This window comes from Rhizobium sp. WYCCWR 11146 (assembly GCF_013591995.1).
In the GTDB taxonomy this organism is placed as follows: Bacteria; Pseudomonadota; Alphaproteobacteria; order Rhizobiales; family Rhizobiaceae; genus Rhizobium; species Rhizobium indicum.
On the sequence record NZ_JACCEY010000043.1, the window covers coordinates 1 to 43,544 of the forward strand.

Annotated in this window: 57 protein-coding genes; 16 read left to right on the top strand and 41 right to left on the bottom strand. The window is 60.8% G+C overall.

The window, feature by feature from the left end; all coding sequences use genetic code 11:
* The 6 genes from HX899_RS33065 to HX899_RS33090 all read right to left on the bottom strand — a co-directional run.
* The coding region (locus tag HX899_RS33065; protein ID WP_181294452.1) for a carbohydrate ABC transporter permease at positions 1-778 on the bottom strand (778 nt) is incomplete at its 3' end.
* Positions 779-854: 76 nt separating this feature from the next.
* Positions 855-2,114 carry an ABC transporter substrate-binding protein gene (locus tag HX899_RS33070; RefSeq protein WP_181294453.1) on the bottom strand — a complete coding sequence of 420 codons (1,260 nt, stop codon included), beginning with the start codon at positions 2,112-2,114 and terminating at the stop codon, positions 855-857.
* An 88-nt stretch (positions 2,115-2,202) separates the two neighbouring features.
* Complete coding sequence (locus tag HX899_RS33075) at positions 2,203-3,723, bottom strand: aldehyde dehydrogenase family protein (protein ID WP_181294454.1); 1,521 nt, start codon at positions 3,721-3,723, stop codon at positions 2,203-2,205.
* A complete protein-coding gene (locus HX899_RS33080) occupies positions 3,723-4,502 on the bottom strand; it encodes an enoyl-CoA hydratase/isomerase family protein (RefSeq protein WP_130739179.1) in 780 nt (259 codons plus the stop codon). The genes HX899_RS33075 and HX899_RS33080 overlap by 1 nt, the downstream gene beginning before the upstream one ends.
* Positions 4,495-6,108: an acyl CoA:acetate/3-ketoacid CoA transferase gene (locus HX899_RS33085; protein WP_181294455.1), complete on the bottom strand. Its 1,614-nt coding sequence runs from the start codon at positions 6,106-6,108 to the stop codon at positions 4,495-4,497. The genes HX899_RS33080 and HX899_RS33085 overlap by 8 nt, the downstream gene beginning before the upstream one ends.
* 9 nt (positions 6,109-6,117) lie before the next feature.
* On the bottom strand, positions 6,118-7,161 hold the full coding sequence (locus tag HX899_RS33090) for a LacI family DNA-binding transcriptional regulator (protein ID WP_181294456.1): 1,044 nt from the start codon (positions 7,159-7,161) through the stop codon (positions 6,118-6,120).
* 346 nt (positions 7,162-7,507) lie between these two features.
* Between HX899_RS33090 and lepB the strand changes: the two genes are divergently transcribed.
* The 4 genes from lepB to HX899_RS33110 all read left to right on the top strand — a co-directional run bounded on the left by lepB (position 7,508) and on the right by HX899_RS33110 (position 11,268).
* Positions 7,508-8,449, top strand: coding sequence for a signal peptidase I (gene lepB, locus HX899_RS33095; protein WP_246697237.1), 942 nt, complete (start codon positions 7,508-7,510; stop codon positions 8,447-8,449).
* A 50-nt stretch (positions 8,450-8,499) separates the two neighbouring features.
* Positions 8,500-8,676, top strand: coding sequence for a hypothetical protein (locus HX899_RS35395; protein ID WP_246413080.1), 177 nt, complete (start codon positions 8,500-8,502; stop codon positions 8,674-8,676).
* Between the two features lie 369 nt (positions 8,677-9,045).
* Positions 9,046-10,581, top strand: a complete 1,536-nt coding sequence (locus tag HX899_RS33105) for a PAS-domain containing protein (protein ID WP_171600111.1) — start codon at positions 9,046-9,048, stop codon at positions 10,579-10,581.
* A gap of 63 nt (positions 10,582-10,644) precedes the next feature.
* Positions 10,645-11,268, top strand: a complete 624-nt coding sequence (locus tag HX899_RS33110; RefSeq protein ID WP_018241667.1) for a carboxymuconolactone decarboxylase family protein — start codon at positions 10,645-10,647, stop codon at positions 11,266-11,268.
* 40 nt (positions 11,269-11,308) lie between these two features.
* Here the strand turns inward: HX899_RS33110 and HX899_RS33115 are convergent, their stop codons facing one another.
* Complete coding sequence (locus HX899_RS33115; protein WP_171600115.1) at positions 11,309-12,283, bottom strand: alpha/beta hydrolase; 975 nt, start codon at positions 12,281-12,283, stop codon at positions 11,309-11,311.
* Positions 12,284-12,714: 431 nt separating this feature from the next.
* On the opposite strand from HX899_RS33115, the gene HX899_RS33120 reads away from it, so the two are divergent.
* On the top strand, positions 12,715-13,278 hold the full coding sequence (locus HX899_RS33120) for a nucleoside 2-deoxyribosyltransferase (protein ID WP_181294457.1): 564 nt from the start codon (positions 12,715-12,717) through the stop codon (positions 13,276-13,278).
* A 149-nt stretch (positions 13,279-13,427) separates the two neighbouring features.
* Here the strand turns inward: HX899_RS33120 and HX899_RS33125 are convergent, their stop codons facing one another.
* Positions 13,428-14,315: a LysR family transcriptional regulator gene (locus HX899_RS33125; protein ID WP_171600108.1), complete on the bottom strand. Its 888-nt coding sequence runs from the start codon at positions 14,313-14,315 to the stop codon at positions 13,428-13,430.
* Positions 14,316-14,436: 121 nt separating this feature from the next.
* On the opposite strand from HX899_RS33125, the gene HX899_RS33130 reads away from it, so the two are divergent.
* Complete coding sequence (locus HX899_RS33130; protein ID WP_138391173.1) at positions 14,437-15,285, top strand: oxidoreductase; 849 nt, start codon at positions 14,437-14,439, stop codon at positions 15,283-15,285.
* Positions 15,286-15,390: 105 nt separating this feature from the next.
* Positions 15,391-16,395, top strand: a complete 1,005-nt coding sequence (locus HX899_RS33135) for a ketopantoate reductase family protein (RefSeq protein ID WP_138391174.1) — start codon at positions 15,391-15,393, stop codon at positions 16,393-16,395.
* Positions 16,396-16,436: 41 nt separating this feature from the next.
* Here HX899_RS33135 and HX899_RS33140 read toward each other — a convergent pair whose 3' ends face one another.
* Positions 16,437-17,384: an alpha/beta fold hydrolase gene (locus HX899_RS33140; RefSeq protein WP_003558581.1), complete on the bottom strand. Its 948-nt coding sequence runs from the start codon at positions 17,382-17,384 to the stop codon at positions 16,437-16,439.
* A gap of 196 nt (positions 17,385-17,580) precedes the next feature.
* Here HX899_RS33140 and HX899_RS33145 point away from each other — a divergent pair, with 196 nt between their 5' ends.
* From HX899_RS33145 to HX899_RS33165, 5 genes are all read left to right on the top strand, one after another.
* The gene (locus HX899_RS33145; protein WP_171600105.1) at positions 17,581-17,727 is read left to right on the top strand and encodes a hypothetical protein; all 147 of its coding nucleotides are present in this window, start codon (positions 17,581-17,583) and stop codon (positions 17,725-17,727) included.
* Between the two features lie 9 nt (positions 17,728-17,736).
* Complete coding sequence (gene dapA, locus HX899_RS33150; protein ID WP_181294458.1) at positions 17,737-18,657, top strand: 4-hydroxy-tetrahydrodipicolinate synthase; 921 nt, start codon at positions 17,737-17,739, stop codon at positions 18,655-18,657.
* A 121-nt stretch (positions 18,658-18,778) separates the two neighbouring features.
* Complete coding sequence (locus HX899_RS33155) at positions 18,779-18,961, top strand: hypothetical protein (RefSeq protein WP_171600104.1); 183 nt, start codon at positions 18,779-18,781, stop codon at positions 18,959-18,961.
* A 27-nt stretch (positions 18,962-18,988) separates the two neighbouring features.
* A complete protein-coding gene (locus HX899_RS33160) occupies positions 18,989-19,252 on the top strand; it encodes a hypothetical protein (protein ID WP_138328185.1) in 264 nt (87 codons plus the stop codon).
* 132 nt (positions 19,253-19,384) lie between these two features.
* Positions 19,385-19,696 carry a DUF1883 domain-containing protein gene (locus tag HX899_RS33165; RefSeq protein ID WP_003547605.1) on the top strand — a complete coding sequence of 104 codons (312 nt, stop codon included), beginning with the start codon at positions 19,385-19,387 and terminating at the stop codon, positions 19,694-19,696.
* 13 nt (positions 19,697-19,709) lie between these two features.
* Here the strand turns inward: HX899_RS33165 and HX899_RS33170 are convergent, their stop codons facing one another.
* Complete coding sequence (locus tag HX899_RS33170) at positions 19,710-21,026, bottom strand: replication-associated recombination protein A (protein WP_131644115.1); 1,317 nt, start codon at positions 21,024-21,026, stop codon at positions 19,710-19,712.
* Positions 21,023-22,426 carry a DegQ family serine endoprotease gene (locus HX899_RS33175; RefSeq protein WP_171600103.1) on the bottom strand — a complete coding sequence of 468 codons (1,404 nt, stop codon included), beginning with the start codon at positions 22,424-22,426 and terminating at the stop codon, positions 21,023-21,025. The genes HX899_RS33170 and HX899_RS33175 overlap by 4 nt, the downstream gene beginning before the upstream one ends.
* Before the next feature lie 257 nt (positions 22,427-22,683).
* Between HX899_RS33175 and HX899_RS33180 the strand changes: the two genes are divergently transcribed.
* Positions 22,684-23,064 carry a YkvA family protein gene (locus HX899_RS33180; RefSeq protein ID WP_138391180.1) on the top strand — a complete coding sequence of 127 codons (381 nt, stop codon included), beginning with the start codon at positions 22,684-22,686 and terminating at the stop codon, positions 23,062-23,064.
* 23 nt (positions 23,065-23,087) lie between these two features.
* Complete coding sequence (locus tag HX899_RS33185; RefSeq protein WP_180196755.1) at positions 23,088-23,441, top strand: lysozyme inhibitor LprI family protein; 354 nt, start codon at positions 23,088-23,090, stop codon at positions 23,439-23,441.
* A 58-nt stretch (positions 23,442-23,499) separates the two neighbouring features.
* On the opposite strand, the gene ilvD is transcribed toward HX899_RS33185, so the two are convergent.
* Entirely contained in the window at positions 23,500-25,338 is a 1,839-nt protein-coding gene (gene ilvD, locus HX899_RS33190) for a dihydroxy-acid dehydratase (RefSeq protein WP_181294459.1), read from the bottom strand.
* Between the two features lie 335 nt (positions 25,339-25,673).
* Between ilvD and msrP the strand changes: the two genes are divergently transcribed.
* Positions 25,674-26,621, top strand: a complete 948-nt coding sequence (msrP, locus tag HX899_RS33195) for a protein-methionine-sulfoxide reductase catalytic subunit MsrP (protein WP_181294460.1) — start codon at positions 25,674-25,676, stop codon at positions 26,619-26,621.
* Positions 26,621-27,277: a protein-methionine-sulfoxide reductase heme-binding subunit MsrQ gene (gene msrQ, locus HX899_RS33200; RefSeq protein ID WP_138391184.1), complete on the top strand. Its 657-nt coding sequence runs from the start codon at positions 26,621-26,623 to the stop codon at positions 27,275-27,277. The genes msrP and msrQ overlap by 1 nt, the downstream gene beginning before the upstream one ends.
* A 112-nt stretch (positions 27,278-27,389) precedes the next feature.
* Here msrQ and HX899_RS33205 read toward each other — a convergent pair whose 3' ends face one another.
* The 29 genes from HX899_RS33205 to HX899_RS33345 form a co-directional block, all read right to left on the bottom strand.
* Positions 27,390-27,779: a DUF2809 domain-containing protein gene (locus HX899_RS33205; protein WP_407073950.1), complete on the bottom strand. Its 390-nt coding sequence runs from the start codon at positions 27,777-27,779 to the stop codon at positions 27,390-27,392.
* Positions 27,780-27,938: 159 nt separating this feature from the next.
* Positions 27,939-28,361, bottom strand: coding sequence for a 50S ribosomal protein L17 (gene rplQ, locus HX899_RS33210; RefSeq protein ID WP_003547581.1), 423 nt, complete (start codon positions 28,359-28,361; stop codon positions 27,939-27,941).
* A 123-nt stretch (positions 28,362-28,484) separates the two neighbouring features.
* The gene (locus tag HX899_RS33215; RefSeq protein WP_003547579.1) at positions 28,485-29,495 is read right to left on the bottom strand and encodes a DNA-directed RNA polymerase subunit alpha; all 1,011 of its coding nucleotides are present in this window, start codon (positions 29,493-29,495) and stop codon (positions 28,485-28,487) included.
* Positions 29,496-29,592: 97 nt separating this feature from the next.
* Positions 29,593-29,982, bottom strand: coding sequence for a 30S ribosomal protein S11 (rpsK, locus tag HX899_RS33220; protein ID WP_003547577.1), 390 nt, complete (start codon positions 29,980-29,982; stop codon positions 29,593-29,595).
* Positions 29,983-30,115: 133 nt separating this feature from the next.
* Entirely contained in the window at positions 30,116-30,484 is a 369-nt protein-coding gene (gene rpsM / locus HX899_RS33225) for a 30S ribosomal protein S13 (RefSeq protein ID WP_003573772.1), read from the bottom strand.
* Positions 30,485-30,706: 222 nt separating this feature from the next.
* Positions 30,707-31,357 (bottom strand): adenylate kinase, encoded by a 651-nt coding sequence (locus HX899_RS33230; RefSeq protein WP_011651424.1) that lies wholly within the window; start codon positions 31,355-31,357, stop codon positions 30,707-30,709.
* Positions 31,354-32,694 (bottom strand): preprotein translocase subunit SecY, encoded by a 1,341-nt coding sequence (secY, locus tag HX899_RS33235; protein WP_131664196.1) that lies wholly within the window; start codon positions 32,692-32,694, stop codon positions 31,354-31,356. The genes HX899_RS33230 and secY overlap by 4 nt, the downstream gene beginning before the upstream one ends.
* 234 nt (positions 32,695-32,928) lie before the next feature.
* Entirely contained in the window at positions 32,929-33,405 is a 477-nt protein-coding gene (gene rplO, locus HX899_RS33240) for a 50S ribosomal protein L15 (RefSeq protein WP_003547567.1), read from the bottom strand.
* Between the two features lie 16 nt (positions 33,406-33,421).
* Positions 33,422-33,631, bottom strand: coding sequence for a 50S ribosomal protein L30 (gene rpmD, locus HX899_RS33245; RefSeq protein ID WP_003547566.1), 210 nt, complete (start codon positions 33,629-33,631; stop codon positions 33,422-33,424).
* A 14-nt stretch (positions 33,632-33,645) separates the two neighbouring features.
* Positions 33,646-34,215, bottom strand: a complete 570-nt coding sequence (rpsE, locus tag HX899_RS33250; protein ID WP_017963908.1) for a 30S ribosomal protein S5 — start codon at positions 34,213-34,215, stop codon at positions 33,646-33,648.
* A gap of 131 nt (positions 34,216-34,346) precedes the next feature.
* Positions 34,347-34,709, bottom strand: a complete 363-nt coding sequence (gene rplR / locus HX899_RS33255; RefSeq protein WP_003547564.1) for a 50S ribosomal protein L18 — start codon at positions 34,707-34,709, stop codon at positions 34,347-34,349.
* Between the two features lie 12 nt (positions 34,710-34,721).
* Positions 34,722-35,255 carry a 50S ribosomal protein L6 gene (gene rplF / locus HX899_RS33260; protein ID WP_003547563.1) on the bottom strand — a complete coding sequence of 178 codons (534 nt, stop codon included), beginning with the start codon at positions 35,253-35,255 and terminating at the stop codon, positions 34,722-34,724.
* 42 nt (positions 35,256-35,297) lie between these two features.
* The gene (rpsH, locus tag HX899_RS33265) at positions 35,298-35,696 is read right to left on the bottom strand and encodes a 30S ribosomal protein S8 (RefSeq protein WP_003547562.1); all 399 of its coding nucleotides are present in this window, start codon (positions 35,694-35,696) and stop codon (positions 35,298-35,300) included.
* A gap of 12 nt (positions 35,697-35,708) precedes the next feature.
* Entirely contained in the window at positions 35,709-36,014 is a 306-nt protein-coding gene (gene rpsN, locus HX899_RS33270) for a 30S ribosomal protein S14 (RefSeq protein WP_003547561.1), read from the bottom strand.
* 32 nt (positions 36,015-36,046) lie between these two features.
* Positions 36,047-36,604, bottom strand: a complete 558-nt coding sequence (gene rplE, locus HX899_RS33275) for a 50S ribosomal protein L5 (RefSeq protein ID WP_018067987.1) — start codon at positions 36,602-36,604, stop codon at positions 36,047-36,049.
* On the bottom strand, positions 36,597-36,905 hold the full coding sequence (gene rplX, locus HX899_RS33280; RefSeq protein ID WP_003547559.1) for a 50S ribosomal protein L24: 309 nt from the start codon (positions 36,903-36,905) through the stop codon (positions 36,597-36,599). The genes rplE and rplX overlap by 8 nt, the downstream gene beginning before the upstream one ends.
* A gap of 11 nt (positions 36,906-36,916) precedes the next feature.
* Positions 36,917-37,285, bottom strand: coding sequence for a 50S ribosomal protein L14 (rplN, locus tag HX899_RS33285; RefSeq protein WP_003573790.1), 369 nt, complete (start codon positions 37,283-37,285; stop codon positions 36,917-36,919).
* A 259-nt stretch (positions 37,286-37,544) separates the two neighbouring features.
* On the bottom strand, positions 37,545-37,784 hold the full coding sequence (gene rpsQ, locus HX899_RS33290) for a 30S ribosomal protein S17 (protein ID WP_003547557.1): 240 nt from the start codon (positions 37,782-37,784) through the stop codon (positions 37,545-37,547).
* 12 nt (positions 37,785-37,796) lie between these two features.
* On the bottom strand, positions 37,797-37,997 hold the full coding sequence (gene rpmC, locus HX899_RS33295) for a 50S ribosomal protein L29 (RefSeq protein ID WP_003547556.1): 201 nt from the start codon (positions 37,995-37,997) through the stop codon (positions 37,797-37,799).
* A 12-nt stretch (positions 37,998-38,009) separates the two neighbouring features.
* On the bottom strand, positions 38,010-38,423 hold the full coding sequence (rplP, locus tag HX899_RS33300; RefSeq protein WP_003547555.1) for a 50S ribosomal protein L16: 414 nt from the start codon (positions 38,421-38,423) through the stop codon (positions 38,010-38,012).
* A gap of 36 nt (positions 38,424-38,459) precedes the next feature.
* On the bottom strand, positions 38,460-39,191 hold the full coding sequence (gene rpsC, locus HX899_RS33305; RefSeq protein WP_003547554.1) for a 30S ribosomal protein S3: 732 nt from the start codon (positions 39,189-39,191) through the stop codon (positions 38,460-38,462).
* Positions 39,191-39,580, bottom strand: a complete 390-nt coding sequence (rplV, locus tag HX899_RS33310) for a 50S ribosomal protein L22 (protein WP_003547553.1) — start codon at positions 39,578-39,580, stop codon at positions 39,191-39,193. The genes rpsC and rplV overlap by 1 nt, the downstream gene beginning before the upstream one ends.
* 2 nt (positions 39,581-39,582) lie before the next feature.
* A complete protein-coding gene (gene rpsS / locus HX899_RS33315; protein WP_003547552.1) occupies positions 39,583-39,861 on the bottom strand; it encodes a 30S ribosomal protein S19 in 279 nt (92 codons plus the stop codon).
* 15 nt (positions 39,862-39,876) lie between these two features.
* Positions 39,877-40,713: a 50S ribosomal protein L2 gene (rplB, locus tag HX899_RS33320; protein ID WP_003547551.1), complete on the bottom strand. Its 837-nt coding sequence runs from the start codon at positions 40,711-40,713 to the stop codon at positions 39,877-39,879.
* Between the two features lie 11 nt (positions 40,714-40,724).
* A complete protein-coding gene (locus HX899_RS33325) occupies positions 40,725-41,018 on the bottom strand; it encodes a 50S ribosomal protein L23 (protein ID WP_003547550.1) in 294 nt (97 codons plus the stop codon).
* Positions 41,015-41,635, bottom strand: coding sequence for a 50S ribosomal protein L4 (gene rplD, locus HX899_RS33330; protein ID WP_003547549.1), 621 nt, complete (start codon positions 41,633-41,635; stop codon positions 41,015-41,017). Before rplD ends, HX899_RS33325 begins: the two co-directional genes overlap by 4 nt.
* A gap of 13 nt (positions 41,636-41,648) precedes the next feature.
* Complete coding sequence (gene rplC, locus HX899_RS33335; RefSeq protein ID WP_003547548.1) at positions 41,649-42,290, bottom strand: 50S ribosomal protein L3; 642 nt, start codon at positions 42,288-42,290, stop codon at positions 41,649-41,651.
* Positions 42,291-42,329: 39 nt separating this feature from the next.
* Complete coding sequence (gene rpsJ, locus HX899_RS33340) at positions 42,330-42,638, bottom strand: 30S ribosomal protein S10 (protein ID WP_003547547.1); 309 nt, start codon at positions 42,636-42,638, stop codon at positions 42,330-42,332.
* 154 nt (positions 42,639-42,792) lie between these two features.
* The coding region (locus HX899_RS33345) for an EF-Tu/IF-2/RF-3 family GTPase (RefSeq protein WP_246697238.1) at positions 42,793-43,544 on the bottom strand (752 nt) is incomplete at its 5' end.

Genomic DNA, 43,544 nt, shown 5'->3' on the forward strand with positions numbered 1-43,544 from the left:
TCAGCGCCACCACGAGGTCGTAGGACTTGATCGCCATATGGGCGAGCACGATGAAGGCCGACAGAAAGATCGGCCGCAGCAGTGGAATGACGATGCGCCGATAGAGCTGGAAGGGCGAGGCGCCATCGATCTGGGCCGCCTTCATGATCTCACCGTCGATGCCGCGCAGACCCGCCAGGAACATCGCCATGACGAAGCCCGACGCCTGCCAGACGCCGGCGATGACGACGGTGTAGATGACGAAGTCCTTGTTCTTGATCCAGTCGAAGTGGAAGCTCGTCCAGCCGAAGTGGTGCAGCGTCTGTTCCAGCCCGAGGCCGGGATCGAGGAACCATTTCCAGGCAACGCCTGTCACAATGAAGGAGAGCGCCATCGGATAGAGGAAGATCGGCCGCAACACGCTCTCGCCGCGGATCTTCTGGTCGAGCAGGATGGCGAGGAAGAGACCGAGCACCAGGCAGATGCCGATATAGAGGAAGCCGAAGATCGCCATGTTGGTGATCGAGGTGTACCAGGAAGACGGCGGATCGCTCTCGAAGGTCCAGCGCCACAGCCGCTGATAGGCGCGTGCTCCGGTCAGCGCATAGGAGGGAAAGGTCTTGGAATTGGTGAAGGAGAGATAGGCCGTCCAGACGATGAAGCCGTAGACGAAGATGATGGTGATGACGAAGCTCGGCGCCAAGACGATCTTCGGCAGCGCATCCTGCAGCCGGCCACGAATGGATGCTCTTGTCCCGCGCGTTGTGATCGCGGGTTCTGTTGTCGCAACAGAACTCATTGGCTCATCTCCGGAAAGTCATCGGCATCGGGGCTCTCCCCGGTCGGCTTGACCGGGGAGAGCTTGCGATATCGCTTTATCGTGCGTCGTCGATCGCCTGGACCAGCTGGGTCACGGCCTCGTCGGAGGTCTTGATCTGGCCGTGGACGAACTTCGAGACGACATCCTTGTAGGCATTGGCGATGGCCGGAGGCGCGCCGTAGCCTTGCGCCAGCGAGCCGAACAGCGTGCCGCCTTCGTTGGCAGCCTTCAGGTCGGCGATGCCCTTCTTGCCGCAGGCGTCGAAGTCGGTATCGGGAACGTCGGTGCGAGCCGGCACCGAACCCTTGACGACGTTGAAGGCCGACTGGAAGCTCTTCGACAGCGTCGCGGTTGCCAGCGCCACCTGGGCGGCCTTGCGGTCATCAGGAACGTTGAACATGCCGAACATGTCGGAGTTGTAGACCACGCTGCCGTCGGTGCCGGGGAAGCGGTAGCACAGGAAGTCGGTATCCGGCGTCTTCTTGGCGGCGACGAATTCGCCCTTGGCCCAGTCGCCCATCACCTGCACCAGCGCATCACCCTTGATGACCATGGCGGTTGCCAGGTTCCAGTCGCGGCCCGAGAAGTTCGGGTCGACATACTTGATGATCGTCGCCAGATTATCGAACGACTTCTTCATCGTGTCGGACTTCAGCGATTCCTCGTCGAGGTCGTTGAAGGCCTTCTTGTAGAACTCCGGACCGCCGGTCGACAGCACGATGGAATCGAACATCGTCGCTTCCTGCCAGTTCTGGCCGCCGAGAGCCAGCGGGATGACGCCTGCGGCCTTCGCCTTGTCGAGCAGCGCGATCAGCTCGTCGAAGGTCTTCGGCTGGGTGCCGCCGATCTTGTCCATCACCGCCTTGTTGATCCACAGCCAGTTGACCGAGTGAACGTTGACCGGGGCTGCGACCCACTTGCCGTCATAGACCGAGAACTTCTGAAGGGCTGCCGGAACCGACTTGTCCCAGCCTTCCTTCTTCGCCGTCTCGGTCAGATCGCCCATGACGCCGGCCTGGGCATAATCGAGCACGGTATAGCCCAGCATCTGCGAGGCTGTCGGATAGGTGCCGGCCGCAACCATCGCCTTCAGCGCCGTCATCGCCGCATCGCCGCCACCGCCGGCAACCGGAACGTCCTTCCAGGCAAAACCTTCCTTGGAAAGATCCTGCTTCAAGACGTTCAGCGCCGCCGCCTCACCGCCCGACGTCCACCAGTGCAGCATCTGCACTTCCTTGACGTCGGCGGCGTGGGCGGCACTGAGGCCAGCCATCATCACGACAGCAACAGCTGCCGAGCTCAAAAACTTGTTCATCGAAGAACCTCCCAGTTCCAGTTTGGAAGATGCGGGACCCATTCCCGCACCAATCACCCGCCCTCCCCGGGCGTAGTTCGTCCGCCGGCTAAGCCGGCTTTTCCGTCTGCGGCATCCACCAGCTGGTGCGTTTGCCGATATGCATGTTGAGCGTCTTGGTCTCCGTGTAATCTTCAACCGCATGGCGGCCGAGCTCACGGCCGAGGCCGCTTTGCTTGTAACCGCCAAAGGGAAGTTCCGAGGCGCCGTCCATGAAGGTGTTCATCCAGACCGTGCCCGCCCGCACCGATCGGCCGATCGTCAGGCAGGTGTCGAAATCGCGGCTCCAGACACCGGCCGACAGGCCGTAGTCGATGGAATTCGCAATCCTGATCGCTTCAGCTGGCGTCTCGAATGTCAGGACCGAAAGCACCGGACCAAAGACTTCCTCGCGCGCCACGGCCATATCAGGGGTAACCTCTTCGAGGATCGTCGGCGACATGAACTGCCCCATGCCGAGATCGAGCGTCTCGCCGCCATGGGCAAGCCGGGCACCGCTGCTCCGCGCACCGGCGACGTATCCTGATATCTTCTCCAGATGCTCAGGCGTGATGATGGCGCCGACCTGCGTCGAAGGATCGAGCGGATCGCCGACCTTCACCGCCTTCGACAGCTCGGCAATCCGCTTGACGAGCTCGGAAGCGATTGATTTGTGAAGGATCAGCCGCGAGCCGGCATTGCAGCATTCGCCGGCATTGAAGTATGCGCCGAAGACCGCGGCATCGATGAACGCATCGAGATCGGCATCCGGAAACACGATCTGCGGGTTCTTCCCGCCCAATTCCAACGAGACCTTCTTCAGCGTCTGTGCGGCATTCGACATCGTCAGCTTTCCGACCCCGGTCGAGCCGGTGAAGGACACCATGTCGACGTCAGGATGGGAGGTCATGACCGCGCCGACCTCCGGTCCCGTACCGGTGACAATGTTGACGACGCCATCCGGAATGCCTGCTTCCTGCAGGATCTCTCCCAGCACCAGCGTCGATCCTGAGGTCAGTTCCGAGGGCTTGACGACGGTCGTGCAACCTGCGGCCAGAGCGAATGGCAGCTTCTGGCCGACGATCAGGAACGGGAAGTTCCAGGGCGTGATGATCGACACCACCCCGATCGCTTCGCGCAAGACGACACCCAGGGTGCCATCGCCGAGCGTGTTGTAGCTTTCACCATGGAGGTCGCGGGCAAGCGCCGCCGCGTAGCGCCATATGTCAACGGAGCCTACAATTTCCCCTCGCACCTGGGTGATCGGCTTTCCCGCCTCGATCGCATCGAGAAATGCCAGCTCCTCTGCGCGCGCTGCGATCAAATCGGCAGCCTTGAGCAGAATGGCGGAACGTTCGGAAGCGGTCATTCGGGGCCATGGCCCGAGGTCGAACGCCTTGCGTGCCGAAGCGATCGCACGCTCGGCGTCCCTCTTGCTGCCGGTCGGAAACCGGCTGACCACGACGCCATGGCTCGGCGCGACACGCTCGATCGGATCGGAGCTGCCTGCCTCCCATTTAGCATCGATGAGCATCTTGAAATCACGCGCTTTGTGGTCGCTGAGCGCGGTGGGGTTGACGAGAACCGTCATTACCATTCTCCCTTGAACGTTGCCGGGCGCTTCTCGCTGAATGACGCGACGCCCTCCTTCAGATCGCCGGTCTTCGCAGCGAGGATCGAGCCGAGGGCTTCGACCGCGGTTCCGTTGTCTTCGCCGTTCGCCGATGCGATCATCAACTTCGCGATCTCAGTCGCAGCCGGCCCCCTTGCGGCAATCCGCTGCGCATATTCCCTGGCGGCGGCGACCGCGTTTCCTGTGGGAACGACCGCGTCTACGATCCCGAGCAGGCGTGCCTCCTCGGCGGTGAATATCTCGCCGCCCAAGGCCATGCGCCGGACGGCCTGCGCCCCGAACCGGCGCACAAGACGCTGGGTCCCGGACCAGCCCGGCACCATTCCAAGGCCGGTCTCCGGCAGGCCGATCTTGATCTGTTCCTCGGCGAGGCGAATGTCCGCAACCCCTGCAAGTTCAAGCCCTCCTCCGAGGGCGTGGCCGTTCAGAGCCGCGACCAGCGGTATCCTGAGCGTCGCCAGTCTTTCGAAGATGCGATGGCCGTGTCGAACCCAGAGATGACCGAACTCCTGAGGCAACATTCCGCCCCAGGCCTTGATATCGCCTCCGGCGGAAAAGCCCTTTCCTTCGCCTGTGAGAATGGCAGCGCGCACATTGGCGTTGGCCTCCACTTCGTCGGCTGCATCCGCCAACGCCTTGAGCATGTCGAGGTCGAGCGCGTTCAACTTCTCCGGACGAGAAATCGTCAGCGTCGCAACATGTCCATCGACGTCAATTCTGACTGTACCGCTAGCCATGGAAGGTGCCCTCCAGCGTCCGTGCGCTTTTTTCTGGAAGCGACAGGCCGATGTTTGTCTCCCGGAAAAGCGCGGCGTCCATGACCTTCAGCTCGGGCGCCACGATCAGCGGAAACTCCGACTGATCGAGGATGTGGGACTGGAGATCGACGCCGGGGGCAATCTCGGTGAGGACGACGCCATCGGGCGTCAACTTCATCACGCACCGCTCGGTGACATAGGTGATCTCTTGCCCCTGCTCGATCGCGCGCCTGCCGCTGAAAGTGACATGTTCGACCTCGTTCACGAGCTTCTTCAGCTTGCCTTCCTTGTTGATGAGAAGAGCTCCATCGGCGATCGAAAGCCTCGCTCCGGCATTGAACATGCCGGAGAAGACGATCTTCTTTGCCCGCGCCGTGATGTCGACGAAGCCTCCGGCGCCAGCCGTCACATGCGGCCGGAAGGAAAGCTTGGAGACGTTGACCGAACCGTCTTTGCCGATCTCGAGGAAGGACAGCAGCGATGCATCAAAGCCTGCACCCTGGAAGTAGGTGAACTGATAGGGGGACGGCATGTAGGCGTCTGCATTGGAGGCGCAGCCAAAGGCGAAGTCGAGCAACGGCACGCCACCGACCGCGCCTTGCTCGATAACCCAGGTGACCGCGCCATGGAGCCCTTCCTCCAGCAGGATGCGCGGCACGTTGGCCGATATGCCGAAACCGAGATTGACGCAGCTTCCCGCTTGCAGTTCCTGCGCGACACGACGCGCGATGACTTTCTGAACATTGAACTCCGGAACGCTGAAACTATCGAGCGGGCGGAAGATCTCCCCCGAAATCGCCGGATCATATTGCGTCTGCGTCGTCTGCTTCTGTTCCGGATCGACGATCACATAGTCGACCAGCATTCCAGGCACCCGGACGTCATGGGGTTTCAGCGAGCCTTCCTTGGTGATCCGCTTGACCTGGGCGATGACGATGCCACCATTATTGCGTGCGGCAAGCGCCTGATCGAGGCCACCGAGATAGGCGCCTTCATGTTCGTATGTGAGGTTACCGCGCTCGTCGGCGGTGGTGGCGCGGATGATGGCGACCTCAGGGACGATCGAGGGAAAGAACAGCCAGTCGTCGCCCTCGAAGCGGACGCGCTTGACCACCGGATACTCCGAAGCCAGGCCGTTCATCGCGCAACCCTGCCGCTTGGGATCGACGAATGTATCGATGCCGATCTTGGTCAGGACGCCCGGCCGCTTCGCGGCGGCCTCGCGATGAATATCGAAAAGGATACCCGAGGGAATATTGTAGGCCGGGATTTCGTTGTTGGTGATCATTTGCCAGATCAGCGGCGGCTCAGACGACGATGGACCGGACGGATAGGAACCACCGATGATGCGCTTGAGCAGGCCCTTCTTGGCGATATGATCGACACCCTTGATGCCGCTCATGTCGCCGGCGGCGATGGGGTGAAGGGTCGTGATATCACGAGGGTGGCCGGTCGCATCGAAACGTTCGCCAATCGCCTTCAGCATGAGGTCCGGGCAACCGAGACCGCTCGAGGAAGACACCGTTACAACAGCGCCATCCGGGATCAGCGCGGCGGCTTCGGTTGGGGTGAGATGCTTCTTCATTGGCGTTACTCAGAGTCCTTTTTCGATTTCTACGCTCTTGCGGGCTCCGCAGCTCTCGCGAACAACCAGCCGAACCGCTGTTGTCACCGTCTCCGCCTCGGCCTTGCCTGCATTGATCTGCTTGAGAAGCAGTTGGGCGCCGCGGCGCCCGATGCCCTGCGGATCGACCGAGACGGTCGTCAGCGCCGGAACCGCTGCCTGAGCCTCGATGACGTCGTCGAAACCCACGACCGCGAAGTCGGAGCCGGGCTCCAGACGGCGCGCACGCAATCCGTCGCAAACACCGAAGGCTACGGCATCGTTGAAGCAGACGGCCGCCGTGGGTTTGTCGGCAAGAACGATTGCCTTCCCGATCGCCTCCACCCCACCGGCTCGCGAAGGCGCAGACGAGATGACAAGGTCTTGATAGTCGAGCCCGGCTGCCTCCATGCCGTTTCGGTAACCGGCAACGCGATCGTCGAAGACAGCGGTGTCGGGAAAGCCGCCGAGAAAGGCGATGCGCTTGTGACCGAGCTCCGCCAGGTGCTTGACTGCGGACATCATGCCAGCTCGGTTGTCGGAGACGACGGACGAGACTTTGGCGCCAGGCAGGTTTCTGACGACGACCACCACCGGAATCCCTGCGGCGACAAGCGGCTTGAAGTCTGCGGCATCGGTGGCGCGCGCCGGCGACACGATGAGCCCCGAAATGCCATGTTCCCGCATCGATGCGACAACCTCACGCTGCCTGTCGATGCTCTCGCTGGTGTTCGACAGGAACTGCACGAACCCGGCCGACTGAACGACCATATCGACGCCGACTGCCAGTTCCGCGAAGAAGCTGTTCGTCAGGTCGTTGACGACGACGCCGATGATCCTCGATTTGGCACCGGCCTGCCGAAGATTGGCTGCGCCACGATTGTAGACGTAGCCCAGCTCGCGCATCACCGTATTGACCTTGGCACGCGTTCCCTCATTGACCAGGGAAGAGCCCTGAAGCACCAGCGAAACCGTCGATTTCGAGACGCCTGCGGCCTTCGCAATGTCAATGACGGTTACCCGCGCCTTTGTCATTTCCCCTCCCCGACGCCAACGTCGACTGATCGATAGATATTTGGAACGTTCCAATTCTGTCAAGTGAAAATTCGCGCCGATTCAGTTCACGCTGACGTTTTACGCAAATTCCTGGCGCCTCAAAGGGGCGGTCAGCACTCGGAAAATTGGAACGTTCTAAATTTGGGCCGCAAGCAGGAAAACGTCCGCCAATATTCTCGGGCACGAGAAAGCTACGTTTTTCTGCGATAGCACGCGGCCAATCGGGGGGTGGCATTTTTCAAGACTTCGACTACAAGTCGAAATGAGGCGCTGCCAAAGAGCGATTGTGACCTGAGTATATTCGTCAAACCTACTGAGATTTTTTATGCAAATTTTTAAAGCTTTTCGCGCTCGCCGCCCCATTTGTGCAGCCACGCTGGGATTTCTATTCGGTCCAGATGTCGTAATGGCCTATCTCGGGCGCGGCTGGAAAGCGACTGCTTACTTTACGGGTGGCATCGTCATCTCGATCGCGCAACTCTGGTTGTTTGGCGTTCCTTCAGCCGCTGTTTTTGGATATTTCCTGATCTTGGCCTGGCGTCTGATCGGCCTATTGCATGGCTATCGTGCAGCAAAGAAGGTGCCAGCAGACACCGTGTTTCCGTGGTACTCGCGGTGGTATAGTCTTGCCCTGATCTTTTTGATTGCACCGTTCGCCTTGGCGATGCTGGTTCGAAGTTTCGCCTTTCAACCATTCACGATACCGTCGAGCTCGATGCTGCCCAATTTGCAGAGCGGCGACTACATGTTCGCGCAAAAATACGCCTACGGGTACAGCCGCTATTCGCTCCCGTACGGGCTTGGACCGGAGCGTCGTATATTTGGACATGGACCGGAGCGAGGAGACGTCGTCATGTTCCGGACGCCAATGGACCCGAGGGTCGATTACGTGAAACGCGTCGTCGGCCTGCCGGGTGACCGCATTCAGATGAAATCCGGTATTCTTTACCTGAATGGTACCGCCGTTGAGCGCGAACCGGCGGGTGAATTGACCTATCAATCAGTAACAGTGCAGGCGTTTAAGGAGACGCTGCCATCCGGCCGCAGCTATACGATCGTTGAGCAAGTGGACAACGCCCGTGGCGACAATACCAGGGAATTCGTTGTCCCCAACGGGCATTACTTCGTGCTGGGCGACAATCGTGACAACAGCCTGGATAGCCGCTTCGACATGGGATTTATCCCAGATGGCAACATATATGCGAAGGCAGCCATAGTGCTTTTCAATTCCCAGAATGGATCGCGGCAGATGTCGTGGATCCAATAACCTCGAGAGGCAGAAAATTTTGCGACCAGCCCGATAAAGAACATGAACAGATGAAACTGCGCGCTGAACTGATTGCTCTGCCGCCACGCCAGCAAGCACGGCGCTTGGCAGCCGTCGCCGCTTCTCTGGTCCTCCAAATCAAGCGTACCGAACCCCACGCGCCGGAGGCCGAGGCCGCCTTGGCGGCAATCCGCACCTGGGGTGATGGCGCAGGACTGCAGGACTGACCGGCCGATACGTCTCCGATCTCGTCTATAGCGACGAGGAGCGGGGACGCTTCGCCGACTCTCCGAGGCGGCCGGGAAGTCCAGCGAAGGCGCCTGGAATGCGCTCACGACGGCACTCATGTACGTTGCTTGGCTTGTTTATCAGGAGACCGGCGAACCCATGCCGGGTGACGTCAACGAGGTGGGCGAGGACATCCTTGATTTTCTGGACGAGCAACTGGCCCAACTCGGCTAAGTGACGCAGAATCGCGGCGCAGTTTTGCTGGAATTGCTCTCAAGGAACGCCCGCCCAGAGGCATTAGCGAAACTTTATCGTTTGTGACGAATGCTACGGATACGTGCAACGCGCCAGATCTGAAGCAGGGCCGGATGATGCCACACTCGTTTGAATCTATCCTGGAGAGCCTGCCTCAGGGCATTGTTCTGCTCGATCCTGCCGGTACGGTGACGGCTTTCAATTCACGCACGCTTGATATTCTCGGCCTTCCGCAAGGCGCCATCCGCAAAGGCATGAATATCGACGGATTGCCGGGCACCGCAAACTGCCGTGCAGTGGCATCCCGGCGGTCGATGGCCGGTGGAGCGCCCACGTCTCAGTTTGCCCTTTCCGACGGAGGGATGGTCTCATTGACCTGCGCCCCATCACGGGATGGAGGCTGGATCCTCAGTTACGAAGACATCTCGACTCTCATTCGCGTCGAAGACAGCCTGACCGAACAACATCGCCGGTTCGACGCAGCGCTCAGCAACATGCCGCATGGGCTGTGCATGTTCGATTCGACAAAGAACCTGATATTGTGCAACGCCTCCTACGCGCGGATGTACAATCTGCCGGACCTGCTAACGCAACCGGGGACACCACTTGTGGATATCCTGGCCTATCGCAGCCGGGAGGGAAATGGCCCGGCCGATACCACGACCTATTTTGATGTGGTCTTCGAAGCAACAACCCGCGGTGCGCCGGCCAGCCAAAACATCGTCCTGGCCGATGGGCGCGTTATCAAGATCACCCACAATCCGATGCAAAACGGTGGATACGTGGCCACCCATGAGGATGTCACCAAGACCGTCCGGTTGGCGGAAGAGCTGCGCCGGCATCACGATCAGCTCGAAGCGACGGTTAAGAGCCGCACGGCAGAAGTCGAGCGGCAGGCGCGGGAACTCGAGCGAATGCTGGCGCAGGAGAGGAACATCAACGAATTGCAACGGCAATTCGTGGCGATGGCATCCCATGAATTCAGGACCCCGCTGGCAATCATCGACGCTGCTGCCCAGCGGCTGCTGCGAAAAAAGGGGGCGGTCGAGCCCGAATTTCTCAGCGACAAGGTCGATCAAATCCGCGCATCGGTGACCCGGATTGTCGATCTCATGGAGAGCATCCTGTCAGCCGGACGCCTCGACACTGGCAAGATCGATATCAACTACGACGCCTGCGCATTGAGATCATTGATAAAAACCTGTTGCGAGCGGCAGTCGACGATCTCAAAATCGCACAGCTTTGTGTTGGATATCGATCGGCTGCCGGAGTTCATAGATGCCGATCCCCGCACTTTGGCACAGGTCTTTACCAACCTGCTTTCCAATGCCGTCAAGTACGCGCCCGGAACCTCAGAAATTCGCGTCACCGCATGGGCGGAGACGGGAAACGTCAAAGTTTCGATCAGCGATGATGGCGTGGGGATCGATGCCGAAGACGTGCCCCGGCTGTTCCAGCGCTATTTTCGGGCCCGGACGTCGACCGGGATTGCCGGAACGGGTATCGGCCTCAATCTGGTGAAGCAGATCATCGAACTGCACGACGGCTCGATAGAGGTTCGAAGTGCAAGAGGGTGCGGATCGACATTCACCGTAACGCTTCCAATCAAGAGAAGTGGTAACGCTTCTGCGAGCAGTGATGCTGCCTGACGTTTCAGGATTGCTGTCCTGCTTATCTACCCTATCCTTCTCCCAATAGAGGAGGATCATGCCATGGCTTTCATTCACACCCCCAACGCATCCGCCAGCGAGAAGACGACGTCGATGTATGCGTCGGCCGAGGCGAATTATGGTTATCTGCCGAACATGTATCGGGCCTTCGGCCATCGGCCGGAGGTGATGGAGAGCTGGGCGGCGCTGCTTTCGAGCATTCGCGGCCATATGAGCTTGCGGCGCTACGAACTGGTGACGCTGGCGGCGGCCAAGGAGCTCAAATCCTCCTATTGCATGCTGGCGCACGGCTCGGTGCTGCTGCGCGAGGGTTTCACCAGCGACGGGCTGACGGCTGTTGTCAACGAGACGGAGAAGGCGCCGATCGATGCCGGCGAACGCGCGATCATGGCTTTTGCCGCCAAGGTGGCGCGCGATGCGACGTCGGTGACGCAGCAGGATATCGACGGACTGAAGAAACACGGGCTGAGCGACGCCGATGTCTTCGACGTCACGGCTGCGGCAGCGGCCCGGTGTTTCTTCTCGAAAATGCTGGATGCGCTGGGCGCTGCACCCGACCACGCCTATATCGAGCGGCTGGAGCCGAATGTGCGAAAGACGCTCAGCGTCGGCCGAGAGGTCGAGCGGCCTCTGGCGCCCTCACCGTCCCGCGGCACATCGCAATGATGCAATGACGGAGGGCGTCCGGCATCTGCTCTTGCGACCCCTACTCTTGCGGTTTGTCCGCAAAATGCCGGATCGCAAACTCAGCGATATTCTGGCTCGACCGATCGGCATCGTCGAGCAGAGAGGGAAACAGCTGCCACTGATGCGGCATGCCCGGCCAGACCTCGGTAGTGACGTCCACTCCCGCCACGCGCGCCTTGTCGGCGAGCCGCAGCGTATCGTCCAGCAGGACTTCGCCGGAGCCGACCTGCAGCAACAGCGGCGGAAAGCCGGTCATGTCAGCATAAAGCGGCGATGCCTGGGGATCGGTCGGAGACCGGCTGCGGAGATAGGTCTTGCGCAAGGTCTCGATCCAGTCCTTGCCGACCAGCGGATCGCTTCCGGCGTTTGATGTCATAGATCCGCCTGTCGCGGCAAGATCGGTGATGGGGCTGAGCGCAATCACAGCCGCCGGCAACGGCTTTGCCGCCTGCATCTGCCTCAGCACCGTCTCGATCGCGATATTGCCGCCGGCGCCGTCTCCGGCCACGATCACATTCTCGCTCCGATAGCCGTTGTCGAGAAGCCAGCGATAGGCGGTCAGCGCGTCGTTGATCTGCGCGGGGTAGCCATATTCGGGCATCAGCCGATAATCAATGAGAAGAATGTCGCTGGATGCGGCCTTGGCGAGCGAGCCGGCAAGCAGACTATGTGTGCGAATGGAGCCGCTGGAAAAGCCGCCGCCATGAATATAGAGGATTACCCTTTGGCCGATCGGGTGATGAAGACGGGCAGGCCACATCAGCTCGGCGTCGACGCCGTCGGCATCGACCTGCCGCACCTGGATGCGCGTCGGCCCCGGCGTCGTCTCCATCAGCGTCCTGAAGGCCGTTCGCCGCTGCTGCAGGCTATCGGCGCCGGCAAAGTGATCTTTCCAGAGGCCGACGAGTTTTTCGACCTGTTCGCGCGAGGCCGGGCTTTGCGGCCCAATGTCCCGCCCGACCGCTGCCGAGGCGAGCAGCATCAGCGCAGCCAAAGCGGGGAACAGACATTTGAGCCGCTTTGGGGCTCTTCGAATACCAGCTGGCAAAATCCGACCGTTCATCAACCTCTCCCGACGATGTTGGCCAAGGCGGCATCTTTGGCCGGTTCGTCCACGGGAGTCAAAAGGGTGACAGGCGCGAACCTCAAGCTTTTTATTCCGCCTGCATCGCCTCGCCGCCTGAAACCCGCCGATCTCAGGCGGCGACTCGATGATGGAGATAGCGCAGCTCCTCCGGACGTCCCTCCGCTGTGTCGGGAATGAAGTCGACCGTTGCCCGTCCACTGCCGCCGCATCAGGCTGCTAGTAAAAAAATTGGACAATGCCTGCCGGTACGGCTTGCCATTTGCCGCGCTTCCGTCGGAAAAAGACGGCGTGCCTGGCTGTCCCACCCCGGCGCCTCGTCTTGTGAGTGAAGGATACCGATGACCACCATTTACCTTGCCGGCCCGGAAGTCTTTCTTCCGGATGCCATGCCCATCATGGCCGAAAAACGCCGATTGGCGCGCCAGTTCGGCTTCGAGCCGACCGGTCCCGGCAGCGACGAAAACCAGACGCCGGTGAAGCGGACGGCCGCAGAGATCTATGCACGCAACGACGACGCCATGCGTCGAGCCGAAATCTGCCTTGCCAACATCACTCCTTTTCGAGGCGTCAGCGCCGATCCGGGTACGGTCTACGAGATCGGCTTTATGATTGCGCTGGGAAAAGCGGTCTTCGCCTATACCAATCACCCCGACGACTATGGCCTGCGCGTTCGCTCGATCTGGTATGCGGGGCTCGATATCGACGAGACGAGCGGACGCCCCCGCGGACCGGATGGCATCGCGATCGAAAATCACGGCATGGCCGACAACCTGATGATCGACGGAGGGATCGAGGCGACGGGAGGCAAGGTGTTCCGTGCAACGACGCTCCCGGCAGATCCTGCCCGCGACCTAGCGGTTTATTTTGCGGCGCTTCAGACGATTGCCGGCACGCGGGCTTGATGGCCGCCGACTTGACATGGATCGCGCCAGCGACGCCAATTTCTTACCCGTCGGCGCTTTTCTCGCTGATATCGGAGCCTTGGTCCGCCACCGGCTGATCCCAGCTGTGCTGGGTGACCGCCGGCGGCGGGCAGGCATCCTGGCCTCTTTTACTCCGCCTTCATCGCGTCGATGACCGCCCTGAAGCCCGCCGACATATGGCGGCGGCTCGGATAGTAGAGATAGAGCGGTTCCTCCGGCTGGCACCAGTCGTCCAGCACCTGGATCAGCTCGCCGCCGGCGACCGCCTTTTCCACGCGGGGCTCCCAGATATAGGCAAGGCCGACGCCGCCGAGCGCTGCCTGCATCATTAGCTCGTGATCGTCGAGCGACAGCGGTCCGGTCGGCTGAAAGCTCACCGCCTGGCCGTCCTTCTCGAACTCCCAGGCATAACGCGCGCCTGACGGAAACATGTTCTGAATGCAGAGATGGCGCTTGAGCTCGTGCGGTGTCGCCGGCTTCGGCCGGGTCTCGAAATAGGCAGGCGAACCGACGACGACCAGGCGGATGCGCGGTTTTATGCGCAGCGCGATCATGCCCTCGGTGACGCGCTCGCCGAAGCGGATGCCGGCATCGAAACCCTCCTCGACGATATCGACCAGCCTGTCGGTCGCGTTGATCTCCAGCTGCAAGTTGGGGTTCTTTTTCAGCAACGGACCGATGATGCGACCGATGACGAAGGGGCCGATCGAATTCGGCACGTTGATCCTCACCTTGCCGAACGGCGTGTCGCGATAGCGGTTCAGCGCATCGAGTGCTGCCGCCATCTCGCCGAAGGCCGGGTCGAGATGCGAGATCAGCAGTTCGCCGGCCTCCGTCAGCGAGACGCTGCGCGTCGTGCGGTTAAGCAGGCGGATGCCGATCCGGTCTTCGAGATTGAGCACGGCATGGCTCACCGCAGAGGCGGTGACACCCCTCTCCTCGCCGGCCTTGCGAAAGCTCTTATGCCGCGCGACGGCGGCAAAGGCCGCGAGTTCGGACAGTTCGGTAGCGCGCATTACTGAATCAAACTCATCATAGTTTCAAAAATAACAAATCTTATACAGTAATGGATTTTCGGTCAAATTCACCTCGTCGGCACAGAGATGCCGCAACCGAACAGTTCGAAAGGAATTCGTTATGAAAGTCTGGTTCATTACTGGTGCATCCCGCGGCTTCGGCGCGCTGATGACCAAAGAAGCCCTTGCGTCAGGCGATGCCGTCATCGCCACCGCCCGCAACCCGAAGACCGTGATCGAGCAGTTCGGCGACCATCCGAACCTGCTTGCCGTCGCCCTCGACGTCACCAACGAGGCGCAGGCCAAGGAGGCAGCGGCTGCCGGCATCGCCCGCTTCGGCCGCATCGACGTCCTCGCCAACAATGCCGGCTACGGCCTGCTCGGCGCTGTCGAGGAAGCCACGGCCGAAGAGATCGAAAAGCTCTATGCCACGAACGTCTTCGGCCTGCTGAAGGTGACACGAGCCGTGCTGCCCTATATGCGCCGCCAGCGCTCCGGCCACATCCTGAACTTCTCGTCGATCGGCGGTTATTTCGGCTATCCCGGCTGGGGCGTCTACGGCTCGACGAAGTTCGCCGTCGAAGGCCTGTCCGAATCGATGGCCGCCGAACTCGAACCCTTCGGCATCAAGGTGACGATCGTCGAGCCGGGCTTCTTCCGCACCGACTTCCTCGCCGACACCTCGCTGGCGATCAGCCCGGCCTCCATCGCGGACTACGAGGGTACGCCGGCCGGCAACATGCGTAGTTTCGCTGCCGACGCAAACCATGCCCAGCCCGGCAATCCCGCCAAACTTGCCGCCGGCATCATGACGCTCGCCAATTCGCCCAATCCGCCGCTGCGCATGCCGTTCGGCAGCGATACGGTAGCCGTGATCGAGGAGCAGCATGCCAGCGTCGAAAAGGAACTTGCCGTCTGGCGCCAGCTCGCTTTGTCCACGGATTTTCCAAGCGAAGCAACGGCTGCCTGAAGACCAGGGTGGGTGCAGGAAAGTGCAGCATGCGGCAAATTGACGTTCGCCTTGAGCCTCTCATGGCCTAGATCTAGTTTCGATCACCACCATGAAGAGGCGAGCATGTCCATCAAGTCCATCTGCATCTATGGCGCCGGGGCGCTCGGCGGCGCTATCGCCGCCAAGCTTGCAAGCCAAGCCGGAAACGACGCCGCCATCTCCGTTATCGCGCGTGGCGCGCATCTCCACGCCATCCGCGACAACGGTCTCAGCCTGCGCGAAGCCGATGCGGAAAGGCCACTCAATGTCCGCCTTACCGCGACCGACGATCCCAGGACATTGCCGCCGCAGGATCTCGTCATCACCGGCCTCAAGGGGCATCAGCTGGCGCCCGCCGCCGAAGGCATTGCAGGCCTCCTCAAGGAGGGCACCCGCGTCGTCATGATCCTCAACGGCATTCCGTGGTGGTATTTTCACCGCGATACCCAGAGCCGGCATGCCGAGCTGCAGTTCGACGAGCTCGATCCCGGCGGCAGGCTGTGGCGGCTGATCGGGCCGGAACGCGTCATCGGCTGCGTCGCTTATCAGGGTGCCGAGGTGATCAACCCCGGCGAGATCCAGCTTTCCCACAACGGCCGCTTCGTGCTCGGCGAGCCCTCCGGCGACATCTCGCCCGATCTCGAGACGATCGCCGCGGCGCTGACCGGCGCCGGCCTCAGCATTACGACGACGCCTGATATCCGCGGCGAGATCTGGAGCAAGCTGATGGGCAACGCCGCCTTCAACCCGATCAGCGCGCTGACCAGGGCGCTGATGACCGACATCATGGCGGATCCCGCCCTTTCGGCTACGGTCGGTAGGGTGATGAGTGAGGTCCGCGCCGTCGGCGAGGCCTTGGGTGCGCGGTTCAGCATGACCGTCGAGCAGCGGTTGGAACAATCGCGCCATATCGGCGGCGTGCGCACATCGATGCTGCAGGATCTGATCGGCGGCAAGGCGCTCGAAATAACGCCGCTGGTCGGCATGGTGGTGGCGCTCGGACGCCTGAGCGCCGTGCCGACGCCGGTTTCGGAAACGATCCTGGCGCTGGTGACGAAGTTGGATCGGGAAAACCAGCGCGGCGGCTGATTGCGGAGGAAGGGCGGCCGGGAAAACCCGGCCGTCTTCGCTTACTTTCCAACCTGCTCGGCCCAGTTCGGCGCCTTGCCGCCGCCATCGAGGAAGGTCATCGCCATATTCGCCATCAGAGGCGAAGCGAAGGTCTCGTAGTGGGTGAGATCGGGCAGGATCGCCAGCCGGTTCTTCGACATGTTTTCCCGCATCCATCCGGCATCGCGCAGACCGCCGCCGAGCTTGTGGTAGAAGTCGATCATATGCTCGGGCCGGATCATGTCGGCATCGCCATAGATCAGCATGACCGGCATGGTGAGCTTGGCGACGGCATCGCTATAGTCGATGGGTTCGCGCATCAGCGCGCCCATGGCGTCGAGCAGCTTCGGAAATTCCGAAACGTCAGGCGCCACCGCCTTGTAGGAGAGGAACATCGGCGTGTCCTTCATCATGTCGGCCATACCGGCGCCGACGGCCGCCTGCTGCGGCAGCATCTCCGGGAAGAAGCCGTTCTGCGCATAGGGTGCCGAGAGGATCACCAGCCGGCGCACCTGGTCTGGCGCGTTCGCCGCCATGTTCAACGCCACCCCGCCGCCGAAGGAATAGCCGAAGACATCGAGCTTGTCGTAACCGAGCTGCTTCATCAGGATTGCGAGATCGGCGCCGATGGCCGGAAGCTCGATCGGCCGCTTGCCGAGGGGCGTGCGGCCATGGCCCTGCAGATCGACGGCGATCACCTGCCGGTGGTCGGTGAAAACAGGCATGACCGGCGCGAACATCTCGATCTGCCCGAGGCCGCCGTGAAGGAGCAGCAGCGGCTCGCCCTCGCCGCGGATCTCGTAATAATAATCGATGCCGTTGACCGGCAGACTTCCCTTCCTGACAATCGGCGCTGCAGCCTTCTTCTCCTCGATAACAGGCGTGCTGCTGTCGGCGCCTGATATATCGGGCGCCGCCAGGAATGCGGCAGCCGTTGCGATCATCGAAATCAGCGTCATCTTCGACATGTCCTTGCTCCCATGTTTGCGTCGATACCGCAAGGACGGTGGCGCTCATGTCTTTCCGACACAACGCTTCGAAATTTCTCGCATTGGTCTTTATGTCATCCCTATATTTTCGCGCCTCGCTCCGAATGGATTTCCTATCGCAAGCGGCAGTAGCCTTTCGTCATCACTGCAAAGGTCAAATGCCAAGCGAGATGTCATGTCTTCCGGTTTCCAGCCCCTTCGCCCGCACAGGATCACGCGCGGCAGCCGGCAGATGCGCGAGAAACGCGCCGCCCAGGCGCTGATCGTCTTCGGCGTGGTGCTCGCCTGCGTCGAGCTCTACGTCATTTTCGGCTGGCTCTGAGGCTGGCCCGTGGAAACGGCGAGAATGCCGCGCCTTGGCGGCGCGATCACCGCCCTCGTTACGCCGTTTCGTCATGACGGTCTCGACAGGCCGGCGCTTCGCGCACTTGCGGAATGGCAGATTCTCAGCGGCGTCGACGGGCTGACCGTCTGCTCGACGACGGGTGAAGGCTCGACGCTTTCGCCGCAGGAGCGCGCCAAAGTGATCGATCTCGTCATTCGGTCTGCGGCCGGCCGCGTGCCGGTCATCGCCGCCACCGGCACCAACTCCACCGACAGCACGATCGCGCTCACCCGTGAGGCGGAAGCGCTGGGCGCCGCTGCAGCACTCGTCACCGTGCCCTATTATTCCAAGCCCGGGCAGAAAGGCATCGTCCACCACTTCGAGCAGGTGGCGGCAGCCGGCGGACTGCCTGTCATCGTCGACCATGCGCCGGCGCAGACGGCGAGCGATCTTTCGACGGAAACGCTCGGCAGGCTGGCGGCCATACCAGGGATTTTTGGCATCCGCGACGCCACGGGCGATATCGCCCGCTTTACCGGCCTCTCGCCGTTCCTGCGGCAGCGCTTCCGCTTCTTTTCCGGGCATGATCCTTCCGCGCTCGCCTTCACCATCGCCGGCGGCGACGGCATGATCTCGTCGGGCGCCAATGTGGTGCCGCGGCTCTTCACCTCGATGCAGCAGGCGGCCCGGGCCGGGAACCTTTTGGCCGCGCATTCGCTGCAGGATCGGTTGCTGCCGCTGATATCAGCGCTCGGGCCGGAGGGCGATCCGGCGAGGATCAAGCACGCACTGCGGCTGATGCGCGGGCTGGAGGTCGAGCTTCGCCTGCCGCTTGTCGCCGTCGAGCCGGAACTGTGTTCGGCCATCGGCGAAGCGCTTGCGCCTTTCCTTGACGAAAGCAGCGCGAGGAAGGCGCTATCCCTATGAGATTTTTATATTTTCCTCTTTGGCGCCAAATGGAAACCCTATCCGCAGGCGCCTATCTTCCAAGGCGTGACACCGCCGCATCGTCAAGCGGCGGTTGAGTGAGATTTCGAAAGGACAAACGATGTCACGCCTGACTGAACCGAGTGCCGAGAGCGACCCGCTGCAACGCAGTCCCATCAGAGCACTCGCCGCCAATCCCTCCCATCCGATGCTCTCCGGCTTTGCCGCCATTGCGCCCCGCCTTGCGGCAGCGATGGCTTTTGCCGGGCTGGTGCAGATGACCTTCAACCTCATCTCCCGCTGAAGCATCAGGACCCCAAGGATCATCACAATGGCAAACGCACAGCAACGCCGCAGCCTGCCTTCTGCAGCGCCCTCGCCTTCTGCTCGCTTCACCGTCGGCCGCGACAGAAGCGGCCGCTGGATCGTCCACGACCGCGAAGGCCTCGTCGGCGGGCTCTTCATCAATGAGGCGGCCGCCCTCCACTTCGCCGCAGGGGAATGCAACTGCCCCTCCGCCGATATCCATAGGGCGGCCGCAGGCATGGTGCTTGAATTCGCGCCCTTTGCGCGCGGCACTGCGAAAATCCACTAAAACTTGCCGTACTCCCGCTGTTTTCATGCAGCGGGAGTACGAAGACATGAGCTGAACGGCCGATTTCCAACTTTTCCTTAACCCACATTCTGGTAAAATCCTGGCGCAGAGACTTCAGACGCCACGAGACCGATGCCGAAACCGAATTTCCGCTTCACCCATTACGATCTCAAGGAACAACGCGCCGGAACGATCATCGAGGTGTCGTTGAATGCGGTGAACAATGTCCGCCTGATGACGGCCCCGAATTTCCAGCGGTTCACCGAGGTTCTCGATTTCAAATATATCGGTGGCGTGGCACGCAAATCGCCGATCAAGATCGCCGTCCCGGAAAGCGGTCACTGGCATGTCATCGTCGATATGGAAGGTCATCACGGGCTTGCGGAATCGTCTGTCAAGGTGATCGCCGCGCCGGCAAATCAGAAGACGCCGCGCGCCTCCTGAGGTTCGCCAGGTTTCAGCGCGGATTGCGCTCCTTGCGAAGTTTTGCCCACCATTCCAGCCGCTTGCGGATATCACGCTCGAAGCCGCGCTCCGGCGGATCGTAGAAGATCTGGCGTCCCATCTTCTCCGGGAAATAGTCCTGGCCGGAAAAGGCATCCGGCTCGTCGTGGTCGTAGCGGTAGCCGTCGCCGTAACCCTCGCCCTTCATCAGCTTGGTCGGCGCATTGAGGATATGCTTCGGCGGCAGCAACGAGCCGTTCTGCTTTGCCGCCTGGCTTGCCGCCTTGAAGGCGGTGTAGACGGCATTCGATTTCGGGGCGGTGGCGAGATAGACGCAGGCCTGCGCCAGCGCCAGTTCGCCTTCCGGCGAACCGAGATACTCATAGGCATCCTTGGCGGCATTGCAGATCACCAGCGCCTGCGGATCGGCAAGACCGATATCCTCCACCGCCATGCGCACCAGCCGCCGGCCGAGGTAGAGCGGGTCCTCGCCGGCATCGAACATACGGGCGAGATAATAGAGCGCGGCATCGGGATCCGAGCCGCGCACGGATTTATGCAGCGCCGAGATCAGATTGTAGTGGCCGTCCTGCGCCTTGTCGTAGACCGGGGCACGGCGCTGGACGATGCGCGTCAGGCCTTCGGTATCGAAGCTCTCGCCTTCGCGCGCGGCGCGCCAGACTTCTTCGGCGAGCGTCAGCACCGCGCGGCCGTCGCCATCGGCCATGCGGATCAGGCTGGCGCGGGCATCCTCCGTCAGCGGCAGCGGCTTCTGCTCGATCGCCTCGGCACGCTTCAACAGTTCTTCGAGGCTCTCCTCGTCATGCGACTTGAAGGTGAGCACACGGGCCCGAGACAGCAGAGCGGCGTTGAGTTCGAAGGAAGGGTTCTCGGTGGTGGCGCCGACGAGGATGACGGTGCCATCCTCCATGACCGGCAGGAAACTGTCCTGCTGGGCGCGGTTGAAACGATGGATCTCATCGACGAAGAGCAGCGTCTGACGGCCGTCCATACGCCGCAGGCGGGCTGTCTCGAACACCTTCTTCAGATCGGCGACGCCGGAAAAGATCGCCGATATCTGCTCGAAGGCCAGTCCCGCCTCGCCCGAGAGCAGCCGTGCCACCGTCGTCTTGCCGGTGCCGGGCGGCCCCCAGAAGATCATCGAGCCGAGCGAGCCGCTTTCGATCATCCTTTTCAGCACGCCATCCTCACCGGTCAGGTGTTCCTGACCGGTGACATCGGCAAGCGTCTTCGGCCGCAGCCGGTCGGCAAGCGGCCGCCTGGCGGCGACCTCCTCCGGAACGCGCGGCGCGAAGAGATCGTTGCTCATCGGAAGAATTGCCGGATGCGCTGGCCGTCGCGCTCGATCTCGACCCGCCAGAAGCCGGGGTCGCTATCGGCGATCTCGGACAGTTCGCTGGTCGACTTCACATCGGTGCCGTTGATCGAGACGATGATATCCTTCGGTTCGAAACCGAGACGGGCGGCAGGCGAATCCTCCTTCACCTCGGAGACGACGACGCCCGCCGATTCCGGCGGCATGCGCAGCTCGTCAGCGACCCGCGGCGACAGGTTCTCGACGACGGCACCGCTAAACGGCGTGCGTCCGCCAATGATGCGCTGGTCGCGCGGCGAGGTTTCCGGGGCGCGGGCGAGCGTCAGCGGCAGTTGCTCCTCGCGGCCGTTCTCGATGACGGTGAGCTTGACCGAATTGCCGAGACCGGCCGTGGTCAGCCGGTAGAGCAGCGCATCCGGGTGCTCGACGGAAATTCCATCGACGGCGGTGACGATTTCGCCGGCCTTCAGCCCAGCCTTGGCCGCCGGCCCACCTTCCGAAACCTTGACGACGAGCGCGCCGCGGGCCTTGTTCAGCCCCAGCGCCTCGGCCACTTCCGAGGTCACAGCATCGAAGCTTGCGCCGACATAGGGCCGTTCGAAGGATTTGACACCGGCATCGGCCGACGCGAGGAAGACCTTGACCAGATTGGCGGGGATAGCGAAGCCAATGCCGTTCGAGCCGCCGCCGCGCGAGAAGATCGCCGTGTTGATGCCGATCAGCTCGCCCTTCATGTTCATCAAGGCGCCGCCGGAATTGCCGGGATTGATCGAGGCATCGGTCTGGATGAAAAAGCCGAACTCGTTCTTGATCACCTGGTTGCGGGCAAGCGCCGAGACGATACCGCTGGTCACTGTCTGGCCGACACCGAAGGGATTGCCGATCGCCAGCACGAGATCACCGACCTCGACCGTATCGGAATTGCCGATCGGCAATGTCGGAAAGCTTTCCTTGGTGTCGATCTTCAGCACGGCAAGATCGACACGGTCGTCGCGCAGCACCACCTTGCAGGGGAATTCGCGGCCGTCCGAGAGCGCCACCTTTATATCGTCGGCGCCCTCGATGACGTGATTGTTGGTCACGACAGTGCCGTTCGCCTCAACGATGACGCCGGAGCCGAGCGAAGACTGCTTCTCCGAACGGTTTGGCATCTGCTGGCCGAAAAATTGCTCGAAGAAAGGGTCGCCGGCAAAGGGCGACTGCCGCTGGACGGTCTTTTCCGCATAAACGTTGACGACGGCGCCTGACGTCTGTTTGACGAGCGGCGCGAAGGAGAGCTGCATCTGCATCTGGCTCTCGGGTACGGTCTTTGCCGTCTGCGCATGGGCAGCAAGCGGCAGAACGAGCATGAGAGCGAATAGCGAGACGGAGGCGCGCTTGAACAGGCCTTGCATGGGTATCCCTTTTGAATCCTCTTGAGGAACGTTTTAGAGCATGATGCCGAAAAGTGTGAGCGGTTTTCGGACGACATCATGCTCTAACTATTTAATTACGAACAGGATTCAGATTTTAGGCCGAACCGGCCTAAAATCATCCTGTTCTGCGGCCCGACGCTAGAAAGGAAAGAGGGCGGAAGCATGGAAGAACAATGCGAGAGGGCGTCTTGGAAACCGGTTGAAGTCATTGTGAATTTGATTCAGGAAGATTGGCCATGCAACTGATATCAAAAGCCAAAAACTGGACGAAGTCACTGAAGCGTGACATCGTGGCCCTCTGGCTTGCCGCCCGCGATCCCCGCGTACCGTGGCATGCCAAAGCGGTGGCCGGCGCCGTTGCCGCCTACGCGCTGTCGCCCATCGATCTCATCCCCGATTTCATCCCCATCCTCGGCTATCTCGACGATCTTCTCATCGTGCCGCTCGGTATCATGCTGGCGATCCGGCTCGTTCCGGCAGAGGTGATGAACGAGCTTCGTACGGAGGCGACAGGGCGCATCGAGCGTCCCTCCAGCCGGGTCGGACTGATCTTCATCCTTGCCGTCTGGCTCATCTGCATCATCTTCCTGGCTCTGGCACTGCGGAAGCTAGTCTGACCGGCATCAATAGGAACATATGAATGATCACGACAAGAACGACGACAGCGGCCCTCGGCTTTGCGATCCTGCTCAGTGGATCGAACCTGGCACAGGCAGCAAGCTTCGATTGCGATGCGAAAGAATTGAAGGCGGATGAAAAAGCGATCTGCGACAACCGCGCACTCAACGACGCCGATGTGAAGATGGTGACGACTTTCGAGCTGCTCTCCGGCCTGCTGGCGATGGGTTCGCGCGGAACATTGCAGGACGAACAGACGGCCTGGCTGAAAAAGCGGCAGGAATGCGGAGCGGATGCGGCGTGTATCAAGGCTGCCTATGACGAGCGGCTGAAGCAGTTCGGCGAGACCTATAAAAACATCAACCGGCCGCTTTGAAAGCGACCGGTTGGAAGAGCTGCTGACTTTTCATCAACGGTTCGTAAGCTGAGGCTGCTCAGCGGGCGTTCAGATCGCGCACGGCACCGCGGTCCGCACTCGTTGCGAAGGCCGCGTAGGCCTTCAGCGCGGTCGTGACATTGCGCTTGCGGACCTCTGTGGGATACCAGCCCTTGGCGTCCTGCTCGGCGCGGCGGGCGGCGAGTTCAGTCTCGCTGACACGCAGGCTGATCGTGCGGTTGGGGATGTCGATATCGATCATGTCGCCTTCGCGCACCAGGCCGATCGTGCCGCCATTTGCCGCTTCCGGCGAGGCGTGGCCGATCGAGAGGCCGGAGGTGCCGCCGGAGAAGCGGCCGTCGGTGATGAGCGCACAGGCCTTGCCGAGACCCTTCGACTTCAGATAGCTCGTCGGATAGAGCATTTCCTGCATGCCCGGGCCGCCCTTCGGACCTTCGTAGCGGATGATGACGACGTCGCCGGCCTTCACCTCGTTGGCAAGGATCGCCTTGACCGACGCATCCTGGCTTTCGAAGACGCGGGCGGGGCCGGAGAATTTCAGGATCGATTCATCGACGCCGGCGGTCTTGACGATGCAGCCGTCGATCGCAAGGTTGCCCTTGAGCACGGCAAGACCACCATCCTTGGAGAAGGGATGTTCGACCGAGCGGATAACGCCGTTCTCACGGTCGGTGTCGAGTTCGTCCCAGCGCGCTTCCTGGCTGAAGGCGACCTGGGTTGGGATGCCGCCAGGAGCGGCACGATAGAAGTTGCGAACGGTCTCGCTGTTGGTGCGGGTGATATCCCAGCGATCGATCGCGTCGCCCAGCGTCTCGGCATGAACGGTCGGGCAATCGCGATTCAGCAGGCCACCCTTGTCGAGTTCGCCGAGGATCGACATGATGCCGCCGGCGCGGTGGACGTCTTCCATATGAACATCGCTCTTGGCGGGGGCGACCTTCGACAGGCACGGCACGCGGCGCGACAGCGCATCGATATCGGCCATAGTGAAATCGATCTCGCCTTCATGGGCGGCGGCAAGAATGTGCAGGACCGTATTGGTCGAGCCGCCCATGGCGATGTCGAGCGTCATGGCATTCTCGAAGGCCTGCTTGGAGGCAATGGTGCGCGGCAGCGCCTTGACGTCATCCTGCTCGTAATAGCGGCGGGCGAGATCGACAATTAGATGACCGGCCTCGACGAAAAGCCGCTTGCGGTCGAGATGGGTGGCAAGCGTCGAGCCGTTGCCGGGCAGCGACAGGCCGAGGGCTTCCGTCAGGCAGTTCATCGAATTGGCAGTGAACATGCCGGAGCAGGAGCCGCAGGTCGGACAGGCGGAGCGTTCGATGGTCTGGACGTCCTCGTCGCTGATCTTGTCATCGGCTGCGGCGACCATGGCATCGACGAGGTCGAGCGCATGCGTCTTGCCGTGCAGCACGACCTTGCCGGCTTCCATCGGACCGCCCGAGACGAAGACGGTCGGGATATTGAGGCGCAGCGACGCCATCAGCATGCCGGGAGTGATCTTGTCGCAGTTGGAGATGCAAACCATGGCGTCGGCGCAATGGGCATTGACCATGTATTCGACGCTGTCAGCGATAAGCTCACGCGAGGGCAGCGAATAAAGCATGCCGTCATGGCCCATGGCGATACCGTCATCGACGGCGATCGTGTTGAATTCCTTGGCAACACCGCCGGCCGCTTCGATCTCGCGGGCAACGAGCTGGCCAAGGTCCTTCAGGTGCACATGGCCGGGCACGAACTGGGTGAAGGAATTCACCACCGCGATGATCGGCTTGCCGAAATCCGAATCCTTCATGCCCGTGGCGCGCCAAAGGCCGCGGGCGCCCGCCATGTTGCGGCCATGGGTCGTGGTTCTGGAACGGTAAACTGGCATCGGTGTCTTCCTCAACGTGTCGGAATTATCAGGCGAAGCCGGGCGGCGTGGAGCCTGCGGGCCGGGCAAACGCTGCTTTTTGGAATTGTCCTAATCCAATCGACGGGGGCTGTCACTACCGGGAAGCCCAAATCCGGTACGCCGGGGAGAAGCGCCATGAGACCCATCGATCATATACGGTTCGACGCGACTTTTTGTTACAGCCTATTCCATCACGGCCGAACACAAAAAATTGGCTTCCCGTCAGCAATATTCAAGGCTTAGACACTAATCTCAACATGCCGGCGGTTCGTTTAAGGGCTATATTTCAGGATATCCGCCGAGGAGGTTTCGACATGCCAAGCTATCGCCCACCGAAGATCGCGTCATCTGAGATCACGCCGCGCCAGATCTATGTGCGCCGTCGTGAATTCCTCGGTGCGGCAGCGCTTGGCGCCATGGCGCTCTACAGCGCCGGCAAGGCGAGTGCTGCGGCCCTCTCCGCCGTTGAGAGCCAGTACAAGGTCGACGAGAAGGCGACGCCGATCAAGGACGTCACGACCTACAATAATTTCTATGAGTTCGGTCTCGACAAGGGCGATCCCGCAGCTCTTTCCGGCGATTTCAAGCCGCTGCCCTGGACGGTCAAGGTCGACGGCATGGTCAACAAGCCAGGCACCTTCGACCTCGAGGCGCTGATGAAGGAATTCCCGATCGAGGAGCGCACCTACCGGATGCGCTGCGTCGAGGCCTGGTCGATGGTCATCCCCTGGGACGGCTTTCCGCTGGCATCGCTGCTCGACAAAGTCGAGCCACTCGGCAGCGCCAAGTACGTCGCCTTCGAAACCGTCGTGCGGCCGGAGGAGATGCCGGGTCAGAAGGGCTTCTTCCAGTCGCTTGACTGGCCCTATGTCGAGGGTCTGCGCCTCGACGAGGCGCGCCATCCGCTGACGCTGCTGGCCGTCGGGCTCTATGGCGAAACGCTGCCGAACCAGAACGGCGCGCCGATCCGCCTCGTCGTGCCGTGGAAATACGGTTTCAAGGGTATCAAGTCGATCGTCAGGATCACACTCACCGACCAGCAACCGAAGAATACCTGGCAGGTCACCAATCCGCAGGAATACGGCTTCTATGCCAACGTCAATCCAGCGGTCGACCATCCGCGCTGGAGCCAGGCGACCGAACGGCGCATCGGCGAAAGCGGCTTCTTCGGCGCGAGCCGCCATCCCACCCTGCCCTTCAACGGTTATGCCGACGAGGTGGCAAGCCTTTATGCCGGCATGGATCTGAAGGCGAATTTCTGATGGCGGAACTGTCGCTCGCCATCCCGAAGCGCTGGCTGCCCGCCTCCGTCTGGCTGCTTTATGTCGTCGGGCTCGTGCCCGCAGCCTGGACTTTCTATCTCGGCGCGACCGATCAGCTCGGCGCCGATCCGGTCAAGACCTTCGAACTTTTCCTCGGCATATGGACGATCCGTTTCCTGATCGCAACACTTGCCGTTTCCCCTGCCCGTGAGCTCTTCGGCTGGAACTATCTGCGCTATCGCCGCGCGCTTGGCCTGCTGACCTTCTACTACGCACTGATGCATTTCACAGTCTACATGGTGCTCGACCAGGCGATGGATATTCCCGCCGTCATCAACGACGTGCTGAAGCGCCCCTTCATCATGTTCGGCATGGCAGCCCTTGCGATGCTCATTCCGCTGGCGCTGACATCCAACAATTTCTCGATCCGCCGCCTCGGCAAGAACTGGATCTGGCTGCATCGCCTCGTCTACATCATCGCCGCCTGCGGGGCGCTGCACTTCGCGCTCTCGACCAAGATTCTCGACCTCGAGCAATATATCTATGTCGGGCTGATCATCGCACTGATCCTCTACCGCTCCTATCGGCCCATCGCACGCAACAGGCAGAAGGGCAAAGGGCGGACGCGCAATCGCGCAGTGGCGTCTGTTTCGTGAGACGGCAGGTTAGCGCATAACCCCGAAAATCGGAATCGATTTTCGGAAAGGATTATGGGCAGATTCAAAGTGATAGAGCGTCCTTAGCGCGTCTGAAAAGACGCGCGGCGCTCTAGCGAGGACGCAACGCAGTCCGGCGTGCCGGATCGAAGGCGCAGGCCGCGGCTATGCCGATTGCATAGGCCAGCATGTTCCAAAGCGAAAATACCCGGCCAAGCAGCAGGGCGCCTGCCGTGGTCAGCCGAAACGCGTCGAGCCAGGGCGTGTGATAAAGCCGGAACAATTCCACCGAGATCGCTATGAACAGCGCTGTAACAGCAATTGCTGCCGGCCGTGACCTTGCGACAAACGGCGCCACGAGCAGATAGACCATCGCTCCCCAGAGTGCCGATCCACCATATTTGACGACAATGAAGGGCAGATCGGCCGCATAGCCAAACCGTCTGAGCGCCAGCCCGAGCGCAATAACCGCAAGCAGGGCTATGAGACGGAGGAACTGCACTCGACGACGATTTTCAAAGACTTCGCGCAAATGACCCTGTCCTATCTGCACCTCAGCCGGTTCAACGGCTGATCTGAAAAGAAGCGCGGCGCTGTCGTGCACAAACAAAAACAGCCGGGCTTCGCAGCCCGGCTGTTTTGTTTCCGCCGGAGCGAAAGATTAAGCGGCGACGGCCTGCTCTTCGGCAGCGACGCGGGCCTTGTCGGCTGCGCCCTTGGCATAGGCATCGCGATCCACGAATTCGATTACAGCCATGGCGGCATTGTCGCCCTGGCGGAAGCCGGCCTTCATGATGCGCAGGTAGCCGCCGTTGCGGGTGGCGTAACGCGTTGCGATCGTGTCGAACAGCTTCGCGACGACAGCGGCATCGCGGATCTGCGAGATCGCCTGACGGCGAGCGTGCAGGTCGCCGCGCTTACCGAGCGTGACGAGCTTCTCGACGATCGGACGGATTTCCTTGGCCTTCGGCAGGGTCGTGACGATCTGCTCGTGGGTAATCAGCGAAGCCGCCATGTTGGCGAACATCGCCTTGCGGTGGCTTGCAGTTCTATTCAGCTTGCGGCCGGCTTTACCATGGCGCATTGCTATTCTCCTTTAATGCAGGTGCCCTTACGCTAAGTGGGCCTGCCGTTTCCTGGCACATGCAGGCGATCGGCCTGCTGTTTGACGGGGAAAGGCAGCCGAAAGAGCCTGCCTTTTGTTTTCTCAGTATTGATCTTCGTAACGCTTGGCGAGATCTTCGATGTTCTCGGGCGGCCATGCCGGCACTTCCATGCCGAGGTGCAGGCCCATGGAAGCGAGAACTTCCTTGATTTCGTTCAGCGACTTGCGACCAAAATTCGGTGTGCGGAGCATTTCTGCTTCGGTCTTCTGAATGAGGTCGCCGATGTAGACGATGTTGTCGTTCTTCAGGCAGTTTGCCGAACGGACCGACAGTTCGAGTTCGTCCACCTTCTTGAGGAGAGCCGGGTTGAAAGCGAGTTCGGTGACTGCTTCCTCTTCGGTTTCCTTCTGCGGCTCGTCGAAGTTGACGAAGACGCCAAGCTGATCCTGGAGAATGCGCGCCGCAAAAGCGACGGCGTCTTCGCCCGTGATCGAGCCATCGGTTTCGATGGTCATGTTCAGCTTGTCGTAGTCGAGAACCTGTCCTTCGCGGGTATTTTCAACCTTGTAGGACACCTTCTTGACCGGCGAATAGAGGCTGTCGACCGGGATGAGACCGATCGGAGCATCTTCCGCACGATTGCGTTCGGCCGGAACATAGCCCTTGCCGTTGTTGACGGTGAATTCCATGCGGATCTCGGCACCCTCGTCGAGCGTGCAGATGACATGCTCGGGATTGAGGATTTCGATATCGCCGACCGTCTGAATGTCGCCAGCCGTGACAACGCCAGGGCCCTGCTTCCGCACGACCATGCGTTTCGCATCGTCGCCATCCATCTTGATGGCGATTTCCTTGATGTTGAGCACGATGTCCGTCACGTCTTCGCGGACGCCCGGAATCGAGGAGAATTCATGCAGCACGCCATCGATCTGCACCGCCGTGACGGCAGCACCGCGCAGCGAGGAGAGCAGAACGCGGCGAAGCGCGTTGCCGAGGGTGAGGCCGAAGCCCCGCTCCAGCGGTTCGGCAACAAGCGTCGCCCTGGTGCGCGAGCTCGAAGAGAACTCCACCTTGTTCGGCTTGATCAGTTCCTGCCAGTTCTTCTGAATCATGAGTTTGCCTTCCGTTCGTTGCCACCATCCAATCGTGGCAACCGAGCTTGAAAACCACCGGGAGCGCGCAGGCGCTCACCGGTGACGAGAGCGATGATCAGACGCGGCGCTTCTTGCGCGGACGGCAGCCATTGTGCGGGATCGGGGTCACGTCGCGGATGGACGTGATCATGAAACCTGCAGCCTGGAGCGCGCGCAGAGCCGATTCACGACCCGAACCCGGACCGCAGACTTCGACTTCCAGCGACTTCATGCCGTGCTCCTGGGCCTTCTTGGCGCAGTCTTCGGCAGCGATCTGGGCAGCGAACGGGGTCGACTTGCGCGAGCCCTTGAAGCCCTTGGCGCCAGCCGACGACCAGGCGATCGCATTGCCCTGCGCATCGGTGATGGTGATCATCGTGTTGTTGAAGGTCGAGTTGACGTGAGCGACACCCGACGAGATGTTCTTGCGCTCGCGACGGCGAACGCGGACGGCTTCCTTAGCCATGGTATTCCTTTCGTTGATCTCTTCACCGCCGTAATGCCAGCGGCTACACCGGAACGGCGCCTATATGGTCCCGCTCCAAACTCAAAAGAGGCCGGCGCAGACCGCCAGCCTCCCCACCCCGGTTTCCCGGAAATTACTTCTTCTTGCCAGCGATTGCCTTTGCCGGGCCCTTGCGGGTGCGGGCATTGGTATGCGTGCGCTGACCGCGGACCGGAAGGCCGCGGCGATGACGCAGGCCGCGATAGCAGCCGAGGTCCATCAGGCGCTTGATGTTCATCGCAGTATCGCGACGAAGATCGCCTTCGACCTGATAGTCGCGGTCGATGGCTTCGCGGATCTGAAGGACTTCTGCGTCCGTCAGCTGATGCACACGACGTTCAGCCGGGATACCGACCTTCTCGACGATTTCCTGTGCGAATTTCGGACCGATCCCGTGAATGTAGGTCAGCGCAATAACAACGCGCTTCGCAGTCGGGATGTTGACGCCAGCGATACGTGCCACGCCTGTTCTCCTTGCATTCCAGTTGCCATCCGGCAAGTGGGCTTCGTTATGCGGCTCTTGAGAACCGCCCGTTCAGATTTACGTCCGTAACATGTCAAAACGACCGCACCCGGACTTCCCTGGGAAATCCGCGCCGATCGCATGGAATGTCGCGAGTTGGCGCGGTGTTTAGCGGAATCACTGCTGAAAAGCAACCGTTCCGCCAAGTTTATTTTCAAAGCCTTAAAGCTTGGAAAGAATGCTTTCGACCTCGGCCGTCACCTGATCGATTTCTGCCATGCCATCCACGGACTTGAGCTTGCCCTTGGCATGGTAATAGCCGATCAGCGGTGAGGTCTCCTTGTAGTAGACCTGCAGACGAGCCGTCATGGTCTCCGGAGTGTCATCAGGACGGCGCTTGAAGTGGGTGGAACCGCACTTGTCGCACACACCCTCGGCAGCCGGAACCTTATCGGTATCGTGATAGACGCTGCCGCACTGTGCACAGGAGTAGCGACCGGCAACGCGACGAACCAGCTCGTCGTCATTGACACGGAATTCGATGACGACCGAAAGGTCGAGACCCTTCGCCTTCAGCATCGCCTCGGTGGCGTCCGCCTGGACGAGCGTCCTGGGGAAGCCGTCGAGGATGAAGCCGTTGGCGCAATCGGGTTGATCGATACGCTCGGAAACGATGGCAATAACGATCTCATCCGAGACGAGCTTGCCGGCGTCCATGACCGCCTTCGCGCGCTTGCCGACATCGGTGCCGGCATTAACCGCTGCACGCAGCATGTCCCCCGTGGAAAGCTGCGGAATGCCGTGCTTTTCCACGATCCGCTGGGCCTGGGTTCCCTTACCCGCGCCCGGCGGCCCCAAAAGGATAAGTCTCATCGCCCCCTCTTTCCTCCACGCAACTTCGATTTCTTGATCAGGCCTTCGTATTGCTGCGCGATCAGGTGACCCTGGATCTGTGCAACCGTATCAAGAGTTACGCTAACCACGATCAAAAGCGAAGTCCCACCAAGGGCTAATGGAATGCCGGTTTGCGACACCAATATCTCCGGGAGGATGCAGACGAAGACCAGATAGAGTGCGCCGATCACCGTGATTCGGGTCAGCACGTAGTCGATATATTCGGCGGTGCGCTCGCCCGGACGGATGCCGGGAATGAAGCCGCCATGCTTCTTCAGATTATCAGCCGTGTCCTTCGGATTGAAGACGATGGCCGTATAGAAGAAGGCGAAGAAGGCGATCAGCGCCGCATAGAGCACCATATAGAGTGGCTGGCCATGACCGAGGGCCGCGACAATCGATGTCGCCCAGGAGGGCATCGCCGTGGTGCTGGCGAAACCCGCAATCGTTGCTGGCAGCAGCAGCAGTGACGATGCGAAGATTGCCGGAATGACACCTGATGTGTTGAGTTTCAACGGCAGGTGGGACGTATCGCCCTGGAACATCCGGTTGCCGACCTGGCGCTTCGGATACTGGATCAGCAGCCGGCGCTGGGCGCGCTCGACAAAGACGATGATGGCAATGACGGCGATCGCGACGATGATCACGAGCAGAATCAGCGGGGTCGACAGCGCGCCGGTGCGGCCGAGTTCGAGCGTTCCAGCAAGGGCTGTGGGAAGGCCGGCGGCGATGCCGGCGAAGATGATCAGCGAGATGCCGTTGCCGATGCCGCGGGAGGTGATCTGCTCGCCGAGCCACATCAGGAACATCGTGCCGCCGAGCAGCGTCAGAACGGTGGAGACGCGGAAGAACCAGCCCGGATCGACGACCAAGCCCTGGCCGCTCTCAAGGCCGGCGGCAATGCCATAGGCCTGCAGCGCGCCGAGGATAACGGTACCGTAGCGGGTATATTGGTTGATGATCTTACGGCCCTGCTCGCCTTCCTTCTTGAGGTTTTCGAGCGCCGGCACGACCGAGGTCATCAGCTGCACGATGATCGAGGCAGAGATATAGGGCATGATGCCGAGCGCGAAGATTGCCATGCGCTCAACGGCGCCGCCCGAAAACATGTTGAAAAGGCCGAGAATGCCGCCTGCCTGGCCGCGGAAAGCCTGGGCATAGGCTTCGGGATTGAGACCCGGAAGCGGAATATGCGTACCGAGTCGGTAGACGAGGAGAGCTGCCAGTGTGAACCACAAGCGCTTCTTCAAATCCTCGGCTTTGGCGAAGGTCGAAAAATTGAGGTTGGATGCCAATTGTTCCGCTGCAGAAGCCATGCGTTTCTCCGCGCTACCAATTCCGGCGTCTCTGGGGGACAGGCCGGACCCGGAATCAGTATGAAATTATTCAAAACCGGGCTCAGGACGGATTGCAACGCAACCCCATGCCTCACCCTTGTTTTCGAGTCTTACCGGCATGACGCGGGCGCGCCAGCCAAGTTTTTGTGAGGCCCACATATGGGAGCAAAATCGCCCGGTGTGAAGCACCCCGGGCGATATATCATCAGTTTATTATTCGGCTGCAGCCGGAGCCGAAAGCAGCGTCACGGTGCCGCCGGCCTTTTCGATCTTCTCGACGGCAGGCTTGGAGGCGCCTGCAACGACGATGGTGATCTTGGCCTTGATCTCGCCGTCGGCGAGAACGCGAACGCCGTCCTTGACGCGGCGGATGACACCGGCTGCCTTGAGGGCAGCCGCGTCAACGGTCGTCTTGGCATCGAGCTTGCCGGCGTCGATCGCCGTCTGGATACGGGCCAGCGACACGACAACAAAATCGGAAGCGAAAATGTTGTTGAAGCCGCGCTTCGGCAGGCGACGATAGATCGGCATCTGGCCGCCTTCGAAGCCGTTGATGGCAACGCCCGAACGGGACTTCTGACCCTTTACGCCGCGACCACCTGTTTTGCCCGAGCCCGAGCCGATACCGCGGCCGAGGCGCTTGCGGCTGTGGGTCGAGCCTTCGTTGTCCTTGATTTCATTGAGTTTCATGAGCGTTTCCTCCGTCTCACTTCTCGTCGACGACGCGAACGAGATGCTGGACAGCACGGATCATGCCACGAACCGAAGGAGTATCCTCCAGCGTGCGGCGACGGTGCATCTTGTTCAGTCCGAGACCGATCAGCGTGCGCTGCTGGACATCCGGACGGCGAATCGGGCTGCCGATCTGTTCGATCGTGACAGTCTTCGCTTCAGCCTTCTTGGTAGCCTTGGCCATCTGTCAAACTCCTCTTATTCTTCAGAGGCGTTGCCGGAGGCGCCACGACGAGCCTGCAGCGTTGCATACTTGATGCCGCGCTGAGCTGCGATGTCCTTCGGGTGAACCTGGTGCTTCAGAGCGTCGAAGGTGGCGCGAACCATGTTGTAGGGGTTCGACGAACCGGTCGACTTGGCGACGACGTCGTGCATGCCGAGCGTCTCGAATACGGCGCGCATCGGGCCGCCGGCGATGATGCCGGTACCAACCTTGGCCGAGCGCAGCAGAACCTTGCCGGCGCCGTGGCGGCCGTGAACGTCGTGATGCAGCGTACGGCCGTCACGCAGCGGTACGAAGATCAGTTCGCGCTTGGCGGCTTCGGTTGCCTTGCGGATGGCTTCCGGCACTTCACGTGCCTTGCCATGGCCGAAGCCAACGCGGCCCTTCTGGTCGCCGACGACGACGAGTGCTGCGAAACCGAAACGACGGCCGCCCTTGACGACCTTGGCGACGCGGTTGATCGCGACAAGCTTGTCGACGAATTCGCTATCGCGCTCTTCACGGCTCTGGCGGTCGTCCCGCTGCGGCCTTCTTTCCTGTGCCATTGTCCTCTTCCTTTTTCTTTTCCGGGTGCAATCGGCAAACAAATGTGGACCGCATCAGCCTCCCCTTTCGGAGAGTGCCTGCGGTCCGGCGAAAATCCGGCCGGCGCTTGAGGCGTCCGGCCGGAAACTGATCAGAAGGTGAGACCGCCTTCGCGGGCCGCTTCGGCGAGAGCCTTGATGCGGCCGTGATAGATGAAGGCGCCACGGTCGAACACGACTTCCGTAACACCGGCCTTGGAGGCGCGCTCTGCGAGGAGCTTGCCCACTACGGTAGCGGCGGCGGTATCGGCACCGGTCTTCAGAGAACCGCGCAGATCCTTCTCGAGGGTGGAGGCAGACGCAAGCGTCTTGCCGGCCACGTCATCGATGACCTGGGCGTAGATGTTCTTCGAGGAGCGATGAACCGACAGGCGCGGACGGCCGTTGGCCACCGACTTGAGATGACGGCGCACGCGGTTGGCACGACGTGCAAGTGCTTCTTTCCTGCTAGCCATTTCGCGTGATCCTTACTTCTTCTTGCCTTCTTTGCGGACGATCCGCTCGTCAGCGTACTTGACGCCCTTGCCCTTGTAGGGCTCGGGACCGCGATATTCGCGGATTTCGGCGGCAACCTGACCGACCTGCTGCTTGTTGATGCCGCTGACGACGATTTCCGTCGGCTTCGGAACAACGATCGAGATACCGACCGGCGGCTCGTAGATCACGTCATGGCTGAAACCGAGGGCCAGCTGCAGGTTCTTGCCCTGCATGGCGGCGCGGTAACCGACGCCGTTGATTTCAAGCTTGCGCTCGAAACCGTCCTTGACGCCCTTGAAGATGCCTTCGATCATCGTGCGGGACATGCCCCACTTTGAGCGCGCATCCTTGGTCTGATTCACCGGCGTCACGACGACGGCGTTATTTTCAAGCTTGAGGCTGATTTCGTCGTTAGCAACGAAAAACAGCTCGCCCTTCGGGCCCTTTGCAGTCACCTTCTGGCCATCGACCGTAGCCGTGATCCCAGCAGGCACCTGAACGGGCTTTTTACCGATACGAGACATGTTTCAATCCTGTCTGTTCGCTATGGAGATCCCTGCTCGATCTTAGAAGACCGAGCAAAGAACCTCGCCACCAACGTTCTGTTCGCGAGCCTGGTGATCGGCCATCACACCCTTCGGAGTCGAAAGGATGGTGATGCCGAGACCGTTCGCGACCTGCGGAATGGACTTGACCGAGACATAAACCCGGCGGCCCGGCTTGGACACACGGCCGATCTCACGGATCACCGATGCGCCTTCATAATATTTCAGCTCGATGCTGAGTTCCGACTTGCCATTGCCGAAATCGACAACGGAGTAGCCACGGATGTAGCCTTCGGACTGCAGAACATCGAGAACACGTGCACGGAGCTTCGAAGCAGGCGTCGAGACCGACGACTTGCGGCGGGAAGCGCCGTTACGGATGCGAGTGAGCATATCGCCCAACGGATCAGTCATTGTCATGTAACCTGCTCCTTACCAGCTCGACTTGACGATACCCGGCACCTTGCCGAGATTGCCGAGTTCACGCAGCGCAATACGCGACATGCGCAGTTTGCGGTAATATGCGCGCGGACGCCCCGAAACTTCGCAACGGTTGCGAATACGGGTCTTCGATCCATCACGCGGCAGGGATGCCAGCTTGATCGAGGCCTTGAACCGCTCTTCGATCGGAAGAGCCTGGTTCATGATGATCGCCTTCAACCCAGCCCGCTTAGCGGCCTGGTTAGCGACCGTAGTACGGCGGCGCTTGTTCTTTTCAACTGCGCTTGTCTTCGCCATGTCAGGTTCCTTTTCTACGCTCGTCGTTACGGTTATTGACGGAACGGGAAGCTGAACTCTTTCAGAAGAGCCCGTGCTTCGTCGTCGGTCGTCGCCGTCGTGCAAACGATGATGTCCATGCCCCACATCTGATCAACCTTGTCGTAGTTGATCTCAGGGAACACAATGTGCTCCTTGATGCCCATGGCGAAGTTGCCACGGCCGTCAAAGCTTTTCGGGTTCAGGCCGCGGAAGTCGCGAACGCGCGGGAGCGCGATGTTCACGAGACGGTCCATGAACTCGTACATGCGGGCGCCGCGCAGGGTGACCTTCGCGCCGATCGGCATCTGTTCGCGGACCTTGAAGCCTGCGATAGAGTTACGTGCGCGGGTGATGACCGGCTTCTGGCCGGCGATCGCTGCGAGGTCGGCGGCAGCTACCGTCGGCTTCTTCGAGTCAGCGGTCGCTTCGCCGACACCCATGTTGATCACGATCTTGTCGAGCTTCGGGATCATCATCTCGTTGGCGTAGGAGAACTGCTCCTGCATCGCCTTGCGGATGCGCTCGACATATTCCTTCTTGAGCCGCGGCTCATATTTTGCCTCAGCCATCGATCACTTCTCCAGAACGCTTGGCCACACGGACCTTCTTGCCGTCAACAACCTTGAAACCGACGCGGGTCGGCTTGCCGTCCTTGTCGATGATTGCAACGTTGGACAGGTGAACCGGGGCTTCCTTGTTGATGATGCCGGCTTCCTGGGTCTGCGTCTGGCGCTGGTGGCGCTTGACGACGTTGACGCCACGAACAACGGCACGATCTTCCTTCGGCATGACCTGGACAACTTCGCCGGTACGGCCCTTGTCCTTGCCAGCGAGCATGACGACCTTGTCGCCCTTACGAATCTTCTGCATCGCTTCGCTCCTTACAGTACTTCGGGAGCCAGCGAGATGATCTTCATGTGGTTCTTGGCGCGAAGTTCGCGCGGAACCGGTCCGAAGATACGGGTGCCGATCGGCTCTTTCTTGTTGTCGATGAGGACTGCTGCGTTGGTGTCGAAGCGGATGACGGAGCCATCCGGACGACGGATATCCTTAGCGGTGCGAACGACAACCGCCTTCATCACGTCACCCTTCTTCACACGGCCGCGCGGGATCGCTTCCTTGATCGAAACGACGATGACGTCGCCGATCGAGGCATACTTGCGCTTCGAGCCGCCCAGCACCTTGATGCACATGACACGACGTGCGCCGGAATTATCCGCGACGTCGAGGTTTGTTTGCATCTGAATCATATCAGGTCGCCTTCTTGGTTTACCGGAATGGTTGGGCTAGCCCCCTACTCCGGCTTATGAAAATTTTCGCCGGCCGAGCTGCCATGACGGCAGCACAGACGCGGCAATAGCTGAATAGCGCGGGATCGATCGTGCCAGGGTGGTTTCCCGAACGGGACCTTCCGTGCGCTCAAAGCAAAAGAACGCCCGGCATTCGAGCGTTCTGACGCTGCTTCATACAGATATTTCGGCGAGACGCAAGGCCTCGCGCAAAATTCTGTTACTTGCCCTGGGCGGAAATTACCGTCCAGCGCTTGTCCTTGGAGATCGGCGCGCATTCCTCGATGGATACGGTATCGCCAATCTTGTACTGATTGTTCTCGTCGTGGGCCTTGTACTTCTTGGAACGACGAACGGTCTTCTGGAGCAGCGGGTGAGCGAAACGACGCTCGACACGAACCACTACCGTCTTCTCGTTCTTGTCGCCAACGACGACGCCCTGCAGGATGCGCTTCGGCATATTTTTCTTCCTTTAGGCCTTAACTTCTGCCGCCTTCTGGCGGGCAATGGTTTTCACGCGGGCGATGTCCTTGCGGACTTCGTTGATGCGCGAGGACTTTTCGAGCTGGCCGGTCGCCTTCTGGAAGCGCAGGTTGAACTGCTCCTTCTTCAGCTTGGCAAGCTCGTCCTTGAGTTGGTCGGCGGTGAAACCGCGAACGTCTGAGGCTTTCATGAGCTCAATCCCTTACTCTGCAATGCGCTGAACGAAGCGCGTCTTGACCGAGAGCTTGGCAGAGCCGAGGCGAAGCGCCTCACGGGCGATTTCTTCGCTGACACCGTCGATCTCGAACATCATACGGCCAGGCTTGACCTTGCATGCCCAGTATTCAACGGAGCCCTTACCCTTACCCATACGGACTTCGGTCGGCTTTTTGGTTACCGGAACGTCCGGGAACACGCGGATCCATACACGGCCGGCGCGCTTCATATAACGCGTGATCGCGCGGCGGGCCGCTTCGATCTCGCGCGCGTTGACGCGGTTGGGTTCCTGTGCCTTCAGGCCGAATTCGCCGAATGCCAGGTCAGAACCGCCCTTGGCGACGCCCTTGATGCGGCCCTTGAACTGCTTGCGGTACTTGGTACGCTTTGGCTGCAACATTTTCTTATTCTCCGAACTTCTCTGCCACGCGCGCTATCAAGCGTTGTCGCGGCGACGGTCTCTGTCGCGGTCACGATCACGGCTTGCCGGACCCTGGGCGTCACCTTCCATCGCGCGGCGCTCGGAAGCCATCGGATCATGCTCAAGGATTTCGCCCTTGAAGATCCAGACCTTGATGCCGCAGATGCCGAACGCGGTTTCTGCTTCAGCCGTGCCGTAGTCGATGTCGGCGCGCAGCGTGTGCAACGGCACACGACCTTCGCGGTACCATTCCGTACGGGCGATTTCAGCGCCACCGAGACGGCCGGCGCAGGTGATCTTGATGCCTTCGGCGCCAAGACGCATCGCGGACTGAACGGCGCGCTTCATGGCGCGACGGAAAGCCACGCGACGCTCGAGCTGCTGGGCGATCGACTGAGCGACCAGCGTCGCATCGACTTCGGGCTTGCGCACTTCGACGATGTTGAGGTGCGTTTCCGAATTGGTCATCTCCGACAGCTTCTTGCGAAGCTTGTCGATGTCAGCGCCCTTGCGGCCGATGATCAGGCCCGGACGTGCCGAGTGGATCGTGACGCGGCACTTCTTGTGCGGACGCTCGATGACCACCTTGGAGATCCCGGCCTGCTTCAGCTCGCTCATGACGAACTTACGCATCTTCAGGTCTTCGTGCAGCAGCTGACCGTACTCGGCATTGTCCGCAAACCAGCGGCTATCCCAGGTACGGTTGATGCCGAGGCGGAAACCGATTGGATTGATTTTCTGACCCATTATGCGGCCTCCTCTGCTGCCTGCACTTCACGAACGACGATCGTCAGGTGCGCGAAGGGCTTTTCGATGCGCGACGCGCGACCGCGGCCACGAGCGTGGAAACGCTTCATGACGATCGACTTGCCGACATAGGCCTCGGCGACGACCAGCGAGTCGACGTCGAGATCGTGGTTGTTCTCGGCGTTGGCGATCGCAGATTCGAGCGTCTTCTTGACGGCGCCTGCGATGCGCTTGCGGGAGAACTCCAGCTCAGCGAGTGCGCGCTCGACCTTCTTGCCGCGGATAGCCGCAGCAACCAGGTTGAGCTTCTGGGGGCTGACGCGGAGCGTGCGGGCGACTGCTTGCGCCTCGTTGTCCTTCAGCCGGCGTTCGGCTTTTGCCTTGCCCATTGTTACTTCCTCTTCGCCTTCTTGTCCGCGCCGTGACCGTAGTAGGTGCGGGTCGGAGAGAATTCACCGAATTTGTGACCGACCATGTCTTCATTGACGCTGACCGGGATATGCTTGCTGCCGTTGTAGACGCCGAAGGTGAGACCGACGAACTGCGGCAGGATCGTGGAGCGTCGGCTCCAGATCTTGATCACTTCACTACGACCGCCTTCACGAACCTTCTCAGCCTTCTTGAGAAGATAGCCGTCAACGAACGGACCTTTCCATACTGAACGAGCCATTGGAGACTTCCTCTCTTACTTCTTACGCTGATGACGCGAGCGCATGATCATCTTGTCGGTCGACTTGTTCGACCGGGTGCGCTTGCCCTTGGTCGGCTTGCCCCACGGCGTCACCGGATGGCGACCACCGGAGGTGCGGCCTTCACCACCGCCGTGCGGATGGTCGACCGGGTTCATGACGACACCGCGGTTATGCGGACGCTTGCCGCGCCAAACGGTACGACCGGCCTTGCCGTCGTTGATGTTGGCGTGATCAGGGTTGGAGACCGCGCCGATCGAAGCAAGGCAGGAGCCATGAACGAGACGCTGTTCACCGGAGTTCAGGCGAAGGATCGCCATGCCCTGGTCGCGGCCGACGAGCTGTGCGTAGCCACCGGCGGAGCGAGCGATCTGACCACCCTTGCCCGGCTTCATTTCCACATTGTGGATGATGGAGCCGACCGGGATGAACTGCAGCGGCATGGTGTTGCCGGGCTTGACGTCGACAGCCTTCTCGGAAGCGATGACCTTGTCACCGGCAGCGAGACGCTGAGGAGCGAGAATATAAGCCTTCTCGCCGTCAGCATAGTTCACCAGCGCGATGAAAGCCGTGCGGTTCGGATCGTATTCGATACGCTCGACCGTGCCTTCGACGTCGAACTTGCGACGCTTGAAGTCGATCAGACGATAGGTGCGCTTGTGACCGCCGCCGATGAAGCGGGCGGTGATGCGGCCGAGGTTGTTACGACCGCCGCTCTTGGTCAGACCTTCCGTCAGCGCCTTGACCGGCTTGCCCTTGTAGAGGGCCGAACGGTCGACGATGACCAGCTGGCGCTGGCTCGGGGTGATCGGATTGAAAGTTTTCAATGCCATTTTCTTATACCTCAGAGACCGGTGGAGACGTCGATCGTCTGGCCTTCAGCCAGCGTCACAACAGCCTTCTTCACGTCCTTCTGCTTGCCGACGAAACCGCGGAACCGCTTGGTCTTGCCTTTGCGCAGCAGAGTGTTGACAGCCGTGACCTTGACGCCGAACAGCGCCTCGACCGCAGCCTTGATTTCCGGCTTCGTCGCCTGCTTGGCGACATTGAAAACAACCTGGTTGTTTTCGGATACCAGCGTGGACTTTTCGGTGATCGCCGGAGAGACGATCACATCGTAGTGGCGAAGATCGGTCACTTGAATCGCTCCTCTAGCGCTTCAACCGCAGCCTTGGAAAGCACGAGCTTGCCGCGGCGCACGATGTCGTAAACGTTGATGCCCTGGATCGGCAGAACATCGATGTTCGGGATGTTCTGAGCTGCGAGCTTGAAGTTGCCGTCAAGCTCTGCGCCGCCGATGAAGAGGGCGTTGGTCAGGCCGAGCGTCTCGAAAACAGACGCGAGCGACTTGGTCTTGGCTTCAGCGGCAACCAGGTTGTCGATGACGATGACGTCATCGGCCTTGATCTTGGCCGAAAGGGCGTGGCGAAGGCCGAGTGCACGAACCTTCTTCGGAAGATCGTGCTCGTGGCTGCGGACGACCGGGCCGTGAGCCTTACCGCCGCCGCGGAACTGCGGAGCGCGAGCCGAATGGTGGCGGGCGCGGCCCGTACCCTTCTGCTTGTACATCTTGGCGCCGGTGCGCGAAACTTCCGCGCGGCCCTTAGCCTTGTGCGTGCCCTGCTGCTTCTTGGCAAGCTGCCAGCGAATGACGCGGGCGAGAATGTCTTCACGGGGCTCGAGGCCGAAAATCGCGTCCGAAAGGGAAACCTTCCCGGCGTCTTTTCCCTCGAGGGTCTTGACGTTGAATTCCATTGATCTGGCTCCCTTACTTCGCGGCCGACTTGACGGCGTCGCGCACGATGATCCAAGCACCCTTGGAACCAGGAACAGCACCCTTGATCAGGATCAGACCACGATCTTCGTCGGTCGAAACCACTTCCAGGTTCTGCGTCGTGACGCGCGTCTGGCCCATGTGACCAGCCATCTTCTTGTTCTTGAAAACCTTGCCCGGATCCTGGCGCGAGCCGGTCGAACCGTGCGAACGGTGAGACACCGACACACCGTGCGTGGCACGCAGACCGCCGAAACCGTGGCGCTTCATGGCGCCGGCAAAACCCTTACCGATCGTCGTGCCCGTCACGTCGACGAGCTGACCGGCTGCAAAGTGACCCGCCTTGATCTCAGTGCCGACCTCAAGCAGCTGATCTTCCGACACGCGGAATTCCGTCAGCTTGGCCTTCGGCTCGACGTTGGCAATGGCAAAGTTGCCGCGCATCGCCTTCGACGTGTTCTTCACCTTCGCCTGGCCGGCACCGAGCTGAACTGCGGTATAGCCATTCTTTTCGACAGTGCGCGTGGCTACGACCTGGCAGCCTTCCATACGCAGTACCGTTACCGGGACATGCTCGCCGGCGTCGTTATAGACGCGGGTCATTCCCACCTTCTGTGCAATCACACCTGAACGCATCGGTTCAATCCTTCTCACTCAGCCCGAAGACCCGAGGTCTCAGAGCTTGATCTCAACATCGACACCGGCGGCGAGATCGAGCTTCATCAGCGCGTCTACCGTCTGCGGGGTCGGGTCAACGATATCGAGAAGGCGCTTATGCGTGCGCATCTCGAACTGTTCGCGGCTCTTCTTGTCGATGTGCGGGGACCGGTTGACCGTAAACTTCTCGATGCGGGTCGGAAGCGGAACGGGGCCCCGGACGCTTGCACCGGTGCGCTTAGCCGTCGATACGATCTCGCGCGTGGAGGCATCGAGAATCCGGTGATCGAACGCCTTCAGGCGGATGCGGATATTCTGGCCGTTCATTCGACTTTATCCTTGTGTCTGTTATCCGCGTGTCACCACTTAGGGACACGGCTTACCTTCAGTTACGTTAGCGGGCCACCGGTTTCAAAGATCGAGAGGGACACCGAGATCGGCGTCCCTATCCTTTCCTTGGGCCAGGTGGCCCAGCCGCTAATTACTCGACGATCGACGCGACGATACCGGCGCCGACGGTGCGGCCGCCTTCGCGGATGGCGAAGCGCAGCTTTTCTTCCATCGCGATCGGAACGATCAGCTCGACCGATACCGTGACGTTGTCGCCCGGCATGACCATCTCCGTGCCTTCCGGCAGCGTTACGATGCCGGTCACGTCGGTCGTGCGGAAGTAGAACTGCGGACGGTAGTTGGTGAAGAACGGCGTATGACGGCCACCCTCTTCCTTCGTCAGGATGTAGGCTTCTGCCATGAACTTCTTGTGCGGCTTGACCGAACCCGGCTTGCACAGAATCTGGCCACGCTCAACGCCGTCACGGGTAACGCCGCGGATCAGCGCACCGATGTTGTCGCCAGCCTGGCCCTGATCGAGCAGCTTGCGGAACATTTCAACGCCGGTCACCGTCGTCTTCGTCGTCGGGCGGATGCCGACGATCTCGACTTCTTCGCCAACCTTGACAATGCCACGCTCGACGCGGCCGGTCACAACCGTACCGCGGCCAGAGATCGAGAACACGTCTTCGATCGGCAGCAAGAACGGCAGGTTGATCGGACGCTCAGGCGTCGGGATGTAGGCGTCGACAGCAGCCATCAGCTCGCGGATCGAATCTTCGCCGATCTTCTTGTCCGAATCTTCAAGGGCAGCAAGTGCGGAACCCTTGACGATCGGGATATCGTCGCCCGGGAAGTCGTAGGACGACAGCAGTTCGCGAACTTCGAGCTCGACCAGTTCGA

Excerpts from the sequence above, each read along its gene's own strand:
- HX899_RS33085 (WP_181294455.1), bottom strand. The coding sequence starts at position 6,108 with ATGAAGAAGCATCTCACCCCAACCGAAGCCGCCGCGCTGATCCCGGAT.
- rpmC (WP_003547556.1), bottom strand. The coding sequence starts at position 37,997 with ATGAAAGCCTCAGACGTTCGCGGTTTCACCGCCGACCAACTCAAGGAC.
- rpsH (WP_003547562.1), bottom strand. The coding sequence starts at position 35,696 with ATGACAATGACTGATCCGTTGGGCGATATGCTCACTCGCATCCGTAAC.
- HX899_RS33080 (WP_130739179.1), bottom strand. The coding sequence starts at position 4,502 with ATGGCTAGCGGTACAGTCAGAATTGACGTCGATGGACATGTTGCGACG.
- HX899_RS33135 (WP_138391174.1), top strand. The coding sequence starts at position 15,391 with ATGTCCATCAAGTCCATCTGCATCTATGGCGCCGGGGCGCTCGGCGGC.
- rpsC (WP_003547554.1), bottom strand. The coding sequence starts at position 39,191 with ATGGGTCAGAAAATCAATCCAATCGGTTTCCGCCTCGGCATCAACCGT.
- HX899_RS33170 (WP_131644115.1), bottom strand. The coding sequence starts at position 21,026 with ATGAGCAACGATCTCTTCGCGCCGCGCGTTCCGGAGGAGGTCGCCGCC.
- rplQ (WP_003547581.1), bottom strand. The coding sequence starts at position 28,361 with ATGCGCCATGGTAAAGCCGGCCGCAAGCTGAATAGAACTGCAAGCCAC.
- HX899_RS33105 (WP_171600111.1), top strand. The coding sequence starts at position 9,046 with ATGATGCCACACTCGTTTGAATCTATCCTGGAGAGCCTGCCTCAGGGC.
- HX899_RS33155 (WP_171600104.1), top strand. The coding sequence starts at position 18,779 with ATGTCACGCCTGACTGAACCGAGTGCCGAGAGCGACCCGCTGCAACGC.
- HX899_RS33180 (WP_138391180.1), top strand. The coding sequence starts at position 22,684 with ATGCAACTGATATCAAAAGCCAAAAACTGGACGAAGTCACTGAAGCGT.
- lepB (WP_246697237.1), top strand. The coding sequence starts at position 7,508 with ATGCAAATTTTTAAAGCTTTTCGCGCTCGCCGCCCCATTTGTGCAGCC.
- rpsN (WP_003547561.1), bottom strand. The coding sequence starts at position 36,014 with ATGGCGAAGACAAGCGCAGTTGAAAAGAACAAGCGCCGCCGTACTACG.
- msrQ (WP_138391184.1), top strand. The coding sequence starts at position 26,621 with ATGGCGGAACTGTCGCTCGCCATCCCGAAGCGCTGGCTGCCCGCCTCC.
- HX899_RS33070 (WP_181294453.1), bottom strand. The coding sequence starts at position 2,114 with ATGAACAAGTTTTTGAGCTCGGCAGCTGTTGCTGTCGTGATGATGGCT.
- HX899_RS33130 (WP_138391173.1), top strand. The coding sequence starts at position 14,437 with ATGAAAGTCTGGTTCATTACTGGTGCATCCCGCGGCTTCGGCGCGCTG.
- HX899_RS33215 (WP_003547579.1), bottom strand. The coding sequence starts at position 29,495 with ATGATTCAGAAGAACTGGCAGGAACTGATCAAGCCGAACAAGGTGGAG.
- rplF (WP_003547563.1), bottom strand. The coding sequence starts at position 35,255 with ATGTCTCGTATCGGTAAAAAGCCCGTTCAGGTGCCTGCTGGGATCACG.
- HX899_RS33160 (WP_138328185.1), top strand. The coding sequence starts at position 18,989 with ATGGCAAACGCACAGCAACGCCGCAGCCTGCCTTCTGCAGCGCCCTCG.
- rplX (WP_003547559.1), bottom strand. The coding sequence starts at position 36,905 with ATGCAGAAGATTCGTAAGGGCGACAAGGTCGTCATGCTCGCTGGCAAG.
- HX899_RS33175 (WP_171600103.1), bottom strand. The coding sequence starts at position 22,426 with ATGCAAGGCCTGTTCAAGCGCGCCTCCGTCTCGCTATTCGCTCTCATG.
- rplC (WP_003547548.1), bottom strand. The coding sequence starts at position 42,290 with ATGCGTTCAGGTGTGATTGCACAGAAGGTGGGAATGACCCGCGTCTAT.
- HX899_RS33075 (WP_181294454.1), bottom strand. The coding sequence starts at position 3,723 with ATGACGGTTCTCGTCAACCCCACCGCGCTCAGCGACCACAAAGCGCGT.
- rplE (WP_018067987.1), bottom strand. The coding sequence starts at position 36,604 with ATGGCTGAGGCAAAATATGAGCCGCGGCTCAAGAAGGAATATGTCGAG.
- HX899_RS33230 (WP_011651424.1), bottom strand. The coding sequence starts at position 31,357 with ATGAGACTTATCCTTTTGGGGCCGCCGGGCGCGGGTAAGGGAACCCAG.
- rplB (WP_003547551.1), bottom strand. The coding sequence starts at position 40,713 with ATGGCATTGAAAACTTTCAATCCGATCACCCCGAGCCAGCGCCAGCTG.
- secY (WP_131664196.1), bottom strand. The coding sequence starts at position 32,694 with ATGGCTTCTGCAGCGGAACAATTGGCATCCAACCTCAATTTTTCGACC.
- rplV (WP_003547553.1), bottom strand. The coding sequence starts at position 39,580 with ATGGGCAAGGCAAAAGCCGAACGCCGGCTGAAGGACAACGAGGCGCAA.
- rplD (WP_003547549.1), bottom strand. The coding sequence starts at position 41,635 with ATGGAATTCAACGTCAAGACCCTCGAGGGAAAAGACGCCGGGAAGGTT.
- HX899_RS33145 (WP_171600105.1), top strand. The coding sequence starts at position 17,581 with ATGTCTTCCGGTTTCCAGCCCCTTCGCCCGCACAGGATCACGCGCGGC.
- HX899_RS33125 (WP_171600108.1), bottom strand. The coding sequence starts at position 14,315 with ATGCGCGCTACCGAACTGTCCGAACTCGCGGCCTTTGCCGCCGTCGCG.
- HX899_RS33140 (WP_003558581.1), bottom strand. The coding sequence starts at position 17,384 with ATGTCGAAGATGACGCTGATTTCGATGATCGCAACGGCTGCCGCATTC.
- rpsK (WP_003547577.1), bottom strand. The coding sequence starts at position 29,982 with ATGGCTAAGGAAGCCGTCCGCGTTCGCCGTCGCGAGCGCAAGAACATC.
- rpsS (WP_003547552.1), bottom strand. The coding sequence starts at position 39,861 with ATGGCTCGTTCAGTATGGAAAGGTCCGTTCGTTGACGGCTATCTTCTC.
- HX899_RS33110 (WP_018241667.1), top strand. The coding sequence starts at position 10,645 with ATGGCTTTCATTCACACCCCCAACGCATCCGCCAGCGAGAAGACGACG.
- ilvD (WP_181294459.1), bottom strand. The coding sequence starts at position 25,338 with ATGCCAGTTTACCGTTCCAGAACCACGACCCATGGCCGCAACATGGCG.
- rpmD (WP_003547566.1), bottom strand. The coding sequence starts at position 33,631 with ATGGCCAAGGCTACCAAGAAGGCTGAAGCGAAGACTGTCACGATCGAA.
- rpsJ (WP_003547547.1), bottom strand. The coding sequence starts at position 42,638 with ATGAACGGCCAGAATATCCGCATCCGCCTGAAGGCGTTCGATCACCGG.
- rplN (WP_003573790.1), bottom strand. The coding sequence starts at position 37,285 with ATGATTCAGATGCAAACAAACCTCGACGTCGCGGATAATTCCGGCGCA.
- HX899_RS33090 (WP_181294456.1), bottom strand. The coding sequence starts at position 7,161 with ATGACAAAGGCGCGGGTAACCGTCATTGACATTGCGAAGGCCGCAGGC.
- msrP (WP_181294460.1), top strand. The coding sequence starts at position 25,674 with ATGCCAAGCTATCGCCCACCGAAGATCGCGTCATCTGAGATCACGCCG.
- HX899_RS33185 (WP_180196755.1), top strand. The coding sequence starts at position 23,088 with ATGATCACGACAAGAACGACGACAGCGGCCCTCGGCTTTGCGATCCTG.
- rpsQ (WP_003547557.1), bottom strand. The coding sequence starts at position 37,784 with ATGCCGAAGCGCATCCTGCAGGGCGTCGTCGTTGGCGACAAGAACGAG.
- HX899_RS33120 (WP_181294457.1), top strand. The coding sequence starts at position 12,715 with ATGACCACCATTTACCTTGCCGGCCCGGAAGTCTTTCTTCCGGATGCC.
- rplO (WP_003547567.1), bottom strand. The coding sequence starts at position 33,405 with ATGAAACTCAATGAAATCAAGGACAACGAAGGCTCGACCCACAGCCGC.
- HX899_RS35395 (WP_246413080.1), top strand. The coding sequence starts at position 8,500 with ATGAAACTGCGCGCTGAACTGATTGCTCTGCCGCCACGCCAGCAAGCA.
- rpsE (WP_017963908.1), bottom strand. The coding sequence starts at position 34,215 with ATGGCACAGGAAAGAAGGCCGCAGCGGGACGACCGCCAGAGCCGTGAA.
- rplR (WP_003547564.1), bottom strand. The coding sequence starts at position 34,709 with ATGGCTAGCAGGAAAGAAGCACTTGCACGTCGTGCCAACCGCGTGCGC.
- HX899_RS33165 (WP_003547605.1), top strand. The coding sequence starts at position 19,385 with ATGCCGAAACCGAATTTCCGCTTCACCCATTACGATCTCAAGGAACAA.
- rplP (WP_003547555.1), bottom strand. The coding sequence starts at position 38,423 with ATGTTGCAGCCAAAGCGTACCAAGTACCGCAAGCAGTTCAAGGGCCGC.